Raw genomic sequence first — 56,553 nt, 5'->3', positions numbered from 1 at the left:
GTCGACCGCCGCGTTCGGGCTTGCGCTGCGGGCCTGGAACCAGGGGTGGCCGATCGGGGTGTTCCAGTTCGTCAAGTCGGCCAAGTGGAAGGTCGGCGAGGAGAACGCGCTGCGGGTGCTCGGCGCCTCCGGCGAGGGCGGGACCGTCGACTGGCACAAGATGGGCGAGGGCTGGTCCTGGGTCCAGCGGGACGCCCAGATGGACAACGAGGACAAGGCCCGGGAGGGCTGGGAGCAGGTCAAGCGGGATCTGGCCGCGGAGACGTACAAGCTGTATGTGCTCGACGAGTTCGCCTACCCGATGCACTGGGGGTGGGTCGACACCGATGAGGTCGTCGACGTGCTGCGGAATCGGCCGGGGACCCAGCATGTCGTCATCACCGGGCGGAACGCGCCCGAGAAGCTCGTCGACTTCGCCGACCTCGTGACCGACATGTCCAAGGTCAAGCACCCGATGGACGCGGGCCAGAAGGGCCAGCGGGGAATCGAGTGGTGATGTCCTCGTCCGTGTCCGTCCCTCGGCTGGTCATTGCCGCGCCGTCCTCCGGCAGCGGCAAGACCACCGTCGCCACGGGGTTGATGGCCGCGTTCGCCGCGCGGGGGCTTGCCGTGTCTCCGCACAAGGTCGGGCCGGACTACATCGACCCCGGGTATCACGCGCTCGCCACCGGGCGGGTGGGACGGAACCTCGACGCGTACCTGTGCGGGCCGGAGCTGGTCGGGCCGTTGTTCCTGCACGGGGCCCGTGGCTGCGACATCGCCGTCGTCGAGGGTGTGATGGGGATGTACGACGGGGCCGCGGGGGAGGGTGAACTGGCGTCCACCGCGCATGTGGCGAAGCTGCTCGGTGCGCCGGTGGTGCTGGTCGTGGACGCGTCGTCGCAGTCGCGGTCGGTGGCGGCGCTGGTGCACGGGTTCGTGTCGTGGGATCCGGAGGTGCGGGTCGGGGGCGTGATCCTGAACAAGGTCGCCTCGGACCGGCACGAGGAGTTGCTGCGGGACGCGTTGGACGCGGCCGGGGTGCCTGTGCTGGGGGTGCTGCGGCGGGCGGCTCAGGTGGACACGCCCTCGCGGCACTTGGGGTTGGTGCCGGTCGCCGAACGGCACGCTGCCGCGGTGGAGGCCGTGGGGGCGATGGCGGCGCAGGTCGAGCGGGGGTGCGATCTCGCGGCGCTGGCTGAGCTGGCGCGTGGTGCGGGTGCTTTGTCGTGTGCGGCTTGGGATGCGGCTGAGGCGCTGGGGGCTGCGCCCCCAGACGGGCTGAAGGTTGCTGTTGCCGGTGGACCGGCATTCACGTTCTCCTATGCCGAGCACGCCGAGCTGCTCGCCGCGGCCGGTGCCGAAGTCGTCCCCTTCGATCCCCTCCGTGACGAGCAACTGCCCGACGGTACGCGCGGGTTGGTCATCGGGGGCGGGTTCCCCGAGGTGTACGCCGCCGAGTTGTCCGCCAACGAACCCCTGCGCAAGGCCGTCGCCGCCCTCGCGGAGTCCGGCGCTCCCGTCGCCGCCGAGTGTGCCGGGCTGCTGTACCTGTCGCAGGAGCTGGACGGACAGCCCATGTGCGGGGTGCTGGATGCCACCGCCCGGATGTCCGAGCGGCTCACCCTCGGGTACCGGGACGCCGTGGCCGTCAGCGACAGTGTGCTGGCGCCCGCCGGGACCCGGATGCGGGGCCACGAGTTTCATCGGACCGTCGTCGAGCCGGGGGCGGGGGCGGCTCCCGCGTGGGGCGTGCGTGGCCCGGCGCCGCGGGTCGAAGGTTTCGTACAACAAGGTGTGCACGCGAGTTATCTGCACACGCACTGGGCGTCCGAGCCCGGTGTCGCCCGTCGGTTCGTGGAGAGGTGCCGGACGTCATGAGCAACAGCAGGCTGATCGGAGTCGGGGTGGGCCCGGGCGATCCCGAGCTGGTGACCGTCAAAGGCGTCAACGCCCTGCGCGCCGCCGATGTCGTCGTCGTGCCGGTGATGGACACCGGTGAGCGCGGGCGGGCCGAGGCCACCGTGCTGCACTACGTGCCCGCGGAGAAGGTCGTCCGGGTCGTGTTCGCCCTGAACGAGCGGACCGACCACGCGCGGCGCGAGGCCGCCTGGGACGCCGCCGGGGAGCGGGTCGCCCAGCTCCTGAACGACCACGGCAGCGTCGCCTTCGCCACCATCGGCGACCCCAACGTGTACTCGACCTTCACCTACCTCGCGCAGACCATCGCCGAGCTGGTGCCGGGGACCGTGGTGGAGACCGTGCCGGGCATCACCGCCATGCAGGACCTCGCCGCGCGCTCCGGTGCCGTGCTCACCGAAGGCACCGAGCCGCTCACCCTCGTGCCCGTCACCGCCGGGACCGCCGTGCTCAAGGACGCCCTGAACGGGCCCGGCACCGTCGTCGCCTACAAGTTCGGGCGGCAGGCCGGCGAGGTCGCCGAGGCGCTGCGCGAGACCGGGCGGATCGGCGACGCCGTGTGGGGGTCGGCGCTCGGGCTGGCGTCCGAGTCCATCCGGCCCGCCGCCGAACTCGGCGGCACTCCCCTGCCGTACCTCTCCACGCTCATCGCGCCCCCGCCGCGCGACGGCGGACGGGGCGGGAAGCTGTGACCGGCGCCGGCTCAGCCCGAGATGCCCACCACGAGCCAGATGAACGCCGCCCCGGCCACCGTGCACAGCAGCGTCGAGTGGGCGGGGTGCTCGTGGTGCGCCTCGGGGAGGATCTCGGCGGCGGCGAGGTAGAGCAGTACGCCGCCGAACAGGCCGAGATAGCCGCCGAGCACGCCCTCCGGGATGGTGACGAAGGCCGTCGAGGCCGCGCCCACGATGGGGGCCACCGCGTCCGCGAACAGCATGATCTGGGCCTTGCGGCGGGCGTTCCCGTACAGGCTCGTGATCGTGTACGTGTTGAAGCCGTCCGCGAAGTCGTGGGCCACGACGGCCAGCGCGACCGCCGTACCCATGCCGCCGCCGACCTGGAAGGCCGCGCCGATCGCCACGCCGTCCATGGCGCTGTGGCCGACCATGGCCGCGGCCGCCGTGAGGCCCACCTCGGGCGCGCGGCCGCCGTTGGTCTCCTCGCCGCCGTGCGAGGCCTGGCGGACCGCCAGCAGGCGTTCCACCAGATGGGCCAGGAGGAATCCGGCCACGAACAGCAGCAGGGCCGCCGGTACGCCGAAGACCTCGGTGCTCGCCGCCTCGACCGCCTCCGGCAGCAGATCCAGGCCGACCACACCGAGCATCAGGCCGCCGGCCAGGCCCAGGACCAGGTGGCGGCGGTCGGTCACACGCTGTGCCGTCCAGCCGCCGGCCAACGTCATCAGGAACGCGCCGAGCGCGACGAAGACCGCCATGTGCCCTTGCTATCCGATCAACCCGCCTTCGCGCACATCCGGCGGCCGCTCCCGGCGCACCCGTAAGACCTTTTGTACAGAGAGGACCGATTTGCCATGGCCGATGCCGCTGCCAATGCCTCCGGCGACGCTTCCACCGGCAAGGTGACCTTCGTCGGTGCCGGCCCCGGCGCCGCCGATCTGCTGACGTTCCGTGCCGCGCGCGCCATCGCCGAGGCCGACGTCGTGATCTGGGCCGCGAGCCTGGTCCAGGCGGAGGTCCTCGAGCATGCGCGCGAGGGCGCGGAGATCCTCGACTCGGCGACCATGTCGCTGGAGGACGTCGTCGCCGTCTACGAGCGGGCCCGGGCCGAAGGCCTGCGAGTCGCCCGTATCCACTCCGGCGACCCGGCCCTGTGGGGCGGTACGCAGGAGCAGCTCGACCGGTGTGCACGGCTCGGCATAGACACGGAGGTCGTGCCCGGGGTGTCGGCGTTCTCGGCCGTCGCGGCGCTCGCGCAGCGCGAGTTGACCATTCCCGAGGTCGCACAGTCCGTCGTTCTCACCCGGCTCGGCGGCGGCAAGACGCCGATGCCGCCCGGGGAGGAGGTGCGGGAGTTCGCCAAGCACGGCACCACCATGGCGATCTTCCTGTCCGCCGCCCGCAGCGGGCAGCTGGTGCGGGAGCTGCTGGAGGGCGGCTACCCGACCTCCACCCCGGTCGTCGTGGCGTATCAGGCGACCTGGCCTGAGGAGCTGGTCGTGCGGTGCACGGTCGGGACGCTGGAGGAGACGGTCAAGGAGCACAAGCTCTGGAAGCACACCCTCTTCCTGGTCGGCCCGGCCCTGGCCGCCGAGGGCACGCGCTCGCACCTGTACCACCCCGGCCACTTCCACGGCTACCGCAAGGCCGACCCTCAGGCCCGTCGGGCGCTGCGCGAACGGGGTGCCAGTACGTGATCACGGTCGTCGGTACGGGGACGGGCGCGCCGGTCCCCCTCGATGCGGTGGCGGGGGCCGAGCTCGTCGTGGGCGGGCGCCGACACCTGGAGGCCGTACGGCTGCCCGAGTCCGCCGAGCGGATCGTGCTCGGGCCGCTGGCGCCCGCGCTGGACGCCATCGAGGAGTACGTCGGCAAGGAGCGGCGCGTGGTCGTGCTGGCCTCCGGCGACCCCGGGTTCTTCGGGATCGTACGGGCGCTGGCGGAGCGGTTCGGCGCGGATCGTCTCGATGTCCGGCCCGGTGTCTCCTCCGTCGCCGCCGCCTTCGCCCGGCTGGGGCTGACCTGGGACGACGCGGTGGTGGTCAGCGCGCACGGGCGGGATTCGCGGACGGCGGTGAACGTGTGCCGGGCGCACCCCAAGGCCGCCGTGCTGACCGGGCCCGGCGCCGGACCTGCCGAGCTGGGCGCCGCGCTCGCCCGTACCGCGCCAGGCCGGGTCCTCGTCGTCGCCTCCGCGCTGGGCTCCGCGGAGGAGCGCCTGGAGCGGGTCTCCCCCGCCGAGGCGGCGGGCCGCGACTGGGGTACGGCGGTGAGCGTCGTCCTGTGCCTGGACGAGACACGGGCGCTCGGTCCCGTACGGACGCTCGCAGGAGCCGTACGACCCTCCGAATGGGCGCTGGACGAGGGCGAGTTCGCGCACCGCGACTCGATGATCACCAAGTTCGAGGTACGGGCCCTGGCGCTGGCCCGGCTCGGGCCGCGCACCGGCGACCTGGTGTGGGACGTCGGCTCCGGTTCCGGCTCGGTGGCCGTGGAGTGCGCGCGGCTGGGCGCCGCCGTCAGCGCGGTCGAGAGGGCCGCGGACGGGGTGGAGCGGATCCGCGCCAACGCCGTCGCGCACGGCGTCGACGTGCATGTCGTGCACGGTACGGCGCCGGAGGTGCTGTCCGAACTCGACGCTCCCGACGCCGTGTTCGTCGGGGGCGGCGGGCGCGAGCTGCCCGGCATCGTCGGCGAGTGCGCACGGCGGGCCCGGCGGACGGTCGTGGTGGCCATGGCCGCGCTGGACCGGGTGCCGGCGGTGCGCAACGCGCTCACCGGCGCCGGGTTCGACTGCGACGGGGTGCTGCTGCAGTCGTCCCGGCTCGCGCCGCTGCCGGGGGACGTGACCCGGCTGGCGGCGACCAATCCCGTATTCCTGCTGTGGGGGACCAGAACCCCCTTGTCTCACGAAGGAGTTGCTCAGTGATCGGCCTCATTTCCGCCACCGCGGCGGGGGCGGCGGCGCGCGACCGGCTGGCCGCGGCGTGGCCGGACCGCACGCGCGTGTACGAAGGTCCCGTCGGGGACGCCGTGCGTGCCGCGTTCGCGGAGTGCGAGCAGCTCGTGTGCTTCCTGGCGACGGGGGCGGTGGTACGGCTCGTGGCGCCCCTGCTGGGGGACAAGAAGAGCGACCCCGGTGTGGTGTGCGTAGACGAGGGCGGGCGGTTCGCCGTGTCCCTGGTGGGCGGGCACGGGGGCGGCGCGAACGAACTCGCCGAGCAGGTGGGTGAGTTGCTCGGTGCGCGGCCCGTGGTGACCACGGCGACGGACGCCGTCGGCATCCCCGGCCTGGACACCCTCGGTCTCCCGGTGGAGGGCGATGTCGCCGGTGTGACGCGGGCCCTGCTGGACGGGGAGCCGGTCGCGCTGGACACCGAGGTGGCGTGGCCGCTGCCGCCCCTGCCGTTCACCGCGGAAGGCACACGCACCGTCCGGTTGACGGACCGTGCGGTCGAACCCGCCGACGGTGAGGTGCTGTTGCGTCCGCCGACCCTCGTCGTCGGGGTCGGCGCGTCCAAGGGTGCCCCGGCCGACGAGGTGCTCGGGCTGGTCGAGGGCGCGTTGCGGGACGCGGGACTGTCTGCTCGTAGCGTCGCCGAGCTCGCCACCGTCGACGCCAAGCGCGAGGAGCCCGGCATCGTCGAGGCGGCCGCTCGGCTCGGGGTGCCCGTGGTGACGTACTCCGCCGAGGAGTTGGCGAAGGTCGAGGTCCCCAACCCCTCCGACGCGCCGCTCACCGCCGTGGGCACGCCGTCCGTCGCCGAGGCGTCCGCGCTCGCCCGCGGTGGTGAACTCCTCGTCCCCAAGCGGAAGTCGGAGCGTGCGGACGGGCATGCGGCGATGGCGACCTGTGCGGTCGTACGGCGGCCGGGGCGCGGGCGGCTCGCGGTGGTCGGGCTCGGGCCCGGCGCCCGCGATCTGCTCACCCCGCGCGCCGAGGCCGAACTGCGGCGCGCCTCCGTGCTCGTCGGGCTCGACCAGTACGTCGACCAGATCCGCGACCTGCTGCGGCCCGGCACCCGGATCCTGGAGTCGGGGCTCGGCGCCGAGGAGGAGCGGGCGCGGACCGCGGTCGCCGAGGCCCGCAAGGGGCGGACGGTCGCGCTGATCGGCAGCGGGGACGCCGGCGTGTACGCCATGGCCTCCCCCGCGCTCGCCGAGGCCTCCGACGACATCGACGTGATCGGTGTACCGGGCGTCACCGCCGCGCTCGCGGCCGGGGCGATCCTGGGCGCCCCGCTGGGCCACGACCATGTCTCCATCAGCCTCTCCGACCTGCACACGCCGTGGGAGGTCATCGAGCGGCGGGTGCGCGCGGCGGCCGAGGCGGACATCGTGGTCACCTTCTACAACCCCCGTTCCCGGGGCCGGGACTGGCAGCTGCCGAAGGCGCTGGCGATCCTCTCCGGACACCGGGAGCCGACGACGCCGGTCGGAGTCGTACGGAACGCGTCGCGGCCGGACGAGTCCAGTCGACTGACGACCCTGGGCACGCTGGACCCCGCGACGGTCGACATGATGACGGTCGTGACCGTGGGCAACACGGCGACCCGTGAGATCGCGGGCCGTATGGTGACGCCGCGCGGCTACCGCTGGCAGGCTGAATCGACGAGCGGCTCCGCCGCGGAGCAGCAGGCCCTGCCGAACCACCCCGTTCCACATCCCGAGGAGACATCGTGACCACCCCGCCGCCCGCCCTGCTCATCGCCGGTCATGGCACCCGGGACGAGGCCGGGGCCGAGGCTTTCCGCGACTTCGTACGGCAGTTGCAGCTCCGTCTGGACCATGTGCCGGTCGCGGGCGGCTTCATCGAGCTGTCCCCGCCGCCACTGGGCGATGCCGTCGCCGGAATGGTGGCCCGGGGCGTGCGGCGGTTCGCCGCCGTCCCGCTGATGCTGGTGTCCGCCGGGCACGCCAAGGGCGACATCCCGGCGGCGCTGGCCCGCGAGAAGGAGCGTCACCCGGGGATGTCGTACACCTACGGCCGTCCGCTGGGCCCGCACCCCGCCCTCCTGTCGGTCCTGGAGCGGCGGCTGGACGAGGCGCTGGGCGCCACCGAAGGGCGCATCCCGCTGGACCGCGCCGATGTCACCGTGCTGCTCGTCGGGCGCGGCTCGACCGACCCGGACGCCAACGCCGAGGTGCACAAGGCGGCACGGCTGCTGTGGGAGGGACGCGGTTACGCCGGTGTCGAGACGGCGTTCGTGTCGCTGGCGGCGCCGGACGTGCCGAGCGGCCTCGACCGGTGCGCGAAGCTGGGCGCGAAGCGGATCGTGGTGCTGCCGTACTTCCTGTTCACCGGGATCCTGCCGGAGCGGGTGAAGCAGCAGACCGAGGGCTGGGCGGCCGCGCACCCGGAGGTCGAGGTGCGGTCCGCGGAGGTCATCGGCCCGGAGCCGGAGCTGCTCGACCTGGTGATCGAGCGGTACGAGGAGGCGGTCAAGGGCGACCTGCGGATGAACTGCGACTCGTGCGTGTACCGGATCGCGCTGCCGGGCTTCGAGGACAAGGTCGGTCTGCCGCAGCAGCCGCACTTCCACCCCGACGACGACGGTCACCACCACCACGGACACCACCACCATGGCGCACACTCCCATGCCCACTGACGGGAACAGCGAGAGAAGGACCGAGCGCGCGCACGACCTGCGCCACCACGGTGACGTGGAGGTGCGGGACGGCGGTTCGGCACTCGTCGACCTGGCGGTGAACGTCCGCGCGGACACGCCTCCGGCCTGGCTGCGCGAACGCATCGCCGGTTCGCTCGGCTCGCTCGCGGCCTACCCGGACGGGCGGGCCGCGCGGGCCGCGGTGGCGACGCGGCACGGGCTGCCGGTGGAGCGGGTGCTGCTGACGGCGGGTGCCGCCGAGGCCTTCGTGCTGCTCGCCCGCGCCCTGAAGGTGCATCAACCGGTCGTCGTGCACCCGCAGTTCACGGAGCCGGAGGCCGCGCTGCGGGACGCCGGCCACACGGTCGACCGGGTGCTGCTGCGGGAGGAGGACGGCTTCCGGCTGGACCCGGCTGCCGTCCCCGAGGACGCCGACCTGGTCGTGATCGGCAACCCGACGAACCCGACGTCCGCCCTCCACCCGGCCGCATCCATCGCTCGACTCGCCCGCCCGGGGCGGACGTTGGTCGTGGACGAGGCGTTCATGGACGCGGTGCCGGGCGAGCGGGAGGCGCTCGCGGGGCGCACGGACGTGCCCGGCCTGGTCGTGCTGCGAAGCCTGACCAAGACCTGGGGTCTGGCCGGGCTGCGCATCGGTTACGTCCTCGCCGCCCCCGAGACGATCGCCGAGCTGGAGCGCGCCCAGCCGCTGTGGCCGGTGTCCACGCCCGCGCTGGCCGCCGCCGAGGCCTGCATGGGCCCGCAGGCGCTGGCGGAGGCGGCCCACGCGGCACACCGCATCGCCGCCGACCGGGCCCATCTCGTCGCCGGGCTCAAGGAGTTCGCCCCGGACGGCCTGCACGTGGCGGAGCCCGCCGAGGGCCCCTTCGTCCTTGTACGGCTGCCTCGTGCGGCGGCCGTACGACGGCATCTGCGGGACCTGGGCTTCGCCGTGCGGCGGGGCGACACGTTCCCGGGCCTCGACGAGGAGTGGCTGCGGCTGGCGGTGCGGGACCGGGCGACCGTCAACTCCTTCCTGCAGGCGCTGGACCAGGCCGTGACCCTGGCGTCGGCACGTCACTGACGGTGCCGTCCGGGAACCGGACCCGGACGACACCGTGGGCGACCGTGGCGCCGGCTCCCGTGAGCGGAACGTCCGGGTCGGCGCTCAGCACGACGAGGGTCACCGACAGCCCTGCCCCGTGGGCCAGTTCGAGAACGGGCGTCGCCGAGTGCTGCCCGACGGCATTGGCGCCGACGCCGCGCACGACCGCGCACTGTCGGTGACGCTTCGTCAGAACCGTCGGGTCAGCTCCGGCCGCGCCGCGCCAGCGCCACCGCTCCCCCGCCCGCCACGACCAGGGCGATCGCGCCTCCGGCGATGTACGGCGTCAGGGAGCTGCCACCCGTCTCGGCGAGGTTCTCCTCCTTGCCGGCCGCGCCCTGTGCCTTGACGTCGCCTGGGTCGCCCGAGGGGTCGGCGCTCGGGTTCGCCGCGGCGACCGCAGGGGCCTCGCAGGTCGCCTTCGCCAGGGTCAGCGTGCCCTCGACCTCGGCCACGTTGAGCTTCAACGGGTTGACGGAGACCTTGAGTTCGAGGGCGGTGGCGGCGGCCGTACGCGAGGTCGTCTGCGTCTTGGACAGGTCGAGGCGGACGTCGCCGACGCCGGGGACGTCGACGTCCGTCCTGCCGCCCGCCGTCAGGGTGACCTTCTTGCCCAGGACCGTGACCGAGCCGAGCAGGTTCGCGGAGGCGACCGGCTTCTTCCCGGCCTCACAGGTCGCCTTCGAGGTGACCTGCTCGATCTCGATGAGGGACAGCAGCGGCAGGCCGGGGACGTGCAGCCTGGCGTCGGCGAGGTTGGTGTGGCCCTCGGCCCGGGTGGCGGTGACGCTCGCGTCGGACCTTGCCACCTTCGCGTCCAGCACATTGAAGGGCTTTCCGCCGTCGACGCCGTTCAACTCGGCGGTCAGGGCGGTCTTCTGGGCACTCTGCGGTGCCTCGACCTGGTTGAGCGAGACCGTGAGCGGGACGTCCACGGTCTTGTTGAGCAGGGACACGTCGAGCCCGGTGCGCAGCACGACGGCGCTCGCACGACCGTGGTCGGTCGTCGCGTGCGCGGAGCCCGCGCCGGCCAGGGCCGCGGGACCGGCGGCCAGGGCCGTGGCCGTCGCGACGGTGGCGAGACGGCGTGCGGGCATGCGGAAGTTGTTGCCGTTCAAGGTGGGGACCCCTAAGTGGAGACTTGCTCGGGACCCGCCAAGAATTACGCACCACGGGTGAACTGGCGGCGTTCCGACGCCACTTCACCCCATCGTGCGTTCCCCGTGAACGTTTTCGAATCGCACGGCACAGGCGTTCCATGTTTTCACCGCCGCACCGCCTTTTCTTCGCGTACGGGGGTCGCCGCACCGGCGCGCGAGACGGCGCGCGCCGCGTCAACTAGCCGACGATCCGCCCGTTCAGCACGATCCGCCTCGGAGCCGCCAGCACACGTACGTCGGCCCGCGGATCGGTCTCGTACACGATGAGGTCGGCCGGTGCGCCCTCCTCCAGCCCGGGCCGTCCGAGCCACTTCCGTGCGCTCCAGGTCGTCGCCGCCAGGGCCTCGACGGGCGGGAGGCCGGCGGTGACGAGTTCCTCGACCTCGCCGGCCACCAGGCCGTGCGGGAGGTGGCCGCCCGCGTCCGTGCCGACGTACACCGGGATGCCGGCGTCGTAGGCGTTGCGGACCGTCTCGTAGCGGCGTTCGTGGAGGCGGCGCATATGGGCCGACCACTGCGGGAACTTGGCCTCGCCGCCGTCCGCGAGCTGCGGGAAGGTCGCGATGTTGACGAGGGTCGGGACGATGGCGACGCCGCGCGAGGCGAAGAGCGGGATCAGGTCGTCCGTCAGGCCGGTGGCGTGCTCGATGCAGTCGATGCCCGCCTCGACCAAGTCCTTCAGGGAGTTCTCGGCGAAGCAGTGAGCGGTGACGCGGGCGCCGAGGCGGTGGGCCTCCGCGATGGCCGCCTCGACGGCGCCGCGCGGCCAGCTGGGGGCCAGGTCGCCGAGGTCGCGGTCGATCCAGTCGCCGACGAGCTTGACCCAGCCGTCGCCGCGGCGGGCCTCCTGGGCGACGTAGGCGACGAGGTCCTCGGGCTCGATCTCGTGTGCGTAGCCGCGCATGTAGCGGCGGGTGCGGGCGATGTGCCGGCCGGCCCGGACGATCTTCGGGAGGTCCTCGCGGTCGTCGACCCAGCGGGTGTCCGAGGGTGAGCCGGCGTCGCGGATGAGGAGGGTGCCGGCCTCGCGGTCGGTGAGCGCCTGCTTCTCGGCGACGTCCTGCTCGACGGGGCCCTGCGGGCCGAGGCCGACGTGGCAGTGGGCGTCCACGAGACCGGGCAGGGCCCAGCCGTCGACGGTCGGGACGTCGCGGGCGCCGACGGGTCGGTCGTAGGAGATCCGGCCGTCGACGACCCACACCTCGTCCCGGACGTCGTCCGGTCCGACCAGGACCCGGCCCTTCACGTGCAGCATCGCGCGATCGCTCATGGACTGCACCATAACCAGCGGCTCCGGGCGTCACTGCTGCCAGGGCGGCGGTCCCTCGAAGGCAAGCATGTGCACGTCGAAGAGGACCGCGGCCTCGACGCCGAGCGCCGGTCCGGCCTGTCGGGCGACCCAGGTCAGGAAGGGGCGGGGCTCGAAGCTCTGTGCCCCGAGGCCCTTGGTGTACTCGGCGTGGGCGGCCAGGGAGGCGATGCCCCGCTCCAGCGGCTCGCCCGTGACGTCCACGCCGTGGGTGGGCCGGTCGGCGCCCGCGACACACACGAAGCGGATGCCGCCCCAGGGTTCGAGGCCCTCGTCGGCGAGTTCCGGGAAGATCCACCGGTTGCCGGCGTCCCGAGCCGCATCGAGTGCGGCGAGGCCCACGACCCGGTGGTCCGCCTGGTTGACCACTCCCGCGATCATCCGCACGGTGTACGCGCCCGTCACCAGGACGTCGGGCCGGTGCCGCCGGATCGCCCGCACGATGTCGCGGCGCAGGGGCGGGCCGTACTCGACGACTCCGTCGCGGTGGTCGAGGAACTCGACCTCCGCCACGCCCACTTCACGGGCCCCCGCCCGCTCCTCCGCCTCGCGCAGGGGTCCCGCCTCGTCCGGGTGCAGTCCGTCGATGCCCGCCTCGCCGCGCGTGACCAGCAGATACGTGACCTGCTTGCCCTGGGCCGTCCAGCGGGCGACGACGGACGCCGTGCCGTACTCGATGTCATCGGGGTGAGCCGCCACGGCGAGACATCGTTCCCAGTCCTCCGGGAGCAGCGGGAGCGGGGCGGTGGCTCCGAAGCCGGCGTGGTCGTCGAGAGTCGTCATGCCCCGAATGATGGCGGTTCGGACGCTGCGGGAAACAGAGGAACGTATGTCTCCTTTTCGCGCCCTCCTCAGCCGCCGTCGCTCACCCGGTCCGAGGCCTCCTCCACGTCCGCCATCGCCGGGTCGAGGAGGCGCGAGAGGAAGTGGCGGGTGCGTTCGTGACTCGGGTTGCCGATCACCTGCGCCGGTGAGCCGTCCTCGACGACGATCCCGCCGTCCATGAAGACCACCCGGTCGGCGACCTCCCTCGCGAAGGTCATCTCGTGGGTGACGACCATCATCGTCATGCCCTCGCGGGCGAGCATCCGCATGACCGCGAGGACGTCCCCGACCAGCTCGGGGTCGAGGGCCGAGGTCGGCTCGTCGAAGAGCATCACCTCGGGGCCCATCGACAGCGAGCGTGCGATCGCGACGCGCTGCTGCTGGCCGCCGGAGAGGGAGGCGGGGTAGGCGTCCGCCTTCTCCGAGAGGCCCACCCGTTCGAGGTTCTCGGCGGCCACCTTCGCCGCGGCCGCCTTGCCCCGCTTGAGGACGCGGCGCTGCGGCAGCGTGAGGTTCTCGGTCACCGTGAGGTGCGGGAAGAGGTTGAACTGCTGGAAGACCATGCCGATACGGCGGCGTACGGCGTCGATGTCGACGTCGGGATCGGTGAGTTCGGTGCCGCCGACGAGGACCTGGCCCTTGGTGGGCTCTTCGAGGAGGTTCACACACCGCAGCAGGGTCGACTTGCCGGAGCCGGACGGGCCGATGACGCAGACGACCTCGCCCTGGTTGATCTCCAGGTCGATGCCGCGCAGGACCTCGTTGTCACCGAACGACTTGTGCAGACCGCGCACTTCGATTTCCGGACGGCTCATTTCACGGCCTCCTGGGCCTTCGCCTCCATACGGCGTACGACGAAGCCGAGCGGGATGGTCACCAGCAGGTAGCACAGGCCGGCGACCAGGATCGGCGTGGAGTTGGCGGTCGTGCTGGCCAGGTCGCGGCCGTACTTGGACAGTTCGCGCTCCTCCAGGGTGACGCCGAGGAGCAGGACCAGGGAGGAGTCCTTGAAGAGGATCACGAACTCGTTGGTCAGCGGCGGGAGGATGATCCGGAACGCCTGCGGGATGATGATGGAGACCATGGCGCGGGCGGGCGAGAAGCCCAGCGAACGCGCCGCCTCCATCTGCCCCTTGGGCACCGCCTGGATGCCCGCGCGGAACGTCTCCGCCAGGTACGCGGCCCCGACCAGGCCGAGGGCGATGGCGGCCTTGCCGTACGTGCCGCCGACGATCTCCGTGCCCGGGAAGGCCAGCGGGACCGCCACGCCGATGAAGATGAAGATCAGCAGGGCGGGCAGGCCGCGGAAGATCTCGATGTAGACGCCGGCCACCCAGCGGTACGGGGCGACCGACGACAGCCGCATCAGCGCGACCACCAGGCCCAGCACGAGGGCGAAGACGAACCCGGACACGGTGTAGAGCACGGTGTTCTTCAGCGCCAGTGTGATGACGTCGGGGAACATCTGCTTGGCGATGCTCCACTGCGCGAACTGGTTCTTCAGCCGCCCCCAGTCGGCGCCGACCGCGAACGCGATCACGGCGGCGACGAAGACGACGTACTGGACGCCGCGCGACAGGCGCTGCTTCTGACGCCGGGTCAGGCCCTTTTTACGAGGCTGGAGTTGTACGTCCGTATCGGCCATGGGTCAGGAGGCGGACGGGGAGGCGGCGGAGGTGTCGTAGGGGCCGATCCACTTCTCGTACAGCTTCTTGTACGTGCCGTCGGCCTTCGCGTCCTTGATCGCCTTGTTGATGGCGGCGAGGAGCTTGGTGTTGCCCTTCTTGACCGTGAAGCCGTACTGCTCACCGGTGTTGATGTTGTCGGCGAGCTTGAGGGCGGCGGCGTTGGCCTTGTCCTTCAACCAGCCCTGGACGACCGGGTAGTCGATGACGACGGCCTTGACCTGGCCGGTGCGCAGGCCGTTGAGGACCGCGTCGGAGGACTCGAAGGAGACCGGGTCGAAGCCCTGGCTCTTGGCGTAGTCCTCGCCGGTGGTCTGCGCCTGGGCGCCGAGCTTGACCTTCTTGGCCTTGGCGTCGGCGAGGGACGTGACGCCGGCGTTCTTGTCGACCAGCAGGGCCTGCGTGGCGTCGAAGTACGGGTCGGAGAAGTCGACGTTCTTCTTGCGCTCGGCGGTGATGGTCATGCCGGCCGCGGCCAGGTCGCACTCGCCGGAGTTGAGGAAGGCGCCGGTCTTGAAGTTCTCGAAGGGCGTGTCGAGGATCTGCTGCTTCACACCGAGGTCCCCCGCGACCAGGTCGATCAGTGAGACGTCGAAGCCCTGCACCTTGCCGTCGATCTCCGACTGGAAGGGCGGGTACGGCAGGTGGGTGCAGGTGGTGAGCTGTCCGGCCTTGACGAGCTCGACCCCGTCGGCGGCGGTCTTGCTCCCGCTGCCGCCGTTGTCGCTCGACGTGCAGGCAGCCACGAGCACCAGCCCGGCCGTCGCGGTGGTGGCGGCCAGAATGCGGGTCCGGCGCCCGGAGAACGTCTTCACGGGGTGGCCTCCTGTGTGGGAACTGTGGGTTCCGATTATAAGGAGAAGTTTGGGTCTCTCAAATCAAACCGATGGTTGCGGGGCTGTCCGGCCTAAGAAGTCGTAAGTGGAGGGAGGGGCACAAGTGGGGCACGAGTGGTGGATACCCTCGACCGGGTCGACCACTCGTGACTGAAGAGAGCAGCGCCGTGACCCACGCCTTCCTCGATCTGCCCCCGCTGAGCGCCGCGCACTTCGCCTCGATCGAGGACCGGGTGGCGCGGTTGCTCGGCACCGGGCAGGACGTCGTGATCATGCAGGGCGAGGCGCTGCTGCCGCTGGAGGGGGCGATCCGCTCGGCCGCCGGGCCGGGGACCGTGGCGCTGAACGTCGTCACCGGTCCGTACGGGCAGACCTTCGGGAACTGGCTGCGGGACTGCGGGGCGACGGTGATCGACCTTGCCGTGCCCTTCCACACTGCGGTCACCGCCGAGCAGATCCGGGAGGCGTTCACCGAACACCCGGAGATCGACTTCGTGTCGCTGGTGCACGCCGAGGCGGCGACCGGCAACACCAACCCGGTCGCGGAGATCGGCGAGGTGGTGCGGTCGCACGGGGCGCTGTTCTACCTGGACGCGGTGGCGTCGATCGGGGCGGAGCCGGTGCTGCCGGACGCGTGGGGTGTGGACCTGTGCGTCATCGGGGCGCAGAAGGCGATGGGCGGGCCCGCCGGGGTGTCGGCGGTGTCGGTGAGCGAGCGGGCGTGGGCGCGGATGGCGGCGAATCCGGGGGCGCCACGGCGGTCGTATCTCTCGCTCCTCGACTGGAAGGAGCGGTGGGTCGACGGCGGCCGCAAGGCGCTGCTGCATGCGCCGGCACAGCTGGAGATGCTGGCGCTGGAGGCGTGTGTGGAGCGCATCGAGGCGGTGGGACTGGACGCCGTGATGGCCCGGCACGCGTCGGCAGCGGCGGCGACCCGGGCGGGGGCGGTGGCTCTGGGCGGGGGTCTGGAGCCGTATGTGTACGAGGCCTCGGAGGCGGCACCCGTCGCCACGACACTGAGGGCGCCGGCCGGGGTGGTCGCGTCGGAACTGGTGGCTCGGGCGCTGGAGTCGGACCCTACGCTGCCGCTGGCCGCAGGCGGGGGAGCCTTGGCCAAGGAGATGATCCGGGTCAATCACTACGGAGTGGATGCGACGGCGGCGGTCGTGCAGGGGTGCCTGGCGGCGCTGGGAGCCGCGCTGGCGGAGAAGGGCCTGACGGTGGATCCGGAGGGTGCCCGGCAGGCCGTGGAGGACGGCACACGCCGGATGACGTGATCCCGCACTGCCCCCTCAACTCCCGTGCCATGCTCGCCCCATGACCACCAACGCGCCCCAGACCCTTCCCGACGGACGGCCCATCCCGCTTCTCACCGGCGACGAGCGGCCCATGCTCGACAGTTGGCTGGAGTTTCATCGGGCCACCCTGGCCCTGAAGTGCGCGGAGCTGGACGACGCGCAGGTGCGGACCCCGGCCGCCGAACCCTCGGCGCTCACGCTGCTCGGGCTGGTGCAGCACCTCGCCGAGGTCGAGCGGAACTGGTTCCAGCGCGTGGTCGCCGGGCTCGACGTGCCGCCGGTGTACGGCGAGGAGAGCGGGTACGTGCTCGACCCCGCCCGGGGGCTCGACGAGGCGCTGGACGTGTGGCGGCGGGAGATCGCGCGCGGGCGGGAGCTGTGCGCCGGGCGGTCGCTGGACTACACCGGGCGGATCGCCGACGGGAACATGGCCGGGCTGGAGGTCAGTCTCCGGTGGGTGCTGATCCACATGATCGAGGAGTACGCCCGGCACAACGGCCACGCGGACATCCTGCGGGAGCGTATCGACGGAGTTACCGGCGCCTAATTAAAAGGGCTACTCGTAGCATAACTCCGGGTGTAAATTCGTAATTCAATTCGGCGCAGCTTCCCGTATCCTTCTGCCCGCTTTTCCCCGACCTAAACGCAAAGATTCTGCGAACGCCAATCGGGGGAATTCGGGCAGATCTCGTGGGGGTTACATGCCTGTGACGCGTTACACATCACCGTCTATTTGCCCCGGATTTTCCGGACAATACCCAGCATAACCACTGCACCTTGCGCGATCGCCCGCGCCCGCGTGATAACACACGACCCAGCCGTTCGTAACCCCCACCGGCGATGCAATTTTGAATTTCCCTCGGTAAATTCAATCCGCATGACTGCCGCACAAGCAGATCTGCACATCGACCGTCCGCAGGTCGCGGACGGAGCCGCGTTGTGGCGGATTGCCAAGGACTCGAAGGCCCTCGACCTGAACTCGTCGTACAGCTATCTGCTGTGGTGTCGCGACTTCGCCGCCACCTCGGCCGTGGCCCGCGACGGGCACGGGGAACCGGTCGGCTTCGTCACCGGGTACGTGCGGCCGGACCGTCCGCGCACCCTGCTCGTCTGGCAGGTGGCGGTGGACGAGGCGTTCCGCGGACGCGGGCTCGCCGGCGCGCTGCTCGACGGAGTGGTCGCGCGGGCCGGTGCCGCGCACCGGATCACCGCCGTCGAGACCACCATCACGCCGGGCAACACCGGCTCCGAGCGCCTGTTCGCCTCGTTCGCCGAGCGGCACGGCGCCCTCGTGGAGCGCGAGGTGCTGTTCGACACGGGCCTGTTCCCGGACGGGCCGCACGACCCCGAAGTCCTGTACCGCATCGGTCCCCTCTCCCTCTGACCACCCCCCACGGACCACCTCCACTGACGACCCCCCGCACTCCCCCACGCAACGAGGAGCGATTCGTCGTGACCATCACCCAGCCCGACCTCAGCGTCTTCGAGACACTCGAGTCCGAGGTGCGCAGCTACTGCCGCGGCTGGCCCACCGTCTTCGACCGTGCGCACGGCAGCCGCATGTACGACGAGGACGGCCATGAGTACCTGGACTTCTTCGCCGGGGCCGGCTCCCTGAACTACGGGCACAACAACCCCGTCCTGAAACGGGCGTTGATCGATTACCTGGAGCGGGACGGCGTCACGCACGGGCTCGACATGTCGACCACCGCCAAGCGTTCCTTCCTGCAGACCTTCCAGGACCTGGTGCTGCGGCCGCGCGACCTGCCGTACAAGGTCATGTTCCCGGGGCCGACCGGCACCAACGCCGTGGAGTCCGCGCTGAAGCTGGCGCGGAAGGTGAAGGGGCGCGAGGCCATCGTGTCGTTCACCAACGCCTTCCACGGGATGTCGCTCGGGTCGCTGGCCGTGACCGGCAACGCCTTCAAGCGGGCCGGCGCCGGGATTCCGCTCGTGCACGGCACACCCATGCCGTTCGACAACTACTTCGAGGGCACGGTCCCCGACTTCCTGTGGTTCGAGCGGCTCCTGGAGGACCAGGGGTCCGGGCTCAACAAGCCGGCCGCCGTGATCGTCGAGACCGTGCAGGGCGAGGGCGGCATCAATGTCGCGCGGCCCGAGTGGCTGCGGGCGCTGGCCGACCTGTGCGAGCGGCAGGACATGCTGCTGATCGTCGACGACATCCAGATGGGCTGCGGGCGGACCGGTGCCTTCTTCTCCTTCGAGGAGGCGGGCATCACCCCGGACATCGTCACCGTGTCGAAGTCCATCAGCGGCTACGGACTGCCCATGTCCCTCTGCCTGTTCAAGCCCGAGCTGGACATCTGGGAGCCGGGCGAGCACAACGGCACCTTCCGCGGCAACAACCCCGCCTTCGTCACGGCCACCGCGGCCCTGGAGGCGTACTGGGCGGACGGGTCCGCGATGGAGAAGCAGACCCGGGCGCGCGGCGAGCAGATCGAGGAGGCGCTCGCCGCCGTCGCCGAGGAGAACCGCGCCGCCGTCAAGGAGTACCGCGGCCGCGGGCTCGTGTGGGGCATGGAGTTCCACGACAAGGAGCGGGCCGGGCGGATCGCGTCGCGCGCCTTCGAACTCGGTCTGCTCATCGAGACGTCGGGCCCCGAGAGCGAGGTCGTGAAGCTGCTTCCGGCGCTCACGGTCACCGCCGACGAGCTCGACGAGGGGCTGAGCGTCCTCGCCCGCTCCGTACGCGAGACCGCCTGAACCACCCCCGGAACACACGTAGTCGGCACCATCTAGGAGGCATCGCAGCACCGTGATCGTCCGTTCGTTCAAGGAGATCGAAGGCACCGACCGGCACGTGAAATCGGCGTCCGGCACCTGGGAGAGCAAACGCATCGTCCTCGCCAAGGAGAGGGTCGGCTTCTCCCTGCACGAGACGGTCCTGTACGCGGGTACGGAGACGTCGATGTGGTACGCGAACCACATCGAGGCCGTCGTGTGCGTCGAGGGCGAGGCCGAGCTCACCGATGACGAGACCGGGCAGAAGTACACGATCACGCCCGGGACGATGTACCTCCTCGACGGGCACGAGCGGCACACGATGCGGATCAAGGAGGACTTCCGCTGCATCTGCGTCTTCAACCCGCCCGTGACCGGACGGGAGGACCACGACGCCAACGGCGTCTATCCGCTGCTCACCGAGCCCGAGGAGGTGTGACATCACATGACTGCCACCACCGGCATCACTGATCTCTATCCCAGCCGCGGCGCCACCGAGGTGTCCGTCCCTCGCCAGGACCCCGTCGTGTGGGGCTCCCCCGACACGCCGGGTCCGATCCCGGCCGTCGACCTGCAGTCGTTCGAGCGCGACGGTTTCCTGGCGATCGACCAGCTGATCGGGCCCGACGAAGTCCCGCTCTACCACCGGGAGTTGGAGCGCCTCGTCAGCGACCCGGCGATCCGGGCCGACGAGCGCTCCATCGTCGAGCCGAAGTCCAAGGAGATCCGCTCCGTCTTCGAAGTGCACAAGATCAGCGAGGTGTTCGCGAACCTGGTGCGCGACGAGCGGGTCGTGGGCCGGGCGCGGCAGATCCTCGGCTCGGACGTGTACGTCCACCAGTCGCGGATCAACGTCAAGCCGGGCTTCGGGGCCAGCGGCTTCTACTGGCACTCGGACTTCGAGACCTGGCACGCCGAGGACGGCCTGCCCAACATGCGCACGGTGTCCGTCTCGATCGCACTGACCGAGAACTACGACACCAACGGCGGCCTCATGATCATGCCGGGGTCGCACCGCACGTTCCTGGGCTGCGCCGGCGCCACGCCCAAGGACAACTACAAGCAGTCGCTGCAGATGCAGGACGCGGGCACGCCCTCGGACGAGGCCCTGACCAAGATGGCGAGCGAGTACGGCATCAAGCTCTTCACGGGCAGGGCCGGTTCGGCGACCTGGTTCGACTGCAACTGCATGCACGGCTCCGGCGACAACATCACGCCGTTCCCGCGCAGCAACGTCTTCATCGTGTTCAACAGTGTGGAGAACAAGGCCGTGGAGCCGTTCGCGGCGCCGATCCGGCGGCCCGAGTTCATCGGGGCGCGGGACTTCACACCGGTGAAGTGAACAGGCACTGAGAGAGCGGGCGGCGTCACAGGCCCCATGGCTTCACAGCCAGGCCAGTGACGCCGCCCTTTCCAGTACGTTCCTTGCGGCGCCCTCGTCGCCCGAGGTGCCGCGCGGCACCTCCTCCGGTGTGTACCGGCCGCCGACGAGGAGGCAGAAGTCGACCGGGTCCAGGGCGAGTTCGGCCCGTACGGGTTCGTCCTCCGAGCCCAGCACCCACTGCGGGCCGCCGTCGATCGCGAACAGCACCGGCGGTGCGGCGGGGCCGAGCGCGAGGCCGAGGATGCGGGCGGCCAGGCGGACCAGCTGCCCCAGGTGCTCGGCGGGCGGCGGCGGGACGGCGAGGCCCAGGGCGCGGCCGATGTCGTCGGTGTGGATCCACACCTCGAAGGCGCGCACCACGAAGTGGTCGGCGACGGGCAGCCGTACGCCCATCAACGTCGTTGCCGTGGCCGCCAGTTGGGGGTCGCGGGCCTCGGGCGAGGCGAGCAGGGCGGCGGCCTGTGCGGACCAGTCGGCGACCGTCTCCTCGGGACTGCGGCCGTGCTCGTGCTCGATGACGTCGGCGCTACGGCGGTTCCAGGCGTCCTCCCAGCTCGCGCCCTCCGGCACCGGAGAGGCCGGCAGCCGCGCCGCGATGCCCAGCCGCCCGGCGAGGGGCTCGTCGGCGGCGAGCAGGTGGGCGAGGGTCGCGTGCACGTCCCAGTCGTGCACGACCGGGGTGCCCCAGCGGCCGTCGGCCTCGGGCAGCAGCGCCTTGAGCCCGGCGACGGCGGCGGCGTAGGGCGCGGCATGCGCGGCGACACCGGGCACGGCCGGGCGGGCGCGCAGGGCGAAGGACACGATGTCGGGCGTGGGGCGCGCGTGCGCACCGTTCGACGCCGGTCCGTCCAGGAGCCGTACGGTCTCCCGGAGCCGTTCCGCCTCCGCCGCGCAGGCCTCGCACTCGGCGAGGTGTCCGGGGACCGTCCGTCCCTCGGCCGGCGGGAGCGCGCCGAAGGCCCACGCGGCCAGCAGGTCGCGCACGCCGTCGTGGTTGTCGGTCACCGCACACCTCGCTTCCCTGCCGCACACCCTGCCGCCATCATGCGCCCCTTTCCAGCGCCGGGTCGGGCGGGTCGGCCAAAGACTCTGCCAAGGTGCGTAAAGCCGTACGCAAGCGGGTCTTGGCGGTGCCCTCGGGGATGCCGAGTTCCACGGCGGCCTGCCGGTAGGTGCGGCCCGCGAAGTAGGCGAGGTGCACCACCTCCCGCTGAGGCTGCGGGAGTTCGGCGAGGGCGCTGTGCAGCAGGAGGGAGCGTTCGCGGTCGACGACCGTCTCGTCCGGACCCGGGGCGGCGTCCGGGATGGCGTGCAGTGCGGAGTCGTCGGCGCGGGCGTCCTTGCGGTGCCGGGCCTCGCTGCGCACCCAGTCCACGGCCCGCCGGTGGGCGAGCATGGACAGCCAGGTGCGCAGGCTGCCGCGGTCCGCGTCGAAGGCGTACGGCCTGCTCCACAGCTGGGCGAAGACCTCCTGCGCCACGTCCTCGGCGGCGGCCGGGCTGTGCGTGACCCGCACGGCGACCGCCCGCACCAGCCCGCCGTACGCCGCGTACGCCTCGGCCAGCGCGGACTCGTCCCCGTAGACCAGCCGCCTGTGCAGCTCCGCATCGGAAAGCTGTACGGACGTATCGCCCGTGAACTCCACCGGCACCACCACCCCTGGTGCCCTTCCTAGCGTCCCAGAGAGGCCCGCGCCAGTGGTTCAGGAAGACAGGACGTCGAGCAGGCGTTCGACGTCGGCGGGTGTGTTGTACAGGTGGAAGGAGGCCCGCAGGTTGCCGGCGCGGTCGGAGAGTTCGATGCCCGCCCTGCTCAGCTCGGGCTGGCGGTGGCCGAGGCCGGGCACGGAGACGATCGCCGAGCCGGGTGCGGGCAGGGGTTCGTGGCCGAGGTCGCGCAGACCGGTGCGGAAGCGGTCGGCGAGGGCGAGGTCGTGGGTGCCTACGGCGTCCACGCCGAGTTCCTCGATCAGGGCGAGGGAGTGGCGCACTCCGGCGTACGCGAACAGGCTCGGGCTGATGTCGAACCGCCGTGCGGAGTGGGCCAGTTCCTGGATCGGGCCGTAGCAGCTCTCCCAGGGGTTCTCGCCCGCGAACCAGCCGGCCAGGATCGGCGTCAGCCCGCCGAGGTCCTCCGGGACGACGAGGAAGGTCGCGCCGTGCGGGCCGATCAGCCACTTGAAGCCGGTGGAGAGGGTGAAGTCGTAGGCGTCGCCGTCCATCTCCAGCCAGCCGGCGGCCTGGGAGAAGTCGACGTAGGTGCGCGCCCCGTGCGCCCGGGCCGCCTCCCTGAGCGCGGGGAGGTCGGCGATCCGGCCGTCCGCGGACTGCGCGGCGCTGACCGCGACGAGCGCGGTGCCCGGCCGGACGGCGTCGGCGATCCGCTCCAGCGGCACGGCCCGCACCTTGAGGTCGCCGCGGGCGTGGAAGGGGTTCACGACGGAGGTGAAGTCGCCCTCGGCGGTGAGGACTTCGGCACCGGCGGGCAGCGATGCGGCCACCACCCCGGCGTACGTGGCGGCGGAGGAACCCGCCGCCACCCGGGCCACCGGGACGCCGGCCAGTCGCGCGAAGGAGGCGCGGGCGGCCTCCACGTCCGCGAACAGCGGGTCGAGCGGCCGGCCCTCGGCCTGGATCCGCACGGCTTCATGGAGGGCTGCCACGGTACGGGCCGGCAGCAGCCCGCAGCTCGCGGTGTTCAGGTAGGTGTTCTTCGGGGCGAACTCGGCACGGACGAGGCTCTCGAAGGTCGTCTCCATGGGTCCACTGTGGGCCCGGGGAACCTCATAGTCCATTGCCGATTTTTACGTGGTTTCACTAAGCGGCACTTATAGATCGCCCCCTACCTGCGGCTTTACTGCTGCGGCACCGCGCACCCGTCGGGACCGCACGCCTCGGCGTCCGCCTGGTCGAGCAGCTGCAGCGGCGAGCGCTCGCCCCACGCCTGGGTCAGGGCCTGGGCGAACACCTCGGCGGGCTGGGCGCCGGAGACGCCGTACTTGCGGTCGAGGACGAAGAAGGGCACGCCGTTCGCACCGAGCTGGGCGGCCTCGCGCTCGTCGGCGCGGACCTCGTCGGCGTAGGCGGTGGGGTCGGCGAGGACCCTGCGGACGTCGTCCGCGTCCAGCCCGGCGGCGACGGCGAGATCCACCAGCCGCTCGTCGCCCTCGCTGAACAGTGACCGCTCCTCGGCGAAGTTCGCCTTGTACAGGCTCTGGATCAGCTCGTCCTGCCGGCCCTGCTCCTTGGCGAGGTGCAGCAGGCGGTGCATGTCGAACGTGTTGCCGTGGTCGCGGCCGCGGGTGCGGTACTCCAGGCCCTCGGCGGCGGCCTGCGCGCCCAGGTTCTCCTCGCCCGCCTGCGCCTGCGCCTCGCTCATGCCGTACTTCTTGGTGAGCATGGTGATCACCGGCTGGATGTCGCCCTTGGCGCGGCCCGGGTCCAGCTCGAAGGAGCGGTGCACCACCTCGACCTGGTCGCGGTGCGGGAAGGCGTCGAGTGCCTTCTCGAAGCGGGCCTTGCCTACGTAGCACCAGGGGCACGCTATGTCCGACCAGATCTCGACCTTCATGTTCTCTCCAGCTCGTACGGGTACGGAGACACCCTCCGCCGAGTGGATGAACGTTCAAGCAGAGGCGATCATTCCCTCGGCACGGAGTAGCGCAGGAAGAGGTGGTGGTCGCCCTCGGCCGGCGGGTTCTCCGGGTCCGCGCGCCAGCCCTGGCGGGCGTAGAAGGCCTGGGCGCGTTCGTTGTCGACGTGCACGTCGAGGACGGCGGTACGCCTTCCGTCGGCGCGCCACTGCTCGACGCAGGCGGAGTGCAGGGCCGTACCGATGCCGGCGCGCCACTGGTCGGGGTCGACGTGGAACTGGAAGAGCTTGACCGTTTCTGCGGAGGCGTCCTCCGGGGTGCGGAAGGAGGCGATGCCGACCAGGCGGGAGTCGCGGACGGCGCACAGGACATGGCCGTCGGGGCGCTCGATGGCCTCGCGCCAGCGGGCCCGCCAGTCGTGGCCGTCCTCCGGGAGGCCGTCGGGGTAGTAGGTCGACCGGGCGCGGGTGTGCAGTCGGGCGACGGCCTCGGCCTCCACGGGCAGGGCGGTTCTGATCACTACGGTGTCGACGGTCCGGTTCGTTCTGATCATGCAGCGGAGGACGAGTCCGCGGGGGCCGTGGTTCCCAGCCGGCTGAACTGCGCCCGGTAGGCGCTCGGCGTCAGACCGGTCCGGCGCACCACATGGGTCCGCAGGGAGTCGGCCGTACCGAGGCCGCAGGCGCGGGCCACCTGGTCCATGGGGAGGGTGGTGGTCTCCAGGAGTTCCTTGGCGCGCTCGATGCGCTGATGGAGCAGCCACTGCAGGGGGCTGACCCCGCTCTCGGCATGGAAGCGGCGGGTGAGGGTGCGCACGGAGACGCCCGCGTGGCGGGCCAGGTCGGTGAGGGTGAGGGGCTTGTCGAGGTTGCGCATGGCCCAGCCGCGGGTGTCGGCGCAGGCGGTGCCGCGTTCGGGCGGCAGCGGGGTGTGGGTGAACTGGGTCTGGCCGCCCGGCCGTACGGGCGCGACCAGGGTGAGGCGGGCGACCTCGTTGGCGACGGCGGCGCCGTAGTCGGTGCGGATGATGTGCAGGCACAGGTCGATGCCGGCGGCGTATCCGGAGGCGGTGACGAACGGGCCGTCCTGCACGTACAGCACGTCTCCGCGCAGGTCGACCTGCGGGTACCGTCTGCGCAGCTCCTCGGCGTGCGCCCAGTACGTCGTGGCCCTGCGGCCCTCGAGCAGGCCCGCCTCGGCGAGCTGGAAGGCGCCGGTGCACAGGGAGGCGATGCGCTTGCCGTCGGCGGCCGCCTCCTTGACGGCGGCCACGATCCGCGGTTCCGGTTCGTAGGGCGCGCCGGTGCCGGCGACGACCACCGTGTCCGCCCCGCGCAGGGCGTCGAGGCCGTCGCGCACATACAGCTCGAGACCGCCGGAGGTGGGCACCGGCCCCGGCTCGGCGGCACAGACGACCACCTCGTACCCGGGCCGCCCGTCCACCTCGACCTTGCCGAAGAGCAGCTCCGGAATGGCGAGGTTGAACATCGAGACGGGCGAGGGCGCGATGACGGCGATGCGGTGCGGTGTCCGCTTCCTCGGCATGGCCAGAACCTCCGGGAGTATGGCATTCAGGCCACTACTGTACGACGCCGCGGATCCGCAGCATGGACGCATGACGACGAACCAGACGGTCACCGGCGATGAACTCGCCACCCACGGGCGGGAGTCGGGACCCGATCGGTCCTCCCCCGCGCTCACCCTCACCGCCGCTCTCCTCGGCTTCGCACTGATCTGCCTCGACGCGTCCGTGGTGAACGTGGCCCTGCCGGCGATCGGCGACTCCCTCGGCGCCGGGATGTCCGGTCTGCAGTGGGTGGTGGACGCGTACACCCTGCCCTTCGCCGCGCTGATGCTCTCCACCGGTGCCTTCTCGGACCGGGCGGGGGCGAGCCGCGCGTTCGCGATCGGCGCGGCGGTCTTCGCGCTCGCCTCGGCGGCCTGCGGTCTGGCGCCGAACCTGCCGCTCCTGATCGGGGCGCGGGTGGCGCAGGGCGTGGCGGCGGCCGTCGTCCTGCCGGCCTCGCTGTCGCTGGTGCGGCAGGCGTTCCCGGAACCGGCGCGGCGGGCGCGGGCGGTGGCCACGTGGGCGGCCGGCGGTTCGGTGGCGGTGGCGCTGGGGCCGGTGGCGGGCGGTCTGCTGACGACGGCCTGGGACTGGCGGGGGATCTTCTTCGTCAATCTGCCGGTGGGGGCGCTGATCCTGGCGCTGCTCGTACGGGCACCGCGGTCGCAGCGGCGGCCCGCGCCGCTGGATGTGCCGGGGCAGGTTTTCGCGACGGTCGCTCTGACTGCCCTGACCTTCGCGGTGATCGAGGGCGGTACGGCGGGGTGGGTGGCGGCGGGAGTCGCCGTCGTCGCGGCCGTCGCGTTCTTCCAGGTCGAGGCGCGCAGTCCCCATCCGGTCGTCCCGCTCGGGCTGTTCCGCAACCGGACGGTCGCGGTGGCGGTCGCGGCGGGGGCGGCGGTGAGTGTGGCCTTCTACAGCGTGGTGTTCGTCTTCTCGCTGTTCTTCCAGCAGGTCCAGGGGCTGTCGGCGCTGCGGGCCGGGCTGGCGTTCCTGCCCATGACGGGACTGATCGCGGTGACGAACGTCGCGGCGGGCAAGCTGGCGGGGCGGTACGGGGCGAAGGTGCCGATGCTGGTGGGGCAGGCGTTGGCCGTCGTGGGACTGCTCGTGCTGTTGTACGTCGGTGCCGGGACGCCTCCGGCCGGGGTGGCCGTGCTGCTGGTGCCGTTGGCGCTGGGGTGTGCGTTGACGGTGCCGCCGCTGACGGCCGCGATGATGGATGCGGTGCCCGTGGAGCGGGCGGGGTTGGCGGCGGGGGTGCTGAACGCTGCGCGGCAGGTGGCCGGGGGGTTGGGGATTGCGGTGTTCGGGGCGTTGGTCTCCGACGGGTTCGCGGGTGGGATGCGGATGGCGTTGGCGATCAGCGCGGGGTTGCTGGCGGTGACGGGTGCGGCCACGTCTCGACTGCGGTGAGGGAAATCAGCTGCCGTCTCTCAGATCGGCGGGCCAGCTGTCGCGGAACTCCATGTGGTCGTACGTCACCACGCAGCCCTCGCCCATCGGGGACTGCGTCATGAAGCCGACCAGGGCCGCGTCGGACTCCTTCTCTCCGGCCAGGGTGAAGAGGCGGACGAAGGTCCAGCGTTTGCCGTCGCGGGAGGCGTGGAAGGCGAAGGCGCGGCCGGTGCGGCTCACCCGGAGCCAGACCGAACTGCCTTCCACCGTGAAGGAGTTGGCGTCGTCGGAGTGTCCCCGGGTGACCACCGTGCAGACGGTGGGCACGTCCGGGGAGTACTCCAGGCAGAGCTTGGCCCAGGCCCGGTCGTTGACATGGACGTACAGCACCCCGGCGTCGAAGGCCCCGGCGAACCCGACCGTGACCCGGGCGATCAGCTGGAAGTCCCCTTCGGGCGCCCCGAGCAGGCGGGGCGCGTCGGAAGCGGGCTCCAGCGCCTCACCGGTGGGCGGCACGAAACGGTCCTGCCGGGGGCCGGCCCATCCGGTGAGCACACCGTCCTCGTAGGACCAGTGCCCGTCGGGTCCGTAAGTACGGAGGGCGAAGGGCAGTTCGGGAAGTTCCACGTCCATCCAGTGAGTGTGTCAGCTACGGGTGCTCGATGCGGGCCCGGGGTTGTTCAGCGCTCGAGGCGGCCGTCGAAGCGGCGCGGCAGCCCCAGCGGGTTGTCGTCCCGGAGCTCGGGCGGCAGCAGCGCCTCGGGCGCCCCCTGGTAGACGACCGGCCGCATCCAGCGTTCGATCGCCGTACCGCCGACGGAGGTCGACGTGGAGGTCGTCGCCGGGTACGGGCCGCCGTGGTGCTGGGCCGGGGCGACGGCCACACCCGTCGGCCAGCCGTTGACGAGGACACGGCCCGCCAGCGGCGTCAGCTCCGCCAGGATCTCCGCGCCGCGGCCCTCACCGGCCGCCTCCTCCGTCGACAGGTGCACCGTCGCCGTGAGGTTGCCCGGCAGCCGGGACAGCACACCCTGGACCTCGGCCTCGTCCTCGTAGCGGGCCACCACGGTGACCGGCCCGAAGCACTCCTCCAGGAGCAGGTCGTACGCCCCCTCCTCGGCCAGCTTGTCCGCCGCCACCGTCAGGAAGCCCGCGCTCACCGTGTGCTCGCCGCCGGCGCCCGGCGTCACCGGGGACTCGACCTCGGGGAGCTCGGCACGCTCGGCGACACCGGCGATGAAGTTGTCCCGCATGCGGTGGTCCAGCAGGACCCCGGCGTCGGTGTCGCTGACGGCGTCCGTCAGGGACTTCAGGAGGCGGTCGCCCGCCGCACCGGACGGCGCGAGCACCAGGCCCGGCTTCACGCAGAACTGTCCGACGCCCAGCGTCATGGAACCGGCGAGACCGGTACCGATCGCCTCGGCGCGCTCGGCCGCCGCGGCCTCGGTGACAACGACGGGGTTCAGGGAGCCCAGCTCGCCGTGGAAGGGGATCGGAGTCGGGCGTGCGGCGGCCGCGTCGAAGAGGGCACGGCCGCCCCGTACGGAGCCGGTGAAGCCGGCCGCCGTGACCAGCGGGTGCTTGACCAGCTCGACGCCCGCCTCGAAGCCGTGGACCAGGCCGACGACGCCCTCGGGGATGCCGTGCGCGGCGGCCGCCCGGCGCAGCACCTTGGCGACCAGCTCGGACAGGGCCGGGTGGTCGGGGTGGGCCTTGACGACGACCGGGCAGCCGGCGCCCAGCGCGCTCGCGGTGTCGCCGCCGGCGACCGAGAAGGCGAACGGGAAGTTGGAGGCCGAGTAGACGGCGACGACGCCCAGCGGCACCTTGTAGCGGCGCAGGTCCGGGATGGGCGGGGTCGCGGTGTCGTCGGGGTGGTTGATGATCACGTCGAGGAAGGCGCCCTCGTCGACGATGTCCGCGAAGGCCCGCAACTGGTAGCAGGTGCGGGCGAGTTCGCCGGTGAGGCGGACCGGGCCGAGCGCGGTCTCGGCGTCGGCGGTCTCTACCAGCCAGTCCTTGGCGGCCTCGAGCTGCTCGGCGGCGGTGCGCAGGAAGGCCGAGCGGACGGCGCGGTCGGCCAGGGAGCCGCGCGCGGCGTGCGCGGCGCGGACGGTGGCGTCCACCTCCTGGGCTGTGGCCTCCACCGCAACCTGTTCACGCTGCTTCCCGGTTCGGGGGTCGACACTCCAGACTGGTGCTGCTGCCACCGCGGGTCCCTCCAGGTGTATCTGGGTCATTCACCAGGGTTGTTCGATATGCTGAACGCTGTCTCTGATGATGAATATGCTGTTGGAGACTATTTCCCGTCGAACGAAGGGGTCAAGGGCGATGTCGGCAGCCGAGACAGGCGGCGGGGCACAGGTCAAGTCCGCGGTGCGGACCGTTGAATTGCTGGAGTACTTCGCCGGTCGCCCCGGCATGCACTCCCTGGCGTCGGTCCAGGAGGCCGTCGGTTACCCCAAGTCCAGCCTGTACATGCTGCTGCGCACACTGGTGGAGCTGGGCTGGGTGGAGACGGACGCGACGGGCACGCGGTACGGCATCGGCGTACGGGCGCTGCTGGTCGGCACCTCGTACATCGACGGCGACGAGGTGGTCGCGGCGGCCCGGCCGACCCTGGACCGTCTCTCGGACGACACCACGGAGACCATCCACCTGGCGCGCCTGGACGGCACCAACGTCGTCTACCTGGCCACCCGCCAGTCGCAGCACTATCTGCGCCCCTTCACCCGCGTCGGCCGCCGGCTCCCGGCGCACTCCACCTCGCTCGGCAAGGCGCTGCTCAGTACTTACACGGACGAGCAGGTCCGCAAGATGCTGCCCGAGACCCTCCCCGCCCTGACCGAGAACACCATCACCGACCGGGAGAAGCTCATCGAGGAGCTGCACCAGGTGCGTGAGCAGGGCTTCGCGGTGGACCGCGAGGAGAACACGCTGGGCCTGCGCTGCTTCGGCGTCGCGATCCCCTACCGCACTCCGGCGCGCGACGCGATCAGCTGCTCGGTGCCGGTGGCGCGCCTGACGCCCGCGCACGAACAGATGGTGAAGGACGCGCTGTTCGACGCGCGGGACCGCCTGACCCTGGCGACCCGCAGGCTCTGACTCCTAGTCTCTGACCCCATGAATGTCGTTCTGCGCGAGATCCACGACAGCGATCTGCCGGTCTTCTACCGGCAGATGAACGATCCGGAGGCGCTGGTCATGGCGGCCTTCACCCCCGATGACCCGGCCGACTGGGCCGCTTTCGAAGCCCGCTGGAAACGGATCCGGGCCTCGGACGTCGTGGCCCGGACGATCCTGGCCGACGGTGACGTGGTGGGCAACGCGGCGGTGTACGGGGAGCCGGGTGAGCGTGAAGTCACGTACTGGGTGGACCGCGCGTACTGGGGGCGGGGTGTGGCCACGGCCGCGCTGCGGGGGCTGCTGGACGAGGTGCCCGAGCGCCCGCTGTACGCGCGCGCCGCGGCGGACAACGCCGGTTCGCTGCGCGTGCTGGAGAAGTGCGGCTTCCGGCTCTCCGCGCAGGCGTCGGGGTACGCCAACGCACGCGGCGAGGAGATCGCGGAGGTCGTGCTGACCCTGGGGTGAGGGCCTCTCCCCCGCGCGGCGGAGAGAGATCGTCACCGCGCACGACGTGCGCCCTGCCGCCCCGCGGGAGCGTGGACGCATGCCGCAGTCACTCGCACCCGCCCCCGCTCCGGTCACCGAGGTTCCCGCGCTCGGTCGTGCCCGCCGGCTGCTGCGGGGCGTCGCCGTCGTCGCCTGTGTTCCGTATCTGGGGATCAAGGTCGCCTGGGTCGCCGGCAGTCACCTCGGGATTCCCGAGGGCAGTTCGCTGCTGGAGCACCGGACCTCGATGGCCGTCGCCAACAGCCTCTCCGTCCTGCTCGACAGTGCCGTCATCGTGCTCGCCCTGGTGCTCACGCGGCCGTGGGGGCTCAGGGTGCCCGCGTGGCTGCTCGCGTTTCCGGTGTGGGTCGCCTCCGGGCTGCTCGCGCCGATCATGGCCGGGTTTCCGCTGCAGCTCCTGGTGAGGGTGTTCGGGGGCAGCGTGCACAGGAGCGAGGGAGGTGAGCCGTTCCTCGACGAGTGGGTGTTCGGGGTCGTGTACACCGGGTTCATCGTGCAGGGGCTGGCGCTGGGGGCGCTGTTCGTGCTGTACGCCCGGGACCGCTGGGGGTATCTGTGGCGGGGCCGGGTGTGGGAGCTGCCGGTCGGTGTCGTCGGGGCTGCCCAGCGCGCCACCGCCGCCGCGGCCGCCCTGCTCGCCCTGTTCCCCCTGACCGTCCATGTCCTGTGGGCCTGCGGGAGCACGGCCGGGCTCAGCGCGGGGAGGGCCGCCGACCGGACCGGTGACTTCTACGTCCTGGAGGCCGTGTTCGTCGCCTTCCTCGCGGCGGCCGTGGTCGGCGCCTGTCTGCTCGCCTTCCGCCGCGGACGCGCCCTGCCCGTCAGGCTCCCCCTCGCCCTCGGCTGGGTCGGCTCCGGGGCCGTGGCCTGCTGGGGCGGCTGGCTGTCGCTCGCCTCCCTCACCGGGGTGGACGACATCGCGGACCGCCCGACGCCGCTGATGAACCTCGCCTACGCTGGCCAGATGACCGTCGGCATCCTCGTGGCCACCGTCGGCGCCTACCACTTCGCCGAGCGGTCGGCCGGGGCGGCTTCGAAGCGGCCGGTGTGAAGGCGTTCGCGGGGCTGCTGTTCGGGCGGCGGGCGCGGCTGCGGTGGATCCATCTGATCCTCGGCGGTGCGCTCGCCATGCCGTACGTCCTCGTCGGCGAGGTCGTCGTCGGCCCGGCCACCGGCTCGCAGCACGTCTTCGAGGAGTTCCCCCTCCAACTCCTCTCGTTCGCCGTCGGGTTGCCCCTGGCGGCGGTCACCTCCCTGTTCCCGCTGACCCGGCCGCTGGAGGCGGGTGCGGTGCGCTGGCTGTGCGGTGTGGACGCGGACCGGCTCGTCTACGGCCCCGCCCGCACCCGGGCCGCGAAGGGGCGCACGGCGGCCTGGTTCACGCTGCATCTGGGGTTCGGCGGAATCATCGCCGGGATGTCGTTGGCCGTACCGCCGTTCGCCGCCGTACTGATCGCGCTGCCGGCGGTCGCGGGGCTGCGCGACACACGCCTGGGTCTCCCCGAAGTCCTCGACCACGCCTGGGCGTTGGCCCTCGCGCCGGTCGCGGGCGCCGGGTGCCTGGTCGCGCTGGCGGGCTGCGCGGCCGGGTCCGGCGCGCTCCTCGCGCACTGGGCGCCCCGGCTGCTCGGGCCCGCCCCGGAGGACCGGCTCGCGCAGGCCGAGGCCCGGGCGGCCGACCTCGCCGTCCGTAACCGGCTCGCACGCGAGCTGCACGACTCGGTCGGCCACGCCCTCAGCGCCGTCACCCTCCAGGCGGGCGCGGCCCGCCGCGTCCTCGACACCGACCCGGAGTTCGCCCGCGAGGCACTCGCCGCGATCGAGGACACCACCCGCCGTACGGTGGGTGAACTCGACGCCGTCCTGGGCGTGTTGAGGGACGGCGACGCTCCGGGTACCGGACCGGCCCCCACGCTCGCCGCCGACCTCGACGGCCTGCTGCGTCGCGTCCGCGCGGGCGGGCTGCGTGTGACGGCCACCGTCGGGACCGACCCCGCGGCCCTGCCGCCCGTGCTCTCCCGCGAGGCCTACCGCATCGTTCAGGAGGGGCTGAGCAACGCCCTCAAGCACGCCGGGGACGGGGTGCGGGTGACGCTGCGGATCGCGGTCGCCGACGGTCACCTGGAGATCGCTGTCGAGAATCCCCTCACCCCGACCACCGCGCACCGCCCGGGCGGTGGCCACGGTCTGCGCGGTATCGCGGACCGGGCCCGGCTGCTGGGCGGCACGGCGGAGGCGGGGCCGCGGGAGGCCGACGGGACGTGGCGCGTGCACGTACGGCTGCCGATGAAGGGACCCGTATGACCAGCCCCGGCCGCCCCGTCCTCCGCGTCGTCCTCGCCGACGACGAGCGCATGGTGCGCACCGCGCTGCGCGCCATCCTCTCCGCCGAGCCGGACCTGGAGGTCGTGGGCGAGGCGGCCACCGGCGCGGAGGCGGTGTCCGTGGTGCGGGACGTGCGGCCCGACGTCGTCCTCATGGACGTCCGCATGCCCGGGATCGACGGCATCCGCGCCACCGAGCAGATCCTCGCCACGCTCGACGCACCGCCCCGGATCGTCGTCGTCACCACCTTCGAGAACGACTCCTACGTGTACGACGCCCTGCGCGCCGGAGCCGCCGGGTTCCTGCTCAAACGGTCCGACGCGGACGCGCTCGTCCAGGCCGTACGGCTGGTCGGGCGCAGCGACAGCCTGCTGTTCCCGTCGGCCGTGCGGGCGCTGGCCGCCGAGCACGCGCGCGCGTACGCGACGCCGCCGGCCTGGGTGGCGAGGCTGACCGGCCGGGAGAGCGAGGTGCTGCGGCACATGGCGGCGGGTCTGACGAACGCCGAGATCGCACGCCGTATGGAGGTCGGACCGGCCACCGTGAAGTCGCACGTGGCGGCGGTGCTGGCGAAGACCGGCACCCGGGACCGTACGCAGGCGGTGATCGCGGCGTACGAGGCGGGATTCATGAACACCCGATGAGAAATCCGGGCGGATGGGAACGATTCACTCCTTCCCGCTCGTCCTTGTGAGCGGGATGAACAAGACGATCAGGCGAGCCTCCGTCTTCGCGCTGCTGCTCGTGTTCGCTCTGCTGGTCAGGGCGACGTGGGTGCAGTTCTACGACGGCAAGGCCCTCGCGGACGACAAGAACAACCGGCGCAACGCGATCGAGACGTACGCGGAGCCGCTCGGGAACATCATCGTGGCCGGGAACTCGATCACCGGTTCCGCGGCGACGAAGAGCAGCGACCTCAAGTACAAGCGCACGTACAAGGACGGCAAGTTGTACGCGGCGGTGACGGGCTACGCCTCACAGGCCTACGCCCCGACCCAGCTGGAGGGCATCTACCAGGACCTCCTCAACGGCACGGACAACCGGCTGAGGACCGTGATGGACACCGTCACCGACAAGCGCGCCGACCCGGGCGACGTGGTCACGACGATCGACCCGGACGTGCAGAAGGCGGCGTACGACGCGCTCGGCGACAAGAAAGGCGCGGCGGTCGCGATCGACCCGAAGACCGGCAAGATCCTCGCGGTCGTGTCGACACCGTCGTACGACCCTACGTCGCTGACCGACGCCAACACGGCGGGCACGGCCTGGAAGAAGCTCAACGCCGACCCCGACAAGCCGCTCACCAACCGCGCGCTGCGCCAGCCGCTGCCTCCCGGTTCGACGTTCAAGCTGGTCGTCGCGGCGGCCGCGCTGCAGGACGGGCTGTACTCGTCGGTGGACGAGAAGACGAAGAGCCCGGACCCGTACACGCTGCCGGGTACGACCAGGGAGTTGGCGAACGAGAACAGGTCCGCGCCCTGCGAGAACGCCACGATCCGCACGGCGCTGCAGTACTCGTGCAACAACGTCTTCGCGAAGATGGCCGTCGACCTGGGCCAGGACAAGGTGAAGGCGATGGCCGAGAAGTTCGGCTTCAACGACGACGAGCAGGACGTACCGGTGCGGGCGTACACCAGCGTCTACCCGTCCGACATGGACAGGTCGTCGACGGCCCTGACGGGCATCGGCCAGTACGACGTCACGGCGACGCCGTTGCAGATGGCGATGGTGTCGGCTGCCATAGCGAACGGCGGGAAGCTGGTCTCGCCGCACATGGTCTCCCAGATCACCGACAGCGGCGGTGACGTCCTGAAGAACTACGACGACGACGCGGGCACCAAGGAGATCGTCAGCTCCGACATCGCCGAGCAGTTGCAGTCGGCGATGCAGACGGTCGTCGAGCAGGGCACGGGCACGAACGCGAAGATCGACGGCGCGACGGTCGGCGGCAAGACGGGCACGGCCCAGCACGGCGAGAACAACAGCCAGACCCCGTACGCCTGGTTCACGTCCTACGGCAAGGCGGACGGCAAGGAGGTCGCCGTGGCGGTGGTCGTGGAGCAGTCGAACGCGGCCCGCTCGGAGGTCAGCGGCAACGGTCTCGCGGCGCCGGTGGCCAAGGCGATGATGCAAGCGGCGCTCAAGTAGCGCCCTGTCAGGGGCGCGGGCTGCGCGACCAGCCACAGAGCTGCACTGGTCGCGCAGCGTCCCTCACTTGACGCCGAGGATCTGCTCAACGGGGTCGATGGCGAAGTACACCAGGAACAGCGCAGACACACCCCACAGCAGCCAGTGCACCTCCTTCGCCTTCCCAAGAACCGCCTTGATGACGACGTAGGCCAGGAACCCGGCGCCGATGCCGTCGGTGATGGAGTACGTGAACGGCATCGCGGCGATGGTCAGGAACGCCGGGATCGCGATCTCGTACCTGTCCCAGTCGATGTGCTTGACGTGGGTCATCATCAGGAAGCCCACGGCGATCAGCGCAGGCGCAGCCGCCTGCAGCGGAACGATCGTCAGCAGCGGCGTCAGGAACAGCGCGAGCCCGAACAGCCCACCGGTGATCAGGTTCGCGAACCCGGTCCGCGCACCCTCACCCACACCGGCCGCCGACTCGATGTACGCCGTGTTGGAGGAGGCGGACCCCAGCCCGCCGGCCACCGCCGCCGCACCGTCGATGAACAGCACGCGCCCGATCCCCGGCACCTGCCCCTGCTCGTCCAGCAGCCCGGCCTCCGCGCTGATACCGACGATCGTCCCCATCGCGTCGAAGAAGTCCGACAGGATCAGCGTGAACACCAGCAGCACCGCGGTGAGGAAGCCGGCCTTCGCGAAGCCGCCGAACAAGCTGAAGTGACCGATGAGCCCGAAGTCCGGGGTGTCGACGATCTTGTCCGGCACCTTCGGGGTCGTCAGGCCCCAACTCTTGATGTCGGCAATGGCGTTGATGATGATCGCGACGATCGTCATCGTCACGATGCTGATCAGGATCGCGCCCTTCACCTTGCGCGCGATCAGCGCGATGGTGAGCAGCACACCGAGACAGAAGACCAGGACGGGCCAGCCCGTGAGCCGGCCGACGGCGCCCAACTGGACCGGCACCGTGGTGTTCGCGGCATCCGGTATACGACTGACGAACCCGGCGTCGACGAAGCCGATGAAGGCGATGAACAGCCCGATGCCGACGCCGATCGCCTGCTTGAGCTGGTGCGGAATGGCGTCCATGATCGCTTTTCGCAGCCCGGTGACGACCAGGACGCAGATCAGGACGCCCTCGAGGACGACCAGCCCCATCGCGTCGGCCCAGCTCATCAGCGGCGCCAGCTGGAAGGCGACCACGGCGTTGAGGCCGAGGCCCGCGGCGATGGCGAGCGGCAGGTTGCCGCCGACGCCCATGATGATCGTCATCACACAGGCCACCAGCGCGGTGGCGGTGACGAGTTGGCCGGTGTCGAGGCTGTGGCCGAACTTGTCCTTCGCGCTGCCGAGGATGATGGGATTCAGGACAAGGATGTAGGCCATGGTGAAGAACGTGGCGAAGCCGCCGCGTATCTCCCGGCCGAAGGTGGACCCCCGCTCGGAGATCTTGAAGAACCGGTCGACGCCGTTCGCCGCCGGTGGCGGGCCACTTGACCGTTCGGTCACCGTCTTGGTGTCGGACATGCGGGTACTCCTTGGTGCCTGATTGATCGTGTGCGGATGCTGGCTGGATTGTTCCCGCGTTGAACGCGTTTCAGGTTTTCCCCGTGTTACGGAATCGGGGCCGACCCGCCAGACTGCGTTCGAAGCCCCGTACGAACCATGCGGTTGATCACTGCTACGCTTCCGGATCTCATCCGGGCCTCCTCCGGATGATCACATGTCATCTACATGACACGCACAGAGAGGTTGGCCCGTGGGCACTGTCGTCGACGACGCAGCCTCCGTGGAGTTCCATGCCTTCTTCGAACGGCACTATGCCGAACTGTCGCGTTTCGCACACCTGTTGACCGGCGAGGCGGACGCCGCCGACGATCTGGCGGCGGACGCGCTGCTCGCCCTGTGGCACCGCTGGGACCGGGTGCGCGCCGCGGACCACCCGGCCGCCTACGCCCGCGGAGTGGTCGCCAACCTGGCCCGCACCCGTATCCGCAGCGCCGTACGCGAACGCCGGCGGATCTCGCTGTTCTGGTCGCAGCGCGAGGAGAAGACCGAGAACCCGGACATAGCGGGCGTGGTCGACGTTCAAGAGGCGCTGCGCAGACTGCCGTTCCGGAAACGCGCGTGTGTGGTGCTGCGGCACGCGTTCGACCTGTCGGAGAAGGACACCGCTCTCGCCCTGGGTGTTTCCGTGGGTACGGTTAAGTCCCAGACGTCCAAGGGGATGGCAGAGCTGCAGAAGCTGCTCGGCTCCCAGGGCGTGGCGCAGAGGGTGCACGCGGCGATGGCGCGTGGCGGCGAGACCGGAGGAACGGACCGATGAGGCAGCAGGACGTGCACGACGAGCTGCGCGCCCGGCTGCACGAGGCGGCCGAGACGCACGAGCCGGACCGGGCGAGGATCCTGGCCCGGATCGAGCGGGGCATGGCCCAGCAGGACCGCCCCGACCACCGGGCGACGCGCCCGCCGGTGTGGGGCTGGGCCCGGGTCGTGAGTGCGACGGCGGCGGTGGCGGGCATGCTCGCGATCGGCGGCTACGCGGTCGCGTCCGCGGTGAAGGACGACAAGCCCCAGCAGCAGACGGTCGCGGTCTCGCCGACGCCCACTCCGTCGCCGGACGCGACCAGTCGTGCGCCGGTGCCGCCGGTGGACACCACGCCGAGCGCCCCGCCGAAGACGCACAGGCCGAGCAGCACCCCGTCGACGAAGCCCTCCGCCTCCGTGCTGCCGCCCGCCGACGGCGTGCAGGACGGCCCGCTGTGGTCGGACGGCTCGGTGGACCCGCACAGCAACGACTTCTGGGCGCAGAGCAACATCACGTTCAAGACGAGCGAGCAACTCACCTCCCTGACCGTGCAGTTGAAGGTTGCGCAGACGGGCGGGGTCGGCAGTGCCGGTGCCTGGCGGTCGCTGCCGGAGCAGGACTTCGACCTCACGGTCGGCGAGCAGAACGGCTTCCTGGTCTACACGTGGACGCTCAAGGAGGGCCGTACGGTCCCCAAGGGCGAGTGGGTGTTCGCCGGGCAGTACAACCACCAGCGCGGTGGCCGGGACGCGAAGGACGACACGTACTCGATCATGGCGACGGCGGACGGCCAACAGCGCGCGGTGGGCGGCGACTTCGCGGCCCATGCGGACGACGAGGGCGATTCGTAGGGCCGCTGACGGCGGCTCGTGAAAAAAATCCGAAGACGCGGCAACCCTTTCCTCACCGGGGGCGACCAGGAAGCGCAAGGTCCCCCTCCCACGCAAGGAATGGGCATGACTGCACGAGCAGAACAGCGCGTCCGTCACCGTCGCCGGGTCACGAGGCGACGGGCGGTGATCGGCGGCGCCGCCGCACTCGGCATCACGGGTGCGGCGATCGTCACGACGACGCTGCTGTCCACCGCCGGTGCCGCCTCGGCCTGGCCGACCGCCACCGGCAGCAAGGCCGTCTCGTCCACGATCGAGGTGTCGGGCACCTACGACGGCAAGCTGAAGAAGTTCTACGGCTCGGGCGAGCTGGGCACGGACGACCAGTCCGAGGACCAGGGCCCGATCTTCGAGCTGGCCGACGGCGCGACCCTGAAGAACGTGATCATCGGCACCCCGGCCGCGGACGGCGTCCACTGCAAGGGCTCGTGCACGCTGCAGAACGTGTGGTGGCTGGACGTCGGCGAGGACGCCGCCAGCTTCAAGGGCAAGTCCTCCTCGGCGACGTACCGGGTGATCGGCGGCGGCGCGAAGAACGCCGACGACAAGGTGCTGCAGTTCAACGGCGCCGGCAAGCTCACCGTGACCGGCTTCCAGGTGGAGAACTTCGGCAAGCTGGTGCGCAGTTGCGGCAACTGCAAGACGCAGTTCAAGCGGACGATCGTGCTCAGCGACATCGATGTGACGGCGCCCGGCAAGGCGATCGTCGGCGTCAACGCGAACTACGGCGACACCGCCACGCTGTCGAAGATCCGCATCCACGGCGACAGCAAGAAGAAGATCAAGACCTGTGTCCGCTTCAAGGGCAACAACACCGGCAAGGAGCCGACCGAGATCGGCACCGGCGCCGACGGAACCACCTGCAAGTTCTCGTCATCTGACATCACGTACAACTGAGTGAACTTTCAACCATGACGGGAAAGCGATCCTTGAGCACGCACAGGAGACACCTCACGCGCCGACGTGTGCTCGGGGCCTCCGCGATCGGCGTCGCCGCCACCGGCGCCGCCGTCGCGGGCGGCACCGGCCTCCTCTCGTCGGCGTCCGCCGCGGCCTTCGGCTACCGGGACGACGGCAGGAACTACGTCGTCGACACCGGCGCCGCGCTCGTCTTCAAGGTCTCCAAGACGACCGGCGACATCACCTCCCTCGCCTACAAGGGCAAGGAGTACGAGGGCTACGGCGGCAAGCACTCGCACGTGGAGTCCGGTCTCGGGGCCTCGACGGTCACGATCGAACAGACCGGGTCGACGATCCTGATCAAGGTCGTGCACGGGGCGATCACCCAGTGGTACGCGGCCCGCAGCGGCCAGAACAACGTCTATCTGTGGACGAACAAGGCGGACGCGTCCTTCACGGCGACCCGCTACATCGTCCGCCTCAAGCCCGGGATGTTCCCCAACACCGGCTCGGACGCCTGGGACTCGACGACCGACAAGATCATCGAGGCGGGCGACGTCTGGAAGCGCCCGGACGGCACGACCCACTCCAAGCACTACTCGGGCAAGCGGACCATCGACTACGACTACGTCGGCTTCACGACGGGTTCGGTCGGTCTGTGGCTGGTCCGCTCCAACCACGAGAAGGCTTCCGGCGGCCCCTTCTACCGCTCACTGCTGCGGCACTCGAACGAGGGCGGGGCGGGTCTCTACGAGATCCTGCACTACAACGAGGCCCAGACCGAGGCCGAGCGCTTCGGCCTGCAGGGCCCGTACGTCATCGCCCTCACGGACGGCGCGGCACCCCCGTCCTCTCTCTTCCAGGCGAACCTCGACACCTCGTGGGTGGACGGCCTCGGCATCACCGGCTGGGTCGGCAAGGCGGGCCGGGGCAAGGTGGCGGGCGTCGGACTGAAGGGCATGGACGCCAAGTACGCCTACACGGTGGGCTTCGCCAACGCGGACGCGCAGTACTGGGCGAAGGCGGCGGCCGGCACGGGTGCGTTCTCCTGCAAGGGGATGCTCCCGGGGACGTACACGCTGACCGTCTACAAGAACGAACTCGCCGTCCACACCGAGTCGGTGAAGGTCACGGCAGGCGGTACGACGTCCCTGCACACCCTGAGCATCACCGGTGACCCGTCCGCCGCCGCGACCGTCTGGCGGCTCGGCGACTGGGACGGCACGCCCGGCGAGTTCAAGAACGCCAAGCTGATGACGTACGCGCATCCCTCCGACGGCCGCGCGGCCAAGTGGATCGGCAACGTCACGATCGGCAGCGGCAGCGAGGCCGCGTCCTTCCCGGCGTACGTCTGGAAGGACGTCAACGACGGCATCCTGGTCTACTTCAAGCTGACCAAGGCGCAGGCGGCGGCCGCGCACACGCTGCGGGTCGGGGTGACCGACGCGTTCGCCAACGGGCGGCCGCGGGTGACCGTCAACGATTGGGTTTCGGCCATCCCCTCGGCCCCCACGCAACCCGAGACGCGCTCCCTCACCACGGGTTCGTACCGGGGAAACAACCACACGTTCGTTTTCAACGTCCCTAGTAGTGCGTGGAAGACGGACGCCTCGCAGTACAACGTCCTGAAGATCAACATCGTGAGTGGTTCGGGCGGCGCGGCGTTTCTCAGCGCCGGCACGTCGTTCGACTGCCTGGACCTGCTGACCTGAGCCCCCCTCGGTCAGCAGCCGCCGACTGAGCCCCCCTCGTCGGCGACGAGAACGCCCCGCCAGTGACGACTGGCGGGGCGTTCGTGTGCCTGGTCAGTTCATCGTCGAACCGATGGTCGTGGACCCCGTGGCGAGGAAGCCGGTCGCCGGGAGCGAGCCGTCCGACTTCCGCGCACCGTAGGCAGTCGTCGCGTCCGTCGACTTGAACGCCGGCGTGGACACCCCGCTGTCCCAGTTGTTCGCCGCGGACACCGTCTTCGAACTCAGCTTGTCCAGACCGCCCTTGTTGCTCACCGCGAGGTTCCGCGCGAGGCGGGCCTTGCCCGTGGCGAAGTAGAAGCCGGTCTGCGCGTTGGCGTACGCGGTGTTGCGGTTCAGGACGATCGCCCCGGTGTTGGAGTTCTCGGTGAACCCGTTGAGCGTGTTGTCCCAGGCCGCGTTGTTGTTCACGACGTGCGCGACCGCGACGCCCCCACCGCCCAGCTTGAATCCATTGCCGTTCCCTTCGAACGCCGAGTCGCCCCAGCGGTTCTTGCCGTTGCCGAAGGCCCAGCTGTGCTCGATGGTGACCGGCGAGGAGAACTGCCAGAGGTCGAGGCCGTCGTCGGAGTTGTTGTAGAGGCGGGCGCCGGTGACCTTGTTGCCGGTCCCGGAGCCGAACTTGATGGCGATGCCGTCGGCGTTCTGACCGTGCCCGGACGGGTCGTAGTTGCCGTAACTGTCCAGGTTCTGCACGAGGTTGTTCACCGTCTTGTCGCCGCGCAGCGTGAACCCGGAGTCGCCGTTGTTCGCGGTGACGAGGTTCTTGAAGACGCCGCCGGTGGACGAGGTGACGACGAAGCCCTGGGCCGGGGAGTTCTGGAAGGTGAGGTTCTGGACGGTCCAGTAGCTGCCGTAGATCCCGGTGAGCCAGGAACCGGCGGGCAGCTTGGAGCCGTCGATCTTCACCTTCTCGCTGCCGTACGCCTGCAGCGTGATCCGGTTCGAACTGCTGCCGCCGGCCGTGGACTTGAGGGTGGCCGTCGGATAGTACGTGCCGGCGCGGACCTGGATGACGGTGCCCGCGGCCGCGTTCTTCACGGCCGACTCCAGCTGGGCCGTGGTGGAGACGGTGACCGTCGTCGTGGCGGCCTGGGCGCCGCCGCCCGAGAGGCCGAGGTAGACGCCGCCGGCCCCGGCGGAGACGGCCACCGCCGCGGCGATCGAGAGCGTGCGCGTCCTGCGGTGGCGTCCGGTGCTCAGTCGCACGGGGCGTTCCTTTCCTAGGGGAAGCTACGCAGACCAGTCGCCCCGTGGCGGGAAAAGGTTGCCGCTCCCCTCGAAAACCCTCGAAATTTTCGCCGCCTCCCGTCCCGCCCCAACGGGTTGACCTGCTTTTTCCCACTCGTAACACTCCGAGGGCGCACACCATCCAACAGAATCCCCCACACTTCTACCGGACTACTCATGCGCCCCAGAGCCGTGCTCGTCGTCTGCCTCGCCCTCCTCCTCGCTCTGTTCACCGCGCCACCCGGCACCGCCCGTACCGTCCACTCAGGAGCCCCGCCCGTGAACCACCCCAAGTACGCCGGCTATCTCTTCGCCTACTTCACCGGCGAGGGCACCGCCGACGGCGAGCAGATCCGCTACGCCCTCAGCCGCGGCAACGACCCGCTGCACTGGCGCGAGCTGAACCAGGGCAAGCCGGTCCTGACGTCTACGATCGGCGAGAAGGGCCTGCGGGACCCGTTCGTGATCCGCTCCCCCAAGGGCGACAGGTTCTACCTGATCGCCACCGACCTGCGGATGTACAACAACAGCAGCGGCAGCTGGGACCAGGTCCAGCGGCACGGCAGCAAGTCGATCATGATCTGGGAGTCCACGGACCTGGTCCACTGGACCGACCGGCGCCTGGTGAAGGTGGCCCCGGACAACGCGGGCAACACCTGGGCGCCGGAGGCGTACTGGGACGACTCGCTCGGTGAGTACGTCGTCTTCTGGGCGTCGAAGCTGTACGCCGACGACGACCCCGACCACACGGGATCGAAGTACAACAGGATGCTGTACGCGACGACGAAGGACTTCCGTGCCTTCAGCGAGCCGAAGGTCTGGGACGACCCGGGCTACTCGGTCATCGACTCGACCGTCGTGAAGTACAAGGACACCTACTACCGCTACACCAAGGACGAGCGGAACCAGTCCTCCGACTCCCCCTGCTCGAAGTTCATCACCGGCGAGAAGTCGAAGACCCTGACGTCGACCGCGTACGACTTCGTCTCCGACTGCATCGGCAGCGGCTCGATCGACCGTGGCGAGGGGCCGACGGTCTTCAGGTCCAACACCGAGAAGAAGTGGTACCTGTTCATCGACGAGTACGGCGAGCGCGGCTACGTCCCGTTCGAGACCACCGACCTCGACTCGGGCAAGTGGACGATGTCGGCGAACTACCAGCTGCCGGCAAGTCCGAGGCACGGCACGGTACTTCCGGTGACACAGGCCGAGTACGACCGGCTGCTGGCCGCGTATCCCGCCACCTCCACGTCGGTCGTGGACGCGACGGCGAAGAACCAGAAGGGGTACGCCGTCGTCACGGAGGCCGCTTCGAAGGTCGTCCTGCCGATGGAGCCGGGCGCCGACCTCACCGGCCTCGCGCCCAGGTTCGCCGTGGGTGAGGGCGCGACCCTGACCCCCGGGTCGGGTACCCGACGCGACTTCCGCAAGCCGCAGACGTACACCGTCATGGCGGCCGACGGCACGAGCCGCACCTGGACCGTCGAGGCGGTCCCCACCCGCAGCCCGGTCCTGCCCGGCCTGAACGCCGACCCGGACGTGCACCATCTGGACGGCCAGTACTGGATCTATCCGACGACGGACGGCAACCAGGGCTGGGGCAGCACGAGTTTCAAGGCGTACTCGTCGAGGGACCTGGTCCACTGGAAGGATCACGGGGTGATCCTGGACCTGGGCCCGGACGTCTCCTGGGCGGACAAGTACGCGTGGGCGCCGGCGGTCGCCGAACGGGGCGGCAGGTACTACTTCTACTTTTGCGCCGAGCAGCAGATAGGGGTCGCGGTCGCCGACTCACCGGCCGGCCCGTTCAAGGACGCGCTGGGCAAACCCCTTGTGGCGAAGAGCGGTTCGCTGCAGGGCCAGATGATCGACCCGGCGGTCTTCACGGACGACGACGGGACGTCGTATCTCTACTGGGGCAACGGCCACGGGTACGTGGTCCCGCTGAACGACGACATGACGTCGTACGACGCATCGAAGATCAGGGACATCACCCCGGACAACTTCCGCGAGGGGTCCTTCGTGATCAAGCGCAAGGGGACCTACTGCTTCATGTGGTCCGAGGACGACACCCGCAGCGAGAACTACCACGTCGCCTACGCGACCGGACCGTCCCCGCTCGGCCCGTGGACCAAGCGGGGGACGATCCTGTCCAAGCGTCCCGAGTGCGGCATCCTCGGCACCGGCCACCACTCCGTGGTGAACGTCCCCGGCACCGACGACTGGTACATCGTCTACCACCGGTTCGCCCTGAACGGGCCGGGGAAGCCCGGCGGTGACGGCATGCACCGGGAGACGACCGTCGACCGGCTGTGGTTCGCCGCGGACGGTACCCTTCAGCCGGTCGTACCGACCCTCGAGTCGATCAGGCCGGTGAAGGGCGTCAGCTGACGAAGTACGTCGGGTTCGGGATCTTGTACGTGCGGTCGGCGTAGCCGCCGTCCAGGTCCGAGTACTGGTCGCCGAAGTTGGCGACGATCTCGTACCCGAGGTCGTCCTCGATGTGCTTGCGCGTGCCGGACTTGTACTGCACGGTCGTGCAGGTCCAGGTGCCCGGGGTGGCGCAGGAGCTCAGGTAGGCCGGCGGGTTGGCCTTGTCCTTGAGGAACATGTGGTCGGCGTCGAGGTTCACATCGGCGCCGATCTTCTTCAGGTTGGCGACGGCGGCGGTGCGCTGCGCCTCGCTGAGACCGGAGTTGTAGAAGACCTCGACGCCCTTGGACTCGGCGTACTGGACCAGCTCGGCGCTGCCGAAGACGCCGGGGCGGTCGGCCTTGTTCACGTAGTCGGCCCAAGTGGTGGCGTTGTACGTGTAGTTGTAGCGCTTCTCGTAGTCGAGGCTGAGCAGCAGCGTGTCGTCGATGTCGAAGACGACCGCGGCCTTCTCGCCCCGGTGGTGCGCCTTGCGGGCGGCCTGGTCTATGTACTTCCGGGCGGCCGAGTCGATCCGCGCCAGGTCCTTGGCGTACGGGCTGTCCGAGGACGCCTGGTACACGCCGTTGGCGTCGGCCGTGGTGCCGTAGTAGGTGTCGATGTCCTTCACCAGGAGCCCGATGTTGTACGGCTCGTGGGTGGAGTTGGCCGTGGACTGTCCGGCCGTGGCGGCACCGGCGCCGTAGAGAGCGGCACCGGTGACGGCACACGCTGCGGCGATCGCCGCGATACGCAGTGGCTTATGCATGACAGGTTTCTACGCGCGTCACCCCTGCGGGCGCGAGACCCGTTGCCCGATCGATACCTCAATCACAGGCAAAAAACGGGTCAAGCGCCCTGGACGTGGGGATTCCGGTTCGTCGCCGGATCAGTCCATCGTCGCCCCGATGGTCGTGCTCCCCGTCGTCAGGAACGTCGTCGCGGGCAGGGTGCCACTCGAGCTGCGGGCGTTGTACGTGCTGCTCGCGTCCGTGGACTTGAAGGCGGGTGTGCTTGTCCCGCTGTCCCAGTTGTTGCCGGCCGAGGTGACCGACGAGCCCTTGCTGACCGAGCCGCTGCCGTTGCTGACCGCGAGGTTCTTGCCGAGCCTGGCGGAGCTGGTGGCGAAGTAGTAGCCCCACTTGCTGTTCGCGTAGGCGGTGGTGCGGTTGATGACGATCGAGCCGGTGTTGGAGTTCTCGGTGAAGCCGTTGCCGGCGTTGCCCCAGGCGGCGGAGTTGTTGACGACGTGCGCGACGGCCACGCCGTTGCCGCCCAGCTTGTAGCCGTTGCCGTTGCCCTCGAAGGCGGAGTCGCCCCAGCGGTTGACGCCGTTGCCGAAGGACCAGGTGTGCTCGATGGTGACCGGGGACGCGAACGACCAGAGGTCGATGCCGTCGTCCGAGTTGTTGTAGAGGCGTGCTCCGGTGACGAGGTTGCCGGTGCCGGAGCCGAACTTGATGGCGACCCCGTCCGCGTTCTGGCCGTGGGTGGCGGCGTCGTAGTTGCCGTAACTGTCCAGGTTCTTCACGGTGTTGTTCACCGTGCCGTCCCCGGTGAGCGTGAAGCCGGAGTCGCCGCCGTTGATGGTCTTGACGTTGTTCCAGTTGGTGCCGGTGCAGGACTGGCAGACGACCGCGCTGTCCGGGGAGTTCTGGAAGGTGATGTTGGAGACGTTCCAGTAGTCGGCGGTCAGCTTGAAGATCCAGGAGCCGGACGGCAGCGAGGACCCGTCGATCTTGACCGTCTCCGAGCCGTACGCGGTGAGCGTGACCGGGGACGAGGACGTGCCGTTGGCCGTCGACTGGAGCGTGGCCGTGGGGTAGTAGGTGCCGCCGCGGACCTGGATGACCGTGCCGGCGGTGGCGTTCTTGATGGCGTTGGAGAGGTCGGTCGAGTTGCTGACGACCACCGTCGCGGCCTGCGCCTGGGTGGGGAGGACGGCGAGTCCGGCGCCCAGGGACAGGGCGGCGAGGGCGGCGAGAGCGGTACGACGAGACATGGAGTGCGGTCCTTTCTCGTGCGGGTGGGGGGACGGTTCACAGGACGGTGTCGAGCCAGGCGAAGACCTCGTCCTGCATCGGCTCCGTGAAGGCATGGCCGAGCCCCGGCCATGTCTCGGTACGGAGCCGCTCCCCGGCGTGGCGGGAGGACCAGACGGCGCGCATCCTGGCGTACGCGGCCCGGACGCCTTCTGCGGTGAACAGGGCGTCCTGCTCGCCGTCGAGGAAGTACATCGGCTTGGGGGCGCCGATGCTCGCCACGTCGGGGATGTCCAGATGCCGGGCGAGCCCGGGGTGGAGCATGTAGTACGACGACTGCCCGCGCAGCGTGTTGTTGCCGGGCACCATCATTTCCTTCAGGCCGGTCATCCAGCACACGGAGGCCGTGGCAGCGATGTCGTCGGTGAGCGCGGCCGTCTGCCAGGCGCGGTAGCCGCCCATGGAGAACCCGACGGCCGCCACGCGCCGCGCGTCCACCCGGTCGAGGCCGGCCAGGAATCCGGCGGCGCGGGCGTCCTCGCGGGCCATGAGCCCTGCGAGCGAGGAACCCAGGTTGTAGAAGTTGGAGGCCAGGGCCTGCTGCTGGTCGTAGGTGACCGGGCCGCGGTCGCCCCAGCCGAGCGCGTCCGCGCACAGCACCACGTAGCCGCGGCGGGCGAGTTCGTCGCCGACGAACCGCCCGCTGAAGTACTTGTCGGCCCAGGCCTGCCCGGAGGCGAGCCGTGTGTCGTCGTACCAGGGCCGGACGAGTTTCTCCTTCCCGATGTCGAACTTGGCTCCGTGGTCGTGGAGAAGGAGTACGGCGGGGAAGGGTCCGGTGCCGTGCGGGGTGAGCAGGGTGGCGCGGACGCGGTCGTATCGGGTGAGGGAGAGGGTCACCAACTCCCTTGTGCAGCCGTCGCCTTGGGGGCCTTCGGTGAACTCCGGTGCGTACGGCGTCCCCGCCTGCCGGTCGACGAGGAGGTGCTCCTCGACCTTGGCGCGGGCGGCCCGGCGCCAGCTCCGGAAGTCGTGGAGGGGTGAAGTGCCCCAGGCGAGGGGGAAGTCCAGCTCGTCCTTGAGGGTCTGGTGGAAGTCGGGCAGCGGCCCGTCGACGACCGCCGCGTCCGCGCTCCCGGCGGCCACTCCCCCGGCCATCAGCGCGGCCCCCGCCCCGGCCACGAACGCCCGCCGCCCGACCGGTTCACGGACGCCCATGGGGCCTCCAGTCTCCGAGATACGTGCGCGGGGTGTGCCCGGCCGCCTCCTCGGCGGTCAGCTGCGGCCGGTTCTCCGGAGCCGAAATCACCGCGCCGGGACCGGAGTTGGCGTACTCGTGGAAGCGCATGGTCTGCCAGGGGTAGGCGTCGCGCATGTTCGTGTACGGCGCCACCGCGTCGATCCCCGGCCCGATCCAGGAGTCCCGCACGACCAGTGACGGCCAGGCGGTGGTCTCGTAGGACGGCACCCAGGGCCGCGCCAGCTTGTACGCCGCGTCCTCCGCGCCCGAGGTGATCCGGGAGCGGACGGCGAGGATGCCGTACGGGTTGGCGCGGGCGGTGGAGGGGGCGAAGACCATGCCCTTGGGGGTGAAGGCCACGTCCCGTTGGAGGGTGTGGAAGTGGCAGTCCTCGAAGACGGCCGTGGCCCGCCCGAAGACGAAGTCGACGTCGCCCTCGATGTAGCAGCGGCGGAAGTACTGCCGGTCGAAGCCGTCCAGCGCGGTCGTGTCGACGAAGAGGGTGTCCTGGTGGGCCAGCAGCCGGACGTTCTCGAAGTGGGTGCGGTCGCCGTAGGTGTAGGCGGCCACGGCCTGGGTGCCGGTGATGTCCGGGTGGTCGGCGCGCAGCCAGTCGTTGGCGAGCGTCAGGTCACGAACGGTCAGCCCGGCCGCGGCCGAGATGAAGGTGGCGGAGCCCGCCGTCCCGTACGTCGTGCCGTCGGGCTTCTTCGTACCGTTGGCGTTGTCATAGACGATGACGGCGGCGCGCGGATCGCAGGACGCGCCACGGATCGTCAACTCACCCTTCTCCGCAGGGACGTTGACGACCTCGCGATACGTCCCCGGGTGCACGACGATGGTCCAGCCCGGCCCGTCCACCGTGTCCACGGCCGCCTGGACGGAGTCGCCGGGGCGGACGTGCAGGACGCGGCGGGCACCCGCGAAGGCGGGAGCGGCACCGGCGGCGATCAGACCGGCGACCGTGCCCGTGAGGAGAGTGCGGCGGGACAGCATGTCAGCAGTCCTCCTTCCACGGCGTCCAGTCGCCGAGGTAGGCCGCGCGGGTCGCCGACTCGGCCTGGGCGGCGGTGAGTTGGGGCCGGTTCTCGGGAACGGTGATCTCCGCGCCCGGGCCGGCGTTGCGGTATTCGGCGAACCTCTGGTTCTGCCAGGGGAAGGAGTCCGACATGTTGGCGTAGGGCGCGACCGCGTCGATGCCGGGGCCGAGCCAGGTGTCCCGGACGGTCAGCGACGGGCGGGCCGTGGTGTCGGAGCTGGGCACCCAGGGGCGGGCCAGCTTGTAGTAGGCGTCCGGGGCCTCGCTGCTGACCCGGCTCCTGGTCACCAGGTAGCCGAGCGGGTTGGCGCCTGCGGTCGAGGGGGCGAAGACGAAGCCGTACGGCGCCGTCGCCAGGTCGGTCCGGTTCAGCGTGCGGAAGTGGCACTGGTCGTAGACGGCGCTCGCCCGCCCGAAGACGAAGTCGACGTCGCCCTCGACATAGCAGTGGGAGAAGTACTGCCGGGCGAAGACGGTCAGCGCGAAGGAGTCGGCGTAGAGGGTGTCCTGGTGGCCGAGGAAGCGGCAGTGGTGGAAGGCCGACCGGTCGCCCTGCACCTTGATGGCGACGGCCTGCGTACCGGACACTCCCGGGTGGTCGGCGCGCAGCCAGTCGTTGGCGAAGGTGACCCAGCGGGCGGTGAAACCGTCGGCGCGGACGAGGGTGGTGGCCGAGCCGGAGGTGCCGTAGGTGCCCGAGCCGTCGGGCTTCTGGGTGCCGGCGGCGTTGTCGTGGACGATGACGACATCACGGGGGTTCTCGCTCGCGCCGATCAGGGTCAACTCCGAGGCTGCTTCGGTGCGCCCGCCGGTGGCCGGGTCGACGACCCCGACGACCACGGTCTCGCGGTAGACGCCGGGTGCCAGAACCAGCGTGTGTCCGGCGGAGGTTGCGGCGTTGACCGCGGCCTGGACGGTGGCGAAGTCACCGCGCCCGCCCTGGTCGACGTAGAGCGTCTTGGGGGTCAGGCGGGCGGCCGGGGAACCGTACCGGCCGAACGGGCGGGGTGCGCCGGCTGCCCGCGCGGGGACGGACGCGAGGGCGAGCGCGGCGCCCGCCCCGGCGCTCGCGAGCAGGAATCCCCTTCGGGACAGGGGCGGTTGGCGGTGGTGGGGCGAGGGCATGCGGGTGCTCCTTCGCAGTGCGGCTCATCGGGGGCGAGGGCCGGGGCCGTCGGGGGCCCCGGCCGCTCGGAGGTGGCGGTCAGCCCAGGTGCCCGGCGCCCGCGCAGTGGTCGACGATCCCGGGGACGGCCTTCGCCGGATCGACCTTCGTGCGCAGGGTCGGTGTCCAGCCGGCGCCCGACTGGAGGATCTCGCCGGGCACTTCGGCGTTGTGCACGGCGATCAGGTCGGTGAGCTCACCGTTGACGTAGTTGTCGTCGGCGGTGAGCGGCGAGTCCTTCCACTTCTTCAGGATCTTCCCGGCACCGACCCCGTCCGGCAGCGTGAACGCGTTGTGCTCGGCGACGAGTTGGGACTCCATGCCGATGCCGTAGCTGTAGGAGTAGCCGTCCTTGGCCACGAAGTGGTTGTTGTAGGAGTCGACCTGCCCGAAGCGGACGCGCGGGGCGCGTTCCACCAGGTTCGAGAACAGGTTGTGGTGGAAGGTGACCTTCAGATGCCCCCGGTCGACGGCGGCCGTCGAGGCGCTGTCGCTGTTGCCGATCAGGATCGTCTTGTCGTGGTCCTCGAAGACGTTCCAGGAGGCCGTGACGTAGTCGGCTCCCTTGACGATGTCGAGCTCGCCGTCGTGCTGCTCGTAGATCCGCCCGTAGTAGTACGGCAGCGTGCTGTCCGGGTGGTCGCCGTCGGTGAACGTGTCGTGGTCCATCCACACGTGCGTGGAGCCGTAGACCACCGCGCTGTCGTACTCGGAGTTCCAGTTGCCGTCGGCGGTGTCGGTCGGGTCCCACTGCGGGAAGCAGTCGAGGGGGCTCTCGAAGCTCAGGTTGCGGACGATCACGTTGTCGACGGTCTTGATCTGCAGGCTGGCGCCCTTGAACCCGGCGTTCTTGCCGATGCCGACGATGGTGGTGTTGGCGGGCACGGCGGCCTTGATGTAGGCGTCCTGCTGCGCGGCGGAGGCACGGCGCAGCCCCTCGGGGCTGTCGTCGGGCTCGGCGTCCAGGTTCTTGTCGTGCCCCCAGACGGCGGGGTCGTACGTCTTCAGATAGGCGTCGAAGTCGTACCCCGGCACCGCGAACGAGTCACAGCTCGGCCCGTCCGCGTCGATGACACCCTTCACCTTGATGATCTTCGGCGCGCTGCCGCCGTCGGCGAGGGCGGCCTTGAAGCCGGCCCAGTCGGTGACGGTGTAGACATGCGCGGCGTCGGCGGCCGAGCCGCCGGTGGTACCGGTGCCGTACGAACCCCAGCCGTCACCGGCCCCGAGCGTCTGCCGCGCCAGATCCCTGGCCTGGGACCGGGCCTGGGGCTGGGCCTGTGCGGAGGACATCCCCGTGACACCGAGCACGAGGGCGGTGCAACCCACGACGGACGCTATGACGCGTCCATGACATTTCTGTGTACGCACTGTGCGGCTCTCCTTGGTTACGCAACCGAGGCGTCGGTCGCCTCGGGCCAGGTGATCCAGGACGTGGGAATGTCGTCGTACAGCCGGATGACGTCCCGCGGTGCGAGCACCCGCGTGCGCAGCAACTCCCGCGCCACGAGCCGCGCCACGGCGATCGCGCCCGGCGGATTGAAGTGCGTGTTGTCCTGCTCGGTGGCGGTCCAGTTGAAGTACTTCTTGGTCTCCTCGACCCCGAGCTCCTGCCACAGCGCGAGCGACAGCGCCTCGATGTCGAGCAACGCCACCCGCTCCTGTGCGGCGAGCGCACGCATGGCGGCGGGATAGTCGCCGTGGGTCGGCACGGCGTTGCCGTCGGCGTCGAACCTGCGGCGCTCGACGGGGGTGGCGAGAACGGGCCGGGCACCGTGCGAGCGCGCGCCCTCGATGTACAGCCGCAGGTAGTCCTGATACGTCGTCCAGGGCTCGGTGTACCGGGTGGGGTCCTCGCTCTTCTCGTCGTTGTGCGCGAACTGGATGAGCAGGAGGTCACCGGGCTGGATCACCGCGAGGATGGCGTCGAGCCGGCCTTCGTCGGCGAAACTCTTCGAACTGCGCCCGTTCACGGCGTGATTGGATACGGGCAGCTCCTTGCGGAGGAAGAACGGAAGCGCCATTCCCCACCCTGTTTCGGGAGCGGCGTCGGCGTATTTCTGCGCGGCGGTTGAATCACCGGCAATGTAGAACGTGCGGGAACGGTGGGTGGCTTGGGCCGTGCCATTGACGGCGAATGCCAAAGGAACTGCAGCAAGAGCAGCCGCGGTGACCTGTCTACGGGTGAGCGAAAACACCGTGCACCTTCCAGGCTTTTGTCTTTTTGGGGGCGCGGGGAACTGCGCGACCAGCCACAACCGACCGGCAGTCCCCCACCAACCGAAACCAACCGAGCAGCTCAGTGGTTCTTCTTCCAGTCCGCCTGCGCCTTGTTCAACTGGTCCGCAAGCGTGTCCAGGAACTCCTTCGCCGTCATCTTCCCGAGCAACACCTTCTGGAAGTTCGGCTCGTTGTCCGCCTTGGAGATCGTGTTCCAGTCCGGCAGGTAGTACGGCAACTGCACAATCTTCGTACCGTCACCGTTCAGCGCCTCCGCCGCCAGCTTCGTGGGCTCGGCCTTCTGAATCCACGCATCCTTCGCGGCCTCGATGTTCGCAGGGATCTGCCCCGCGGACTCGTTGAACTTCGAGTTCTCCTCGTGCGAGACCGCGAACTCGACGAACTTCCACGCGGCCGCCTTGTTCTTGCTGGACTTGAAGACACTCAGCCCGTCGACGGGGTTGGAGATCTGCACCCGCGTACCGTCGTCCATCGTCGGATTGGGCAGACCACGGAACTTGTCCGCGCCCAGCGCCTTCAGATGGTCCTGGTACGAGCCGAGGTTGTGGCTCAGCATCCCGATCGTGCCGCTGTCCCACTGCGCGACCATCTTGGTGAAGTCGTTGTTGACGTCGGCGGACGGGGTGTCCTTCTTGTACAGGGCGACGTACTTCTCGAACGCGGCCACGATCTTCGGGTCGTTGACCGTGGTCCTGTCGCCGTTCCAGAACGAAGTGATACCGCTCTGGCTGTACGACGCGTCCAGAGCGGGCGCGATGGAACCCTCGCCGCCACGGATGGTGAATCCGAACTGGTTCTTCTTCTTGTCGGTGAGCTTGCCGGCCGCCTCGTAGAACTTCGACCACGTGGTCGGTGCCTCCAGACCCGCCTTCTTGAACAGGTCGGTCCGGTACCACAGCGTGCCGTTGTTGGACGAGGTCGGGATCTGGTACAGCTTGTCGCCGCCGCCCGCGGCCCGGCTGCTGTCCAGCAGGTTCTGGCTGAGCTTGCCGTTCAGCGAGCTCTTCTCGAGCCTGCTGTCCAGCGGCTCGAGGGCGCCCTGGACCGCGACCTCGGCGAGCATCGCGGTGCCCACGCCTCCTACGTCGGGCAGGCCGCCGCCCTGGATGGCGGTGTCGTACTTGGACTGGGCGCTCGCGGCGGGGATGCCGACGTAGTTGACCTTGATGTCCGGGTTCTTCTTCTCGAAGTCGGCGATGATCTCCTTCCAGATGTCGGTACGGACACCGCCGTTGTTGTCCCAGAAGGTGATCTCGCCCTTGCCGGAGCCCTCGTTGCCCTTGTCCCCCGCGCTGCCGCTGCCGTCGTCGCCGCAGGCGGTGGCGGTCAGCGCGAGCACGGAGCCCAGGGCGACGGCGACGGCCGCGCGCCTGCTTCTGCGGATGCTGCTCTTCATTGGTCGGCTCTCTTCTTCTGGATCCAACTGAGATATGAAGTTGTGGGGGGTATGCAGAGCACTGCTCAACTGCTGGTGTGGGGAGCCCAGTTGTCGTTGCCCTTGAGGTAGTCCGCGACGGTGTGGGTCTTCGCGTCGGCGTCGCTCATCTGCGGCCGGTCCGCAGTCACCGCGGCCCCCGGCCCGTGGTTCCGGTACTCCGAGAACCGCGCGTCCTGCCACGAGAACCCGCTCATGTCGGTCCACGGCGAGGACTTCACCGCGGCAGGCAGCTCGGTGTCCCGGATCAACACCTGTGCCACGGCTTCCGGTTCACCACCGGGATGCCACGGCCGCCCCAGGTGGAAGGACTGCTCGGGTGCGTCGCTCACGACCTTCGACCGCGTGATCAGGAACCCGTACGGATTGCCGGTCCACGTCGAAGCGGCCGTCATATAGCCGTTGTTGGTGGTCGAGCCCCGGCTCAGCAGCCGGATCACCGACCGCTCGATCACGGTCGTGGCCCGCCCGTAGACGAAGTCGACATCGCCCTCGATGTACGAGTCGCGGATGTAGACCCGGCCGACGGTGGTCAGCTTGGGGGTGTCGGTCATCAAGGTGTCCTGGTTGCCCAGGAAGGCGGTGTCCTCGAAGACGATCCGGTCGCCGGTGGTCTTCATCGCGAGGGCCTGCTCGCCGTTCAGCTCGACCGCCGCCTCGTCGAAGTCGTTGCTGAAGGTGAGGTTGCGGGCGGTGACGTCGTTCGCGGCGATCCGTACCGTCGCGCTGCCCGTCGAACCGCCGTACGCGGCAGGCGTGTCGTGGACGATGACGGTGTCGGAGCGGTCCCGGCCGGTCCCCTGCAGCACGATGTCCGGCTTGGTCGCGGGGATGTAGACCTTGGCCCGGTACGTGCCGGGAGCGACGGCGATCGTCACCGGTACGGCGTTCCCGTCGGGCACGGCATCGACGGCGGCCTGCACGGTCGGGTAGTCCGAAGGAACGTGCAGCGTCACCCCGATCCGCTTCTGCGGCCCCGAGAACTTCGTCACCAGCGCCGGCACCACGGCCGCCGGATCCAGCCGGTAGTCGTAGAACTCCCGCGGATCGAAGGCGGCACCCCACTCGTCGGTCCGCCCGGTGGTGTTCTTCAGGATCGACCCGCGCTGCACCAACTCCGCGGTGGCGTCGGCCTGGTAGGGGTGCTGGACGCCGTCGTAGTAACTGTTCTCGATGACCATCCTGGTGTGGCCGCGCGACCAGTTCCCGTACGTCCATACCGGGTCGCCGTCGGACACCTGCGCCGACAGGTAGTTGTTGTAGAGGTGTGCGTAGGCGCAGTTGTCGGCGGACGGGTTGCGCTGCTTCGTGCCCGAGAACCAGTTGTGGTCGATGGTGACCTGGGTGACCACGTTGGACGTCCAGCCGATCCCGAACGCCTTGTTGTGGTTGCTGAACCGGTTGTAGGAGACGGTGATGTACTGACTGTCCTTGCGCAGGTCGATCAGTCCGTCGCCCATGTGCGTGAGGCGGTTGTGGTCGATCCAGACGTGGTCGACGGTGTCCATCTGGATCGCGTCGAAGTCCTGCGTCTTGCCGTCCCAGTCGCCCTCGACGTAGGAGTCCCGGATCGTCAGGTTGCGGATGATCACGTTGTGCGTGCCGGGGTTGAGATGCAGTTCGCCGTGGACGATCTCGCCGGTGGTGCCGACGCCGATGATGGTCTTGTTCGAGCCGACGATGATGTCCGACCCGAAGGGCTCGACTGCTATCGCCCCCGAGACCCGGATGATGTACGGCTCCTCGGCCGCCGCGTACCTGGCCAGCGCGGCCTGGTCGGTGACCGTCACGACCTTGCCGCCCGCACCGCCGGTGGTCCCGCCGGCGAGGGAGGCGAAGCCGTGCGGCTTGTCGGTCCAGCGATCGGCGGCGGCCGAGGTCCCCACGGAAGTCGCGGAGCCCGAAGTCCCCACCGGACTCGCGGCCTTGGCCTGACCGATCGCCCCCAGGCTCAACGCGGCCACCAAGCCGATCACGGCGGCCAGAACCTTGCCGGCCCCCGGTCTCGGTCCTGGCAAGCGCTTGCTATGAAGGTGCTGCGTCATTGCGGCTCCCAACAGGCGTACGGGTGCGGTGGGTTGCACGGGTGCGGTGGTTACAAGGAGTCGATCCTGAAGTGCGCGAAGGTTGCCGCGCCGGCGTGACCCGAGCCGACGGGCGCGAGCGCGAACAGGCCGAGCAGCGCGCCGACCCAGCGCCACGGGGTGGCGGCGAAGACGGGACCGGACGGGCGAAGGCCGTCCCCGGTGTCGTAGCGGAACCGGCAGCGCGCCCCGGCCCCGATCTCGATCCGCAGCCGTACGCGCCCCTGCGGCGCGAGCCGCGGATGGTCGGCGTCCCGTTCCTTCTCGGCGACGGCCTCCGCGAACCGGTGCACGAGATGCACCGCCCCGTCGGCCCCGCGCTCGAGCCCGATCCAGCCGAACGCGTCGCCGAGGACGGCGAGTCCGGCCCGGGCGCCCGGCTCCTCGCTGTGCAGGGCGAGCTCCACCTCGACCGCGGACGGCGTGCCGGGCAGCCGCTGGGTGAGGACGTTCGGGAGTTTGCGCAGGTCGTGGGCGTCGGCCGAGCGGACGCAGGACAGGCGCAGTCCGTCGCCGGAGTGCTGGGTGGCCCAGCCCTCCCGCGGGTTGGCGGTCCAGGACCACTGGCGGCCGAAGCGTCCGCCGGGGAAGTCGTCGTCCGTGGCGGGCGCGGCGGGCGGCTGCGGCGGCAGGTCGGGCTTCTTGTGTACGGCGACGGGGGCACCGTCGTCACCGAGGACGGGCCAGCCTCCTCCG

The 56,553-nt window shown here is 70.4% G+C and carries 53 protein-coding genes (2 of these 53 only partly in view); 26 read left to right on the top strand and 27 right to left on the bottom strand.

All coding sequences use genetic code 11. From position 1 onward, the window contains the following. The 3 genes in view from cobO to cobI are tightly spaced (each overlapping or abutting the next) and all read left to right on the top strand, a layout consistent with a single transcriptional unit that may run on beyond the window. Positions 1-496 carry the 3' portion of a cob(I)yrinic acid a,c-diamide adenosyltransferase gene (gene cobO, locus ABZ880_RS37150; protein WP_361272480.1) on the top strand. Its footprint begins 104 nt before the window's first position, so the window shows 496 of its 600 coding nt (coding positions 105-600); its start codon lies beyond the left edge, outside the window; the stop codon is at positions 494-496. After that, positions 496-1,860, top strand: a complete 1,365-nt coding sequence (locus ABZ880_RS37145) for a cobyrinate a,c-diamide synthase (protein ID WP_361272477.1) — start codon at positions 496-498, stop codon at positions 1,858-1,860. Before cobO ends, ABZ880_RS37145 begins: the two co-directional genes overlap by 1 nt. Next, positions 1,845-2,591, top strand: coding sequence for a precorrin-2 C(20)-methyltransferase (gene cobI, locus ABZ880_RS37140; protein ID WP_361272474.1), 747 nt, complete (start codon positions 1,845-1,847; stop codon positions 2,589-2,591). Before ABZ880_RS37145 ends, cobI begins: the two co-directional genes overlap by 16 nt. A gap of 11 nt (positions 2,592-2,602) precedes the next feature. Here cobI and ABZ880_RS37135 read toward each other — a convergent pair whose 3' ends face one another. Further along, positions 2,603-3,334: a ZIP family metal transporter gene (locus tag ABZ880_RS37135; protein ID WP_361272472.1), complete on the bottom strand. Its 732-nt coding sequence runs from the start codon at positions 3,332-3,334 to the stop codon at positions 2,603-2,605. 96 nt (positions 3,335-3,430) lie between these two features. Here ABZ880_RS37135 and cobM point away from each other — a divergent pair, with 96 nt between their 5' ends. From cobM to cobC, 5 genes are read left to right on the top strand one after another with little or no spacing between them, the layout of a single operon-like run. Beyond that, positions 3,431-4,273, top strand: coding sequence for a precorrin-4 C(11)-methyltransferase (cobM, locus tag ABZ880_RS37130; protein WP_361272469.1), 843 nt, complete (start codon positions 3,431-3,433; stop codon positions 4,271-4,273). Then, positions 4,270-5,505, top strand: a complete 1,236-nt coding sequence (gene cbiE, locus ABZ880_RS37125; RefSeq protein ID WP_361272467.1) for a precorrin-6y C5,15-methyltransferase (decarboxylating) subunit CbiE — start codon at positions 4,270-4,272, stop codon at positions 5,503-5,505. The genes cobM and cbiE overlap by 4 nt, the downstream gene beginning before the upstream one ends. Next, positions 5,502-7,259, top strand: a complete 1,758-nt coding sequence (gene cobJ, locus ABZ880_RS37120) for a precorrin-3B C(17)-methyltransferase (protein ID WP_361272465.1) — start codon at positions 5,502-5,504, stop codon at positions 7,257-7,259. The genes cbiE and cobJ overlap by 4 nt, the downstream gene beginning before the upstream one ends. Next, positions 7,256-8,185 (top strand): sirohydrochlorin chelatase, encoded by a 930-nt coding sequence (locus tag ABZ880_RS37115; RefSeq protein ID WP_361272463.1) that lies wholly within the window; start codon positions 7,256-7,258, stop codon positions 8,183-8,185. Before cobJ ends, ABZ880_RS37115 begins: the two co-directional genes overlap by 4 nt. Next, positions 8,175-9,269 (top strand): Rv2231c family pyridoxal phosphate-dependent protein CobC, encoded by a 1,095-nt coding sequence (gene cobC / locus ABZ880_RS37110; RefSeq protein WP_361272460.1) that lies wholly within the window; start codon positions 8,175-8,177, stop codon positions 9,267-9,269. The genes ABZ880_RS37115 and cobC overlap by 11 nt, the downstream gene beginning before the upstream one ends. 224 nt (positions 9,270-9,493) lie before the next feature. Here cobC and ABZ880_RS37105 read toward each other — a convergent pair whose 3' ends face one another. The 6 genes from ABZ880_RS37105 to ABZ880_RS37080 all read right to left on the bottom strand — a co-directional run bounded on the left by ABZ880_RS37105 (position 9,494) and on the right by ABZ880_RS37080 (position 15,084). Next, positions 9,494-10,408, bottom strand: a complete 915-nt coding sequence (locus tag ABZ880_RS37105; RefSeq protein ID WP_361272458.1) for an SCO1860 family LAETG-anchored protein — start codon at positions 10,406-10,408, stop codon at positions 9,494-9,496. A gap of 220 nt (positions 10,409-10,628) precedes the next feature. Next, positions 10,629-11,720, bottom strand: coding sequence for an amidohydrolase family protein (locus tag ABZ880_RS37100; RefSeq protein ID WP_361272455.1), 1,092 nt, complete (start codon positions 11,718-11,720; stop codon positions 10,629-10,631). Between the two features lie 30 nt (positions 11,721-11,750). Next, entirely contained in the window at positions 11,751-12,542 is a 792-nt protein-coding gene (locus ABZ880_RS37095) for a PIG-L deacetylase family protein (RefSeq protein ID WP_361272452.1), read from the bottom strand. Positions 12,543-12,610: 68 nt separating this feature from the next. Continuing rightward, entirely contained in the window at positions 12,611-13,399 is a 789-nt protein-coding gene (locus ABZ880_RS37090; RefSeq protein ID WP_361272449.1) for an amino acid ABC transporter ATP-binding protein, read from the bottom strand. After that, positions 13,396-14,229 carry an amino acid ABC transporter permease gene (locus ABZ880_RS37085; RefSeq protein ID WP_361272446.1) on the bottom strand — a complete coding sequence of 278 codons (834 nt, stop codon included), beginning with the start codon at positions 14,227-14,229 and terminating at the stop codon, positions 13,396-13,398. The genes ABZ880_RS37090 and ABZ880_RS37085 overlap by 4 nt, the downstream gene beginning before the upstream one ends. A 3-nt stretch (positions 14,230-14,232) precedes the next feature. After that, on the bottom strand, positions 14,233-15,084 hold the full coding sequence (locus tag ABZ880_RS37080; RefSeq protein ID WP_361272443.1) for an ABC transporter substrate-binding protein: 852 nt from the start codon (positions 15,082-15,084) through the stop codon (positions 14,233-14,235). Between the two features lie 188 nt (positions 15,085-15,272). Between ABZ880_RS37080 and ABZ880_RS37075 the strand changes: the two genes are divergently transcribed. The 6 genes from ABZ880_RS37075 (at position 15,273) to thpD (ending at position 20,487) form a co-directional block, all read left to right on the top strand. After that, the gene (locus tag ABZ880_RS37075; RefSeq protein WP_361272682.1) at positions 15,273-16,382 is read left to right on the top strand and encodes an aminotransferase class V-fold PLP-dependent enzyme; all 1,110 of its coding nucleotides are present in this window, start codon (positions 15,273-15,275) and stop codon (positions 16,380-16,382) included. 40 nt (positions 16,383-16,422) lie between these two features. After that, a complete protein-coding gene (locus ABZ880_RS37070; protein WP_361272440.1) occupies positions 16,423-16,950 on the top strand; it encodes a DinB family protein in 528 nt (175 codons plus the stop codon). Positions 16,951-17,280: 330 nt separating this feature from the next. Next, positions 17,281-17,787 carry a diaminobutyrate acetyltransferase gene (gene ectA / locus ABZ880_RS37065; RefSeq protein WP_361272438.1) on the top strand — a complete coding sequence of 169 codons (507 nt, stop codon included), beginning with the start codon at positions 17,281-17,283 and terminating at the stop codon, positions 17,785-17,787. A 68-nt stretch (positions 17,788-17,855) separates the two neighbouring features. Next, positions 17,856-19,127, top strand: coding sequence for a diaminobutyrate--2-oxoglutarate transaminase (ectB, locus tag ABZ880_RS37060; protein WP_361272435.1), 1,272 nt, complete (start codon positions 17,856-17,858; stop codon positions 19,125-19,127). A 52-nt stretch (positions 19,128-19,179) separates the two neighbouring features. Beyond that, positions 19,180-19,584: an ectoine synthase gene (locus tag ABZ880_RS37055; RefSeq protein WP_361272433.1), complete on the top strand. Its 405-nt coding sequence runs from the start codon at positions 19,180-19,182 to the stop codon at positions 19,582-19,584. Positions 19,585-19,590: 6 nt separating this feature from the next. Then, positions 19,591-20,487 (top strand): ectoine hydroxylase, encoded by an 897-nt coding sequence (gene thpD / locus ABZ880_RS37050; protein WP_361272431.1) that lies wholly within the window; start codon positions 19,591-19,593, stop codon positions 20,485-20,487. 42 nt (positions 20,488-20,529) lie between these two features. Here the strand turns inward: thpD and ABZ880_RS37045 are convergent, their stop codons facing one another. From ABZ880_RS37045 to ABZ880_RS37020, 6 genes are all read right to left on the bottom strand, one after another. Further along, positions 20,530-21,534: a maleylpyruvate isomerase family mycothiol-dependent enzyme gene (locus ABZ880_RS37045; RefSeq protein WP_361272428.1), complete on the bottom strand. Its 1,005-nt coding sequence runs from the start codon at positions 21,532-21,534 to the stop codon at positions 20,530-20,532. Between the two features lie 37 nt (positions 21,535-21,571). After that, positions 21,572-22,186: a sigma-70 family RNA polymerase sigma factor gene (locus tag ABZ880_RS37040; RefSeq protein ID WP_361272425.1), complete on the bottom strand. Its 615-nt coding sequence runs from the start codon at positions 22,184-22,186 to the stop codon at positions 21,572-21,574. Positions 22,187-22,231: 45 nt separating this feature from the next. Further along, on the bottom strand, positions 22,232-23,287 hold the full coding sequence (locus tag ABZ880_RS37035; protein ID WP_361272423.1) for an aminotransferase class V-fold PLP-dependent enzyme: 1,056 nt from the start codon (positions 23,285-23,287) through the stop codon (positions 22,232-22,234). Positions 23,288-23,382: 95 nt separating this feature from the next. Then, positions 23,383-24,099: a DsbA family oxidoreductase gene (locus tag ABZ880_RS37030; RefSeq protein WP_361272420.1), complete on the bottom strand. Its 717-nt coding sequence runs from the start codon at positions 24,097-24,099 to the stop codon at positions 23,383-23,385. Between the two features lie 68 nt (positions 24,100-24,167). Beyond that, positions 24,168-24,674, bottom strand: coding sequence for a GNAT family N-acetyltransferase (locus ABZ880_RS37025; RefSeq protein WP_361272417.1), 507 nt, complete (start codon positions 24,672-24,674; stop codon positions 24,168-24,170). Then, entirely contained in the window at positions 24,671-25,666 is a 996-nt protein-coding gene (locus tag ABZ880_RS37020) for a helix-turn-helix domain-containing protein (protein WP_361272414.1), read from the bottom strand. Before ABZ880_RS37020 ends, ABZ880_RS37025 begins: the two co-directional genes overlap by 4 nt. A 70-nt stretch (positions 25,667-25,736) precedes the next feature. Between ABZ880_RS37020 and ABZ880_RS37015 the strand changes: the two genes are divergently transcribed. Further along, positions 25,737-27,104: an MFS transporter gene (locus tag ABZ880_RS37015; RefSeq protein WP_361272411.1), complete on the top strand. Its 1,368-nt coding sequence runs from the start codon at positions 25,737-25,739 to the stop codon at positions 27,102-27,104. A 6-nt stretch (positions 27,105-27,110) separates the two neighbouring features. On the opposite strand, the gene ABZ880_RS37010 is transcribed toward ABZ880_RS37015, so the two are convergent. Both ABZ880_RS37010 and ABZ880_RS37005 read right to left on the bottom strand, forming a co-directional pair. Then, on the bottom strand, positions 27,111-27,719 hold the full coding sequence (locus ABZ880_RS37010; protein WP_361272408.1) for a DUF1349 domain-containing protein: 609 nt from the start codon (positions 27,717-27,719) through the stop codon (positions 27,111-27,113). Positions 27,720-27,766: 47 nt separating this feature from the next. Continuing rightward, positions 27,767-29,296, bottom strand: a complete 1,530-nt coding sequence (locus ABZ880_RS37005) for an aldehyde dehydrogenase (NADP(+)) (protein WP_361272405.1) — start codon at positions 29,294-29,296, stop codon at positions 27,767-27,769. Between the two features lie 121 nt (positions 29,297-29,417). Between ABZ880_RS37005 and ABZ880_RS37000 the strand changes: the two genes are divergently transcribed. The 6 genes from ABZ880_RS37000 to ABZ880_RS36975 all read left to right on the top strand — a co-directional run bounded on the left by ABZ880_RS37000 (position 29,418) and on the right by ABZ880_RS36975 (position 35,192). Next, positions 29,418-30,191, top strand: coding sequence for an IclR family transcriptional regulator (locus tag ABZ880_RS37000; RefSeq protein ID WP_240863015.1), 774 nt, complete (start codon positions 29,418-29,420; stop codon positions 30,189-30,191). 18 nt (positions 30,192-30,209) lie between these two features. Then, positions 30,210-30,677 (top strand): GNAT family N-acetyltransferase, encoded by a 468-nt coding sequence (locus ABZ880_RS36995; protein WP_361272402.1) that lies wholly within the window; start codon positions 30,210-30,212, stop codon positions 30,675-30,677. Between the two features lie 79 nt (positions 30,678-30,756). Next, complete coding sequence (locus ABZ880_RS36990) at positions 30,757-31,770, top strand: hypothetical protein (protein WP_361272400.1); 1,014 nt, start codon at positions 30,757-30,759, stop codon at positions 31,768-31,770. Then, the gene (locus ABZ880_RS36985; protein WP_361272397.1) at positions 31,767-33,023 is read left to right on the top strand and encodes a histidine kinase; all 1,257 of its coding nucleotides are present in this window, start codon (positions 31,767-31,769) and stop codon (positions 33,021-33,023) included. The genes ABZ880_RS36990 and ABZ880_RS36985 overlap by 4 nt, the downstream gene beginning before the upstream one ends. Further along, on the top strand, positions 33,020-33,688 hold the full coding sequence (locus ABZ880_RS36980; RefSeq protein ID WP_361272394.1) for a response regulator transcription factor: 669 nt from the start codon (positions 33,020-33,022) through the stop codon (positions 33,686-33,688). Before ABZ880_RS36985 ends, ABZ880_RS36980 begins: the two co-directional genes overlap by 4 nt. A gap of 55 nt (positions 33,689-33,743) precedes the next feature. After that, on the top strand, positions 33,744-35,192 hold the full coding sequence (locus tag ABZ880_RS36975; protein WP_361272679.1) for a penicillin-binding transpeptidase domain-containing protein: 1,449 nt from the start codon (positions 33,744-33,746) through the stop codon (positions 35,190-35,192). A gap of 63 nt (positions 35,193-35,255) precedes the next feature. On the opposite strand, the gene ABZ880_RS36970 is transcribed toward ABZ880_RS36975, so the two are convergent. Further along, the gene (locus ABZ880_RS36970) at positions 35,256-36,707 is read right to left on the bottom strand and encodes an NCS2 family permease (protein ID WP_361272392.1); all 1,452 of its coding nucleotides are present in this window, start codon (positions 36,705-36,707) and stop codon (positions 35,256-35,258) included. Between the two features lie 232 nt (positions 36,708-36,939). Here ABZ880_RS36970 and ABZ880_RS36965 point away from each other — a divergent pair, with 232 nt between their 5' ends. The 4 genes from ABZ880_RS36965 to ABZ880_RS36950 all read left to right on the top strand — a co-directional run bounded on the left by ABZ880_RS36965 (position 36,940) and on the right by ABZ880_RS36950 (position 40,990). After that, positions 36,940-37,506, top strand: a complete 567-nt coding sequence (locus ABZ880_RS36965) for a SigE family RNA polymerase sigma factor (RefSeq protein ID WP_361272389.1) — start codon at positions 36,940-36,942, stop codon at positions 37,504-37,506. Next, positions 37,503-38,339 carry a hypothetical protein gene (locus tag ABZ880_RS36960; protein WP_361272387.1) on the top strand — a complete coding sequence of 279 codons (837 nt, stop codon included), beginning with the start codon at positions 37,503-37,505 and terminating at the stop codon, positions 38,337-38,339. The genes ABZ880_RS36965 and ABZ880_RS36960 overlap by 4 nt, the downstream gene beginning before the upstream one ends. Before the next feature lie 105 nt (positions 38,340-38,444). Then, positions 38,445-39,275 (top strand): pectate lyase, encoded by an 831-nt coding sequence (locus tag ABZ880_RS36955; RefSeq protein ID WP_361272384.1) that lies wholly within the window; start codon positions 38,445-38,447, stop codon positions 39,273-39,275. A 32-nt stretch (positions 39,276-39,307) separates the two neighbouring features. Further along, complete coding sequence (locus ABZ880_RS36950) at positions 39,308-40,990, top strand: rhamnogalacturonan lyase B N-terminal domain-containing protein (RefSeq protein WP_361272382.1); 1,683 nt, start codon at positions 39,308-39,310, stop codon at positions 40,988-40,990. A 93-nt stretch (positions 40,991-41,083) separates the two neighbouring features. On the opposite strand, the gene ABZ880_RS36945 is transcribed toward ABZ880_RS36950, so the two are convergent. Continuing rightward, the gene (locus ABZ880_RS36945; protein WP_361272380.1) at positions 41,084-42,238 is read right to left on the bottom strand and encodes a right-handed parallel beta-helix repeat-containing protein; all 1,155 of its coding nucleotides are present in this window, start codon (positions 42,236-42,238) and stop codon (positions 41,084-41,086) included. Between the two features lie 198 nt (positions 42,239-42,436). Here ABZ880_RS36945 and ABZ880_RS36940 point away from each other — a divergent pair, with 198 nt between their 5' ends. Continuing rightward, positions 42,437-44,650 (top strand): family 43 glycosylhydrolase, encoded by a 2,214-nt coding sequence (locus tag ABZ880_RS36940; protein WP_361272377.1) that lies wholly within the window; start codon positions 42,437-42,439, stop codon positions 44,648-44,650. Here the strand turns inward: ABZ880_RS36940 and ABZ880_RS36935 are convergent. From ABZ880_RS36935 to ABZ880_RS36890, 10 genes are all read right to left on the bottom strand, one after another. Beyond that, positions 44,643-45,440, bottom strand: coding sequence for an HAD family acid phosphatase (locus tag ABZ880_RS36935; RefSeq protein ID WP_361272374.1), 798 nt, complete (start codon positions 45,438-45,440; stop codon positions 44,643-44,645). The two genes, ABZ880_RS36940 and ABZ880_RS36935, sit on opposite strands and share 8 nt — an antisense overlap. Before the next feature lie 120 nt (positions 45,441-45,560). Further along, a complete protein-coding gene (locus ABZ880_RS36930; RefSeq protein WP_361272371.1) occupies positions 45,561-46,673 on the bottom strand; it encodes a chondroitinase-B domain-containing protein in 1,113 nt (370 codons plus the stop codon). A 37-nt stretch (positions 46,674-46,710) separates the two neighbouring features. After that, positions 46,711-47,871, bottom strand: coding sequence for a dienelactone hydrolase family protein (locus ABZ880_RS36925; RefSeq protein WP_361272368.1), 1,161 nt, complete (start codon positions 47,869-47,871; stop codon positions 46,711-46,713). Then, positions 47,858-48,886: a pectinesterase family protein gene (locus ABZ880_RS36920; protein ID WP_361272677.1), complete on the bottom strand. Its 1,029-nt coding sequence runs from the start codon at positions 48,884-48,886 to the stop codon at positions 47,858-47,860. Before ABZ880_RS36920 ends, ABZ880_RS36925 begins: the two co-directional genes overlap by 14 nt. 4 nt (positions 48,887-48,890) lie before the next feature. After that, positions 48,891-50,057 carry a pectinesterase family protein gene (locus ABZ880_RS36915; RefSeq protein ID WP_361272366.1) on the bottom strand — a complete coding sequence of 389 codons (1,167 nt, stop codon included), beginning with the start codon at positions 50,055-50,057 and terminating at the stop codon, positions 48,891-48,893. Positions 50,058-50,136: 79 nt separating this feature from the next. Beyond that, positions 50,137-51,390: a polysaccharide lyase family 1 protein gene (locus tag ABZ880_RS36910; RefSeq protein ID WP_361272363.1), complete on the bottom strand. Its 1,254-nt coding sequence runs from the start codon at positions 51,388-51,390 to the stop codon at positions 50,137-50,139. A 95-nt stretch (positions 51,391-51,485) separates the two neighbouring features. Beyond that, positions 51,486-52,295: a rhamnogalacturonan acetylesterase gene (locus ABZ880_RS36905; protein WP_361272674.1), complete on the bottom strand. Its 810-nt coding sequence runs from the start codon at positions 52,293-52,295 to the stop codon at positions 51,486-51,488. Positions 52,296-52,396: 101 nt separating this feature from the next. Next, positions 52,397-53,734: a sugar ABC transporter substrate-binding protein gene (locus ABZ880_RS36900; RefSeq protein WP_361272360.1), complete on the bottom strand. Its 1,338-nt coding sequence runs from the start codon at positions 53,732-53,734 to the stop codon at positions 52,397-52,399. Positions 53,735-53,799: 65 nt separating this feature from the next. Beyond that, complete coding sequence (locus tag ABZ880_RS36895) at positions 53,800-55,818, bottom strand: pectinesterase family protein (RefSeq protein ID WP_361272358.1); 2,019 nt, start codon at positions 55,816-55,818, stop codon at positions 53,800-53,802. Positions 55,819-55,868: 50 nt separating this feature from the next. After that, on the bottom strand, positions 55,869-56,553 hold the 3' end of the coding sequence (locus ABZ880_RS36890) for a family 43 glycosylhydrolase (RefSeq protein WP_361272672.1). Its footprint extends 833 nt past the window's final position; 685 of the gene's 1,518 nt are visible here — the last part of the coding sequence; its start codon lies beyond the right edge, outside the window — the gene reads right to left on this strand; the stop codon is at positions 55,869-55,871.

The sequence above is a fragment of the Streptomyces sp. NPDC047043 genome (assembly GCF_040644055.1).
In the GTDB taxonomy this organism is placed as follows: Bacteria; Actinomycetota; Actinomycetes; order Streptomycetales; family Streptomycetaceae; genus Streptomyces.
The sequence above is the reverse complement of the archived record's forward strand: the minus strand, read 5'-3'. Positions and strand labels throughout refer to the sequence as shown.

Coding starts and splice junctions, on each gene's coding strand:
- ABZ880_RS36990 (WP_361272400.1), top strand. CDS start 30,757: ATGCCGCAGTCACTCGCACCCGCCCCCGCTCCGGTCACCGAGGTTCCC.
- ABZ880_RS37035 (WP_361272423.1), bottom strand. CDS start 23,287: ATGGAGACGACCTTCGAGAGCCTCGTCCGTGCCGAGTTCGCCCCGAAG.
- ABZ880_RS37095 (WP_361272452.1), bottom strand. CDS start 12,542: ATGACGACTCTCGACGACCACGCCGGCTTCGGAGCCACCGCCCCGCTC.
- cobM (WP_361272469.1), top strand. CDS start 3,431: ATGGCCGATGCCGCTGCCAATGCCTCCGGCGACGCTTCCACCGGCAAG.
- ABZ880_RS36900 (WP_361272360.1), bottom strand. CDS start 53,734: ATGAAGAGCAGCATCCGCAGAAGCAGGCGCGCGGCCGTCGCCGTCGCC.
- ABZ880_RS37020 (WP_361272414.1), bottom strand. CDS start 25,666: ATGCCGAGGAAGCGGACACCGCACCGCATCGCCGTCATCGCGCCCTCG.
- thpD (WP_361272431.1), top strand. CDS start 19,591: ATGACTGCCACCACCGGCATCACTGATCTCTATCCCAGCCGCGGCGCC.
- ABZ880_RS36980 (WP_361272394.1), top strand. CDS start 33,020: ATGACCAGCCCCGGCCGCCCCGTCCTCCGCGTCGTCCTCGCCGACGAC.
- ABZ880_RS37015 (WP_361272411.1), top strand. CDS start 25,737: ATGACGACGAACCAGACGGTCACCGGCGATGAACTCGCCACCCACGGG.
- ABZ880_RS37085 (WP_361272446.1), bottom strand. CDS start 14,229: ATGGCCGATACGGACGTACAACTCCAGCCTCGTAAAAAGGGCCTGACC.
- ABZ880_RS36895 (WP_361272358.1), bottom strand. CDS start 55,818: ATGACGCAGCACCTTCATAGCAAGCGCTTGCCAGGACCGAGACCGGGG.
- ABZ880_RS37135 (WP_361272472.1), bottom strand. CDS start 3,334: ATGGCGGTCTTCGTCGCGCTCGGCGCGTTCCTGATGACGTTGGCCGGC.
- ABZ880_RS36970 (WP_361272392.1), bottom strand. CDS start 36,707: ATGTCCGACACCAAGACGGTGACCGAACGGTCAAGTGGCCCGCCACCG.
- ABZ880_RS36925 (WP_361272368.1), bottom strand. CDS start 47,871: ATGGGCGTCCGTGAACCGGTCGGGCGGCGGGCGTTCGTGGCCGGGGCG.
- ABZ880_RS37100 (WP_361272455.1), bottom strand. CDS start 11,720: ATGAGCGATCGCGCGATGCTGCACGTGAAGGGCCGGGTCCTGGTCGGA.
- cobC (WP_361272460.1), top strand. CDS start 8,175: ATGCCCACTGACGGGAACAGCGAGAGAAGGACCGAGCGCGCGCACGAC.
- ABZ880_RS36975 (WP_361272679.1), top strand. CDS start 33,744: ATGAACAAGACGATCAGGCGAGCCTCCGTCTTCGCGCTGCTGCTCGTG.
- ABZ880_RS37070 (WP_361272440.1), top strand. CDS start 16,423: ATGACCACCAACGCGCCCCAGACCCTTCCCGACGGACGGCCCATCCCG.
- ABZ880_RS37025 (WP_361272417.1), bottom strand. CDS start 24,674: ATGATCAGAACGAACCGGACCGTCGACACCGTAGTGATCAGAACCGCC.
- ABZ880_RS36955 (WP_361272384.1), top strand. CDS start 38,445: ATGACTGCACGAGCAGAACAGCGCGTCCGTCACCGTCGCCGGGTCACG.
- ABZ880_RS36910 (WP_361272363.1), bottom strand. CDS start 51,390: ATGTCCTCCGCACAGGCCCAGCCCCAGGCCCGGTCCCAGGCCAGGGAT.
- ABZ880_RS36995 (WP_361272402.1), top strand. CDS start 30,210: ATGAATGTCGTTCTGCGCGAGATCCACGACAGCGATCTGCCGGTCTTC.
- ABZ880_RS37090 (WP_361272449.1), bottom strand. CDS start 13,399: ATGAGCCGTCCGGAAATCGAAGTGCGCGGTCTGCACAAGTCGTTCGGT.
- ectA (WP_361272438.1), top strand. CDS start 17,281: ATGACTGCCGCACAAGCAGATCTGCACATCGACCGTCCGCAGGTCGCG.
- ABZ880_RS37010 (WP_361272408.1), bottom strand. CDS start 27,719: ATGGACGTGGAACTTCCCGAACTGCCCTTCGCCCTCCGTACTTACGGA.
- ABZ880_RS37000 (WP_240863015.1), top strand. CDS start 29,418: ATGTCGGCAGCCGAGACAGGCGGCGGGGCACAGGTCAAGTCCGCGGTG.
- ABZ880_RS36960 (WP_361272387.1), top strand. CDS start 37,503: ATGAGGCAGCAGGACGTGCACGACGAGCTGCGCGCCCGGCTGCACGAG.
- ABZ880_RS37145 (WP_361272477.1), top strand. CDS start 496: ATGTCCTCGTCCGTGTCCGTCCCTCGGCTGGTCATTGCCGCGCCGTCC.
- ABZ880_RS36930 (WP_361272371.1), bottom strand. CDS start 46,673: ATGTCTCGTCGTACCGCTCTCGCCGCCCTCGCCGCCCTGTCCCTGGGC.
- ABZ880_RS36940 (WP_361272377.1), top strand. CDS start 42,437: ATGCGCCCCAGAGCCGTGCTCGTCGTCTGCCTCGCCCTCCTCCTCGCT.
- ABZ880_RS36935 (WP_361272374.1), bottom strand. CDS start 45,440: ATGCATAAGCCACTGCGTATCGCGGCGATCGCCGCAGCGTGTGCCGTC.
- ABZ880_RS36915 (WP_361272366.1), bottom strand. CDS start 50,057: ATGCCCTCGCCCCACCACCGCCAACCGCCCCTGTCCCGAAGGGGATTC.
- ABZ880_RS37030 (WP_361272420.1), bottom strand. CDS start 24,099: ATGAAGGTCGAGATCTGGTCGGACATAGCGTGCCCCTGGTGCTACGTA.